This is a genomic window from Phytohabitans aurantiacus (assembly GCF_027923225.1).
Taxonomy (GTDB): domain Bacteria; phylum Actinomycetota; class Actinomycetes; order Mycobacteriales; family Micromonosporaceae; genus Phytohabitans; species Phytohabitans aurantiacus.
This window is the reverse complement of the sequence record NZ_BSDI01000061.1, coordinates 1-40,739: the sequence shown is the minus strand read 5'-3', so window position 1 is coordinate 40,739 and position 40,739 is coordinate 1. Positions and strand designations below refer to the sequence as shown.

39 protein-coding genes are annotated in these 40,739 nt (G+C 71.0%); 19 read left to right on the top strand and 20 right to left on the bottom strand.

All coding sequences use genetic code 11. The features are described 5' to 3' along the window. The first annotated feature begins 649 nt into the window (after window positions 1–649). From QMG73_RS38485 to QMG73_RS38455, 7 genes are all read left to right on the top strand, one after another. Window positions 650–1,804 (top strand): alpha/beta fold hydrolase, encoded by a 1,155-nt coding sequence (locus QMG73_RS38485; protein ID WP_281903935.1) that lies wholly within the window; start codon window positions 650–652, stop codon window positions 1,802–1,804. A 184-nt stretch (window positions 1,805–1,988) separates the two neighbouring features. After that, entirely contained in the window at window positions 1,989–3,347 is a 1,359-nt protein-coding gene (locus QMG73_RS38480; protein ID WP_281903933.1) for an ABC transporter substrate-binding protein, read from the top strand. A gap of 4 nt (window positions 3,348–3,351) precedes the next feature. Beyond that, window positions 3,352–4,251, top strand: a complete 900-nt coding sequence (locus QMG73_RS38475) for a carbohydrate ABC transporter permease (RefSeq protein ID WP_281903932.1) — start codon at window positions 3,352–3,354, stop codon at window positions 4,249–4,251. Further along, complete coding sequence (locus QMG73_RS38470; protein WP_281903931.1) at window positions 4,248–5,081, top strand: carbohydrate ABC transporter permease; 834 nt, start codon at window positions 4,248–4,250, stop codon at window positions 5,079–5,081. The genes QMG73_RS38475 and QMG73_RS38470 overlap by 4 nt, the downstream gene beginning before the upstream one ends. A 7-nt stretch (window positions 5,082–5,088) precedes the next feature. Then, window positions 5,089–7,074, top strand: a complete 1,986-nt coding sequence (locus QMG73_RS38465) for an Ig domain-containing protein (RefSeq protein ID WP_281903930.1) — start codon at window positions 5,089–5,091, stop codon at window positions 7,072–7,074. Between the two features lie 22 nt (window positions 7,075–7,096). Further along, on the top strand, window positions 7,097–7,900 hold the full coding sequence (locus tag QMG73_RS38460; protein WP_281903928.1) for a hypothetical protein: 804 nt from the start codon (window positions 7,097–7,099) through the stop codon (window positions 7,898–7,900). Between the two features lie 95 nt (window positions 7,901–7,995). Further along, window positions 7,996–8,583, top strand: coding sequence for a hypothetical protein (locus QMG73_RS38455; protein ID WP_281903927.1), 588 nt, complete (start codon window positions 7,996–7,998; stop codon window positions 8,581–8,583). 30 nt (window positions 8,584–8,613) lie between these two features. On the opposite strand, the gene QMG73_RS38450 is transcribed toward QMG73_RS38455, so the two are convergent. Then, window positions 8,614–9,348 (bottom strand): isocitrate lyase/PEP mutase family protein, encoded by a 735-nt coding sequence (locus tag QMG73_RS38450; protein WP_281903926.1) that lies wholly within the window; start codon window positions 9,346–9,348, stop codon window positions 8,614–8,616. Window positions 9,349–9,411: 63 nt separating this feature from the next. On the opposite strand from QMG73_RS38450, the gene QMG73_RS38445 reads away from it, so the two are divergent. Beyond that, window positions 9,412–10,110, top strand: coding sequence for an ArsR/SmtB family transcription factor (locus QMG73_RS38445; protein WP_281903925.1), 699 nt, complete (start codon window positions 9,412–9,414; stop codon window positions 10,108–10,110). Window positions 10,111–10,259: 149 nt separating this feature from the next. Next, window positions 10,260–11,573 carry an FG-GAP-like repeat-containing protein gene (locus tag QMG73_RS38440; RefSeq protein WP_281903924.1) on the top strand — a complete coding sequence of 438 codons (1,314 nt, stop codon included), beginning with the start codon at window positions 10,260–10,262 and terminating at the stop codon, window positions 11,571–11,573. Here the strand turns inward: QMG73_RS38440 and QMG73_RS38435 are convergent. Continuing rightward, a complete protein-coding gene (locus QMG73_RS38435) occupies window positions 11,555–12,439 on the bottom strand; it encodes a helix-turn-helix transcriptional regulator (protein WP_281903923.1) in 885 nt (294 codons plus the stop codon). The two genes, QMG73_RS38440 and QMG73_RS38435, sit on opposite strands and share 19 nt — an antisense overlap. Before the next feature lie 31 nt (window positions 12,440–12,470). Here QMG73_RS38435 and QMG73_RS38430 point away from each other — a divergent pair, with 31 nt between their 5' ends. After that, window positions 12,471–13,070, top strand: a complete 600-nt coding sequence (locus QMG73_RS38430; RefSeq protein WP_281903922.1) for a hypothetical protein — start codon at window positions 12,471–12,473, stop codon at window positions 13,068–13,070. Here the strand turns inward: QMG73_RS38430 and QMG73_RS38425 are convergent. Next, complete coding sequence (locus QMG73_RS38425; protein WP_281903921.1) at window positions 13,051–13,497, bottom strand: iron chaperone; 447 nt, start codon at window positions 13,495–13,497, stop codon at window positions 13,051–13,053. The two genes, QMG73_RS38430 and QMG73_RS38425, sit on opposite strands and share 20 nt — an antisense overlap. A 29-nt stretch (window positions 13,498–13,526) precedes the next feature. Continuing rightward, complete coding sequence (locus tag QMG73_RS38420; protein WP_281903920.1) at window positions 13,527–13,862, bottom strand: VOC family protein; 336 nt, start codon at window positions 13,860–13,862, stop codon at window positions 13,527–13,529. Between the two features lie 129 nt (window positions 13,863–13,991). Here QMG73_RS38420 and QMG73_RS38415 point away from each other — a divergent pair, with 129 nt between their 5' ends. The 3 genes from QMG73_RS38415 to QMG73_RS38405 are packed head-to-tail and all read left to right on the top strand — an operon-like array spanning window position 13,992 to window position 18,595. Continuing rightward, a complete protein-coding gene (locus QMG73_RS38415) occupies window positions 13,992–16,745 on the top strand; it encodes an ATP-binding protein (RefSeq protein WP_281903919.1) in 2,754 nt (917 codons plus the stop codon). 24 nt (window positions 16,746–16,769) lie between these two features. Beyond that, a complete protein-coding gene (locus QMG73_RS38410) occupies window positions 16,770–17,732 on the top strand; it encodes a cyclase family protein (RefSeq protein ID WP_281903918.1) in 963 nt (320 codons plus the stop codon). Then, complete coding sequence (locus tag QMG73_RS38405) at window positions 17,729–18,595, top strand: fumarylacetoacetate hydrolase family protein (RefSeq protein WP_281903917.1); 867 nt, start codon at window positions 17,729–17,731, stop codon at window positions 18,593–18,595. The genes QMG73_RS38410 and QMG73_RS38405 overlap by 4 nt, the downstream gene beginning before the upstream one ends. Window positions 18,596–18,597: 2 nt before the next feature. Here QMG73_RS38405 and QMG73_RS38400 read toward each other — a convergent pair whose 3' ends face one another. The 4 genes from QMG73_RS38400 to QMG73_RS38385 are packed head-to-tail and all read right to left on the bottom strand — an operon-like array spanning window position 18,598 to window position 21,065. Continuing rightward, the gene (locus QMG73_RS38400) at window positions 18,598–18,942 is read right to left on the bottom strand and encodes a type II toxin-antitoxin system HicB family antitoxin (protein ID WP_281903937.1); all 345 of its coding nucleotides are present in this window, start codon (window positions 18,940–18,942) and stop codon (window positions 18,598–18,600) included. Continuing rightward, the gene (locus QMG73_RS38395) at window positions 18,942–19,214 is read right to left on the bottom strand and encodes a toxin HicA (RefSeq protein WP_281903916.1); all 273 of its coding nucleotides are present in this window, start codon (window positions 19,212–19,214) and stop codon (window positions 18,942–18,944) included. Before QMG73_RS38395 ends, QMG73_RS38400 begins: the two co-directional genes overlap by 1 nt. A 52-nt stretch (window positions 19,215–19,266) precedes the next feature. Continuing rightward, complete coding sequence (locus QMG73_RS38390; RefSeq protein ID WP_281903914.1) at window positions 19,267–19,932, bottom strand: response regulator; 666 nt, start codon at window positions 19,930–19,932, stop codon at window positions 19,267–19,269. Beyond that, a complete protein-coding gene (locus tag QMG73_RS38385) occupies window positions 19,929–21,065 on the bottom strand; it encodes a sensor histidine kinase (protein WP_281903913.1) in 1,137 nt (378 codons plus the stop codon). The genes QMG73_RS38390 and QMG73_RS38385 overlap by 4 nt, the downstream gene beginning before the upstream one ends. A 168-nt stretch (window positions 21,066–21,233) precedes the next feature. On the opposite strand from QMG73_RS38385, the gene QMG73_RS38380 reads away from it, so the two are divergent. Then, window positions 21,234–21,962 (top strand): ABC transporter ATP-binding protein, encoded by a 729-nt coding sequence (locus QMG73_RS38380; RefSeq protein WP_281903912.1) that lies wholly within the window; start codon window positions 21,234–21,236, stop codon window positions 21,960–21,962. Further along, window positions 21,956–24,280: an ABC transporter permease gene (locus QMG73_RS38375; RefSeq protein ID WP_281903911.1), complete on the top strand. Its 2,325-nt coding sequence runs from the start codon at window positions 21,956–21,958 to the stop codon at window positions 24,278–24,280. Before QMG73_RS38380 ends, QMG73_RS38375 begins: the two co-directional genes overlap by 7 nt. Here QMG73_RS38375 and QMG73_RS38370 read toward each other — a convergent pair. The 7 genes from QMG73_RS38370 to QMG73_RS38340 form a co-directional block, all read right to left on the bottom strand. Continuing rightward, on the bottom strand, window positions 24,246–24,860 hold the full coding sequence (locus tag QMG73_RS38370; protein ID WP_281903910.1) for a zinc-ribbon domain-containing protein: 615 nt from the start codon (window positions 24,858–24,860) through the stop codon (window positions 24,246–24,248). The two genes, QMG73_RS38375 and QMG73_RS38370, sit on opposite strands and share 35 nt — an antisense overlap. Window positions 24,861–24,887: 27 nt before the next feature. Next, window positions 24,888–25,322: a CBS domain-containing protein gene (locus QMG73_RS38365; RefSeq protein ID WP_281903909.1), complete on the bottom strand. Its 435-nt coding sequence runs from the start codon at window positions 25,320–25,322 to the stop codon at window positions 24,888–24,890. A gap of 110 nt (window positions 25,323–25,432) precedes the next feature. Continuing rightward, window positions 25,433–25,795, bottom strand: coding sequence for a MerR family transcriptional regulator (locus tag QMG73_RS38360; RefSeq protein WP_281903908.1), 363 nt, complete (start codon window positions 25,793–25,795; stop codon window positions 25,433–25,435). A 58-nt stretch (window positions 25,796–25,853) separates the two neighbouring features. After that, complete coding sequence (locus QMG73_RS38355) at window positions 25,854–26,540, bottom strand: response regulator (protein WP_281903907.1); 687 nt, start codon at window positions 26,538–26,540, stop codon at window positions 25,854–25,856. Then, the gene (locus QMG73_RS38350) at window positions 26,537–27,814 is read right to left on the bottom strand and encodes a sensor histidine kinase (RefSeq protein WP_281903906.1); all 1,278 of its coding nucleotides are present in this window, start codon (window positions 27,812–27,814) and stop codon (window positions 26,537–26,539) included. The genes QMG73_RS38355 and QMG73_RS38350 overlap by 4 nt, the downstream gene beginning before the upstream one ends. Window positions 27,815–27,864: 50 nt before the next feature. Beyond that, entirely contained in the window at window positions 27,865–28,977 is a 1,113-nt protein-coding gene (locus QMG73_RS38345; RefSeq protein WP_281903905.1) for an acyltransferase family protein, read from the bottom strand. Next, window positions 28,970–29,938 (bottom strand): alpha/beta hydrolase, encoded by a 969-nt coding sequence (locus QMG73_RS38340; RefSeq protein WP_281903904.1) that lies wholly within the window; start codon window positions 29,936–29,938, stop codon window positions 28,970–28,972. Before QMG73_RS38340 ends, QMG73_RS38345 begins: the two co-directional genes overlap by 8 nt. A gap of 464 nt (window positions 29,939–30,402) precedes the next feature. On the opposite strand from QMG73_RS38340, the gene QMG73_RS38335 reads away from it, so the two are divergent. Further along, window positions 30,403–31,251, top strand: coding sequence for a class I SAM-dependent methyltransferase (locus tag QMG73_RS38335; protein ID WP_281903903.1), 849 nt, complete (start codon window positions 30,403–30,405; stop codon window positions 31,249–31,251). Window positions 31,252–31,653: 402 nt separating this feature from the next. Here QMG73_RS38335 and QMG73_RS38330 read toward each other — a convergent pair whose 3' ends face one another. Further along, window positions 31,654–31,962, bottom strand: a complete 309-nt coding sequence (locus tag QMG73_RS38330) for a DUF3817 domain-containing protein (RefSeq protein ID WP_281903902.1) — start codon at window positions 31,960–31,962, stop codon at window positions 31,654–31,656. Window positions 31,963–32,170: 208 nt separating this feature from the next. Here QMG73_RS38330 and QMG73_RS38325 point away from each other — a divergent pair, with 208 nt between their 5' ends. After that, window positions 32,171–32,575 carry a hypothetical protein gene (locus QMG73_RS38325; protein WP_281903901.1) on the top strand — a complete coding sequence of 135 codons (405 nt, stop codon included), beginning with the start codon at window positions 32,171–32,173 and terminating at the stop codon, window positions 32,573–32,575. 34 nt (window positions 32,576–32,609) lie between these two features. On the opposite strand, the gene QMG73_RS38320 is transcribed toward QMG73_RS38325, so the two are convergent. Continuing rightward, window positions 32,610–34,934, bottom strand: coding sequence for a GMC oxidoreductase (locus tag QMG73_RS38320; protein WP_281903900.1), 2,325 nt, complete (start codon window positions 34,932–34,934; stop codon window positions 32,610–32,612). Between the two features lie 63 nt (window positions 34,935–34,997). On the opposite strand from QMG73_RS38320, the gene QMG73_RS38315 reads away from it, so the two are divergent. After that, window positions 34,998–35,972 carry an NAD-dependent epimerase/dehydratase family protein gene (locus QMG73_RS38315; RefSeq protein WP_281903899.1) on the top strand — a complete coding sequence of 325 codons (975 nt, stop codon included), beginning with the start codon at window positions 34,998–35,000 and terminating at the stop codon, window positions 35,970–35,972. On the opposite strand, the gene QMG73_RS38310 is transcribed toward QMG73_RS38315, so the two are convergent. From QMG73_RS38310 to QMG73_RS38300, 3 genes are read right to left on the bottom strand one after another with little or no spacing between them, the layout of a single operon-like run. Beyond that, entirely contained in the window at window positions 35,956–37,077 is a 1,122-nt protein-coding gene (locus QMG73_RS38310) for an alpha/beta fold hydrolase (protein WP_281903898.1), read from the bottom strand. The genes QMG73_RS38315 and QMG73_RS38310 overlap by 17 nt on opposite strands. Continuing rightward, on the bottom strand, window positions 37,067–38,470 hold the full coding sequence (locus QMG73_RS38305) for an FAD-binding oxidoreductase (RefSeq protein WP_281903897.1): 1,404 nt from the start codon (window positions 38,468–38,470) through the stop codon (window positions 37,067–37,069). The genes QMG73_RS38310 and QMG73_RS38305 overlap by 11 nt, the downstream gene beginning before the upstream one ends. 13 nt (window positions 38,471–38,483) lie before the next feature. After that, window positions 38,484–38,918 carry an SRPBCC domain-containing protein gene (locus QMG73_RS38300; protein WP_281903896.1) on the bottom strand — a complete coding sequence of 145 codons (435 nt, stop codon included), beginning with the start codon at window positions 38,916–38,918 and terminating at the stop codon, window positions 38,484–38,486. A 3-nt stretch (window positions 38,919–38,921) separates the two neighbouring features. Here QMG73_RS38300 and QMG73_RS38295 point away from each other — a divergent pair, with 3 nt between their 5' ends. After that, window positions 38,922–40,595: a metallophosphoesterase family protein gene (locus QMG73_RS38295; RefSeq protein ID WP_281903895.1), complete on the top strand. Its 1,674-nt coding sequence runs from the start codon at window positions 38,922–38,924 to the stop codon at window positions 40,593–40,595. Window positions 40,596–40,739: the final 144 nt, after the last annotated feature.

Here is a 40,739-nt window from a genome sequence, read left to right as displayed (position 1 = left end):
GGGTAGGTTGCGGCCGTCGATTTCGCGGATCAGGTGGAGTTTGACGGCGGTGAGCATCTGCTGCGCGTCGTGCACGGTGTGGATCGCGTCGATGAGGTCGGTGTCGGGCAGCGACCAGACCGGGGTGCCGGCGCAGTGGCCGGCGATCTCCCTGAGCTGCTCCAACGTTTCCCGCACGCATTGATTCTCGTACGTTTGTGCGGTGATCGTTGCCCCGCCAGGCGACACGCCGGCCGACACGCCGGTCGCCGAAAAAGTTGGCCTGCTTGGTCGGGCTGGGGGCTGTTCCGCGGTGATGTGCCTCGGCCGTCGATCAAGGAGATCTGCATGGATCGAGGGCGAATGCACGCGGAAAAGAGATCCAACCACGTGCATTCGCCCTTGATCGACGGCGCGGGGGGCCCGCGCGGCGCGGCGCGGCGCGGGGGCGCGCGGCGCGGTGCGCGGGGCCGTGGGGGCGCGCGCTGCCAAAGCGCCGTCTCGTCGCAGGTCGGGCCGTGCGCTCGAGGGTCGGGCGAGCTGGCGGGCGGAATAGGGTGGCTGGGTGATCGCTCATCCTGGGGTTCGGTTCAGGTCTCATACCGTCGACGTTCCGCTGGATCATCGCCGGCCCGATGGTGCCACCATCGAGGTTTTCGCTCGCGAGGTCGTGGCCGCTGACCGGGCCGGTGATGATCTGCCGTGGCTGTTGTATCTGGAGGGCGGGCCGGGTGGGAAGTCGCCCCGGCCGCTGCGCGCGGAAGGGTGGATCGCGCACGCGGTGAAGACACATCGCGTGCTCCTGCTCGACCAGCGTGGCACCGGACGCAGCACACCGGTGACCGCTCGGACGGTACACGGAATGCCATCGGACAAGCTGGCGGCTTATCTCAAGCTTTTCCGCGCGGACAGTATCGTCGCCGACGCGGAGATTCTCCGCGAGCGTATCGCCGGAGGCGCCGCGTGGAACACGCTCGGCCAGAGCTATGGCGGGTTCGTCACGATGACGTACCTGTCGGCGGCGCCGCAGGGTCTGCGCACCTGCTATGTCACCGGAGGTCTGCCGGGTCTGACGGCGACGGCCGACGAGGTGTACGCGCGCACCTATCCGCGCGTCGCCGCCAAGAACGCCGAGTTCTACCGCGAGTTTCCCGGCGATGCCGCCGCTGTGCGCGGGGTGGCGGATCACCTGTCCAATGAGGATGTGCGCCTACCGGACGGCGACCGCCTCAGCGTCGAACGGCTGCGCCTGCTCGGCAACCACTTTGGCATGAGCTACGGCTACGCGCAGGTGCATTGGCTTTTCGAAGAGGCGTGGCACGGTACGGAGCTGTCGGACAGCTTCCGGTACGAGGTCATGAGGTTGACCGGCTTCGTCGACAAGCCGCTGTTCGCGCTGCAGGAGTACTGCTACGGCCAGGGTGGCGCCGCGTCGGCGTGGGCAGCGGACCGTGCGCTGAACCACCATCGTGACTTCGCGTTGGACGCCGACCCGCTGCTGTTCACCGGCGAAATGATGTATCCGTGGATGTTCGAGCAGATCGCCGCGCTGACTCCGTTCGCGGGCGCCGCCGACATCCTCGCCGAGGCCACCGACTGGCCGGTCCTGTACGACCGCGCCCGCCTGGCGGCCAACGAGGTACCGGTGTGTGCCGCCGTCTACGCCGATGACATGTACGTGGACGCGGGCCTGTCGCTGGAGACCGCGGCGGCGGTGGGCAACGTGCGCACCTGGGTGACGAACGAGTACGAGCACGACGGGCTGCGCACCGCCGGTGAGAGCGTGCTGGGCCACCTGATGGACATGGCGGCCGGCCGCCGCTGACAGGTTGACAGGGGTCGATCAGCGCCATACGGTTTCTCCACGACGCACCGGGCGACCGCGTCGCATGTCACACCCGTTCGTGATGTCGACGATCCGGGGGTTCGATGCTTACGTCGCCCGAGGTGCACGGCGCTGCCGTTCGCTGCGCTGAGCTTGTCGACATCCGCAAGCCTGAGGATGTGCGATGAGAAGAAGGAATTTGCTCGCGCTCGCCGGCCTGGTGCCGCTGGCCGCCGCGTGTGGAAACGACGACGAGGGTTCCGCGCAGAATATCCAACTCCAGTTCATGTACTGGGGGTCGACCTTCGAACAGAAGGCCGTGGAGAAGATGCTCAAGGCCTTCGAGGAGAGCAACTCGGGTACCAAGGTCAAGCCGCTGTTCACCCCGGACGAGTACGACGTCAAGCTCAACACGTTGGTGGCGAGCGGCAACGTGCCGGACGTCGGCTACGTTCCGATGGCGATGTCGTACCGGCTGGCCGAGCAGGGCAAGCTGGTCAACCTGTTTTCGTACCTCGACAAGTACCCGCAGCTGGCCAGCTACCTTCCGGACGCGTACCTGTGGTACGGCAAGGACCAGCTGCACGGGGTGGCGACGGCCAACGAGATCGAGCTGTTGTGGTACAGCAAAGCCGCCATCGCCGAAGCGGGCATCTCCCCGCCACCGGCCCAGGCGGGAAGCGCGTGGACATGGGATCAGCTCGTCGAGAACGCCTACAAGCTCACCGTCGACCAGAGCGGCAAGCACCCCGACGAGTCCGGCTTCAACGCCAAGCAGGTGCGGCAGTTCGGCATCTCCAGCAGCATCACGTACGCCGCCGCCTGGTACGGCTTCCTGCGCAGCAACGGCGCCGACTTCGCCGACCCGACCGGTAAGAAGTGCCTGCTCGACACGCCCGAGGCGATCGAGGTCTTCCAGAACCTGCAGGACCTCATCTACAAGCACCGGGTGGCTCCCGGGCCGGGGCAGCTCGCCGCGACCGGCGACGACGTTCCGGGTACGAACATCCTGCTGAAAACGAAGCGGGTGGCCATGATCGTCGACGGCCACTGGAGCCTGCTCGACATGAACGAGAGCAAAGTGGACTATGGCATCGGCGTGCTGCCCAAGTACGACCAGCCGTTCACGACGAGCCAGGTGGCGGGCGCCTCGGCCGTCTTCGCGGGCAGCAAGAGCGTCGAGGAGGCGATCGAGCTTTTCGCGTTCCACATCGACCCGCGCTACGTCGACCTGTACAAGCAGGGCCTGTGGATGCCGCAGGAGCGCAAGTACTACGAGGACCAGGGCGCCATCGACTCCTGGACGAAAAACGACTCCCACCCGTCCGAGTTCCGTACGGCGGTGGTGGACTACGCGCGGGATCACGGCGTACCGGACCTGCGCGGGCGGCTGAAGAACCTGTCGGCCATCAACAGCGACGTGCTGACTCCCGGGTTGCAGGAGATCGAGACGGGCAAGCGACCAGCCGCGGCGGTACTTAAGGAGATAGCGCCGAAGATAACCAGCAGGATGCAGGGCTGGCAGCACACGCAGAAGCTGTAACACCGTGGCGGCTCTCTCCGGCCAGCGGCGCCTGGAACGGCGCTGGGGCCTGCTCATGGCCGTACCGGCGATCCTCGGCTTCCTCATCTTCACGGCGGGACCGATGGTCGCCTCACTCGGTCTCAGCCTCACCGACTGGCAGGTCGGCGGCACGCCGTCGTTCGTCGGGACCGGGAACTACACGGCGCTCGCCGACGACGAGCTGTTCTGGAAGTCGTTGAGCGCCACCACCTACTACACGCTCGGCGCCGTACCGCTGTCGCTGATCGTCGCGTTCGTCGTGGCCATGCTGCTCAACCAGCGCGTGCGTGGCCTGCCGGTCTGGCGCACGATCTTCTACCTGCCGACGCTCGTGCCCGCGATCGCCAACGTGGTGCTCTGGATCTGGATCTTCAACCCGGACTTCGGCCTGCTCAACTCGTTGCTGCGACAGGGCGGGCTGCCGACCGGCATGTGGATCTACGACGAGAACCTGGCCGTCCCGTCGCTGATCATCATGAGCACGTGGGCCTTCGGGAACACGATGGTGATTTTCCTGGCCGGGTTGCAGGGGGTGCCGCAGCACCTGTACGAGGCGGTATCGGTGGACGGGGGTGGGCCCTGGCACCGGTTTCGCCACGTGACCGTGCCGATGATGACTCCCACCATCTTCTACAACCTCGTCGTCGGTGTCATCGGCACCTTCCAGGTGTTCAACCAGGCATACGTCATGACCGAAGGAGGTCCGAACAACGCCACCCTCTTCTACGTCTACTACCTGTTCCGCAAGGCGTTCCGGGAAAGCGAGATGGGCTACGCGAGCGCCCTCGCCTGGGTGCTCTTCATGATCATCATGGTCGTCACGTTCATGATGTTCCGCAACGCCCGGCGCTGGGTCTACTACGAGATGGCGGGTGGGCGATGAGGAGCAGGGGCAGGATCCTGCTGTACCTGGCGCTGGTGGCCGGTGCGGTGCCGACACTGCTGCCGTTCGTGTGGCTGTTGCGCAGCGCCCTGATGCAGGACGCCCAGATGTTCATCGCGCCTCCACAGTGGATTCCCGACCCGTTCCAGTGGTCGAACTTCACCGACGCGCTGACGGCGCAACCGTTCGGCCGGTACTTCTTCAACACGGTCGTCATCGCGGTCATCAGCGTCATCGGCACGGTGTTGACGTGTTCGATCGCGGCGTTCAGCTTCTCCCGGCTGCGCTGGCGGGGCCGCAACGTCGTCTTCGCCGTACTGCTCAGCAGCGTGATGCTGCCGTACGCGGTGACGCTCATTCCCACGTTCGTGATGTGGCAGGAGCTCGGCCTGCTCAACACGATCGCCCCGCTGACGGTGCCCAGCTGGTTCGCCGGAGCCGGCGGGGGAGTGCTCAACGTCTTCCTGCTGCGCCAGTTCTTCCTGACCATCCCGTTCGAGCTGGACGAGGCCGCCTACATCGACGGCGCCTCGCCATGGCGGGTGTTCTGGATGGTCGTCATGCCCCTGTCCAAACCCGCCATTGTCGTCGTCACCATCTTCACGTTCATCGGCACCTGGAACGACTTCCTCGGACCGTTGCTTTACCTCAACGACGAGGAGAAGTACACGCTGTCGATCGGGCTGGCGTCGTTCCAAAGCATCTACATCACCCAGTGGGGCTATCTCATGGCGGCCTCCGCCGCCGTCATCGCCCCGATCATCGCGCTCTTCTTCTTCCTGCAGCGCTACTTCATCGAAGGGGTAACCCTCACCGGCATCAAGAACTGAGGTCGACATGAAACGCGCAATCACACCCGCGGTACTCGTGCTGCTCGCCGCCTCGCTGCTTCTGGTCGCGACACCGGCACAGGCCGTCGGCTCTGCCACGGTGGTCGACAGGTTCGGCCGAACTGTCAACGACTACGGCGTGAAACTCGTCGACTGGGAAGGCTATCTGGCCAACCCGTACATCGAACTGACCGTGCGGCCGCCAGCCAGCGGCCCCTTCCCGGTGACCATCGACCTCAAGGCCGAGGGCACCTCCCGCCTGATGATGGACCTGCCCAGCCAGCTCACCGCCACCGGAGCCACGAAGCAGCTCACCTTCGCCAACGCCTCCGAGCAGAAGACCTTCAAGCTGGCCATCCACTCCAAGCGCGCGCCCGGCGCCGACGAGCTCTACACCCTGCGGCTCAACATCCGGGCCGCCGACAACAGCACGCTCGTGCAGACCATGCCGATCCGCGTGCAGCAGGACCAGAAAACCGCGCTCGAACCAACCATCCCGATCAACTTCGACTACCGGTACGACACCATCACCGGGTACTTCAACAACGCGCCGTTCCGCACAGCCGCCGAAGAGGCGGTGAAGGACTGGTTCCGGTTCTTCGACCTGCAGCCGTTCGACACGGTCGCCGCCGGTGCCGAGTCGAACCACCTGCCCGGCAACGACTGGCAGAACACCATCAACGTCACCAACAATGTGGCCTACAACGGCATGTACGTGTTCTTCCGGGGGATCCAGACGCCTTACTCCACCGGGTATCCCGCCGCCAACGGCCGGTACGCCACGCGTAATGGGCAGCAGCTGCCCGGGCCGATCCACCGCTCGACCGCGCAGATTTTCGAGTACGACGAGGCGGGCAAGCAGCTGTTCACCTCTCTCGCCGACGAAGACTGGTACAAGACCGAGATCGCCGGCTCGGTGCTCGACGTGCACGGCCTGGTCATGCACGAGTACGGGCACGCGGTCGCCTACCACAGCGACTGGGCCGGGATGCGCAACTACGTCAACACTCAGGGCGCGAACGACCAGGAGGTCATCGCGTACCAGGGCCGCACGGTGCCGCTGGACAGTAGCTACCACATCCCCGGCACGCAGCCGTACTGGGACCGCCTCAGTGGACAGAGCGGCGGCTGGACACACCTGTTCCCGACCCGCAGGTGGATGCTGACGAAGCTGGCCCTGCTGGTGGCCGAGAACGCCGGGTGGCCGTTGAACCGCAACCTCACGCCGTTCCTGGCACCGTCCATCGTGTCCACCAGCCTGCCCAACGCTCCGGCCGGTCAGGCGTACCAGCAGACCCTGACCGCCAAGGGAGGCGTGCCCTTCTACGACTGGCGGGTCACCGGCGGCGCGCTGCCGGCCGGCCTCAGCCTCGACCGCTTCACCGGCACCATCAGCGGCACCCCGAACACGGCCGGGACGTACTCGTTCACTGTGGAGCTTCGCGACTACGACAGCGCGAGCACCCCGGTGACGCGTACCTTCCAGCTCACCGTCGGCGGTGGCGGCCCCAACCCCACGCCCACGCCGACCGCCACGTCCAGCCCCAACCCCAACCCCGGCAACCTGGCCACGCAGGCGACCGCCTCGTGCTCGTTCACGTCGTCGTGGGAGAGCTGCGCGGCGATCAACACCGGCGGCGACCCGGCCAGCTCCAACATCGGCGCGCCGAACCAGGGCAACCGCTGGGGCACCTGGCCGAACCAGGGTGAGCAGTGGGCCGAGCTGACGTGGTCGTCGGCGCAGTCGGTGCGGCAGGCGCAGGTGTACTTCTTCGACGACAACCAGGGAATCGACCTGCCCGCGTCGTGGCGCCTGCAGTACTGGAACGGCAGCTCCTATGTGGACGTGCCGGGCGCCAGCGGGTATCCGGTCGCGGCCAACCAGTACAACACGGTGAACTTCTCCGCCGTGAACACCACGCGCCTGCGCGTGGTGTTGCAGAGCGCACCGAGCTTCTCCGTCGGTCTGCTGGAGGTGAAAGCGTACAGCTGACGCACCGACCGATAATGGGCACATGCGTGTTGCGATGACAACCGCCGCCGCGGGGCGGCCCGGCCGGGTCAACGAGGACTTCGCCGGTGCCGTCCCCGCGGCGGCGGTACTGGTCGACGGCGCCGGCGGCGTCTCCGGTATGGAGCTGGTATGCCGGCACGGCACCGCCTGGCACGCGCACCGCCTCGGCGGTGAGCTGCTCGGCCTGCTGTCGCTCGGCGCCGGCCGGGCCCTGCCGGAGCTGCTCGCCGACGCCATCGAGCGGGTCGCCGACGCTCATCGGGCCACCTGCGATCTCGCCGATCCCCGGAGCCCGTGGGCGACCGTGGCGATCCTGCGCCTCCACGACGGCCGCGCCGACTATCTCGTGCTCGGTGACGCGGTCGCCGTCCTCGACCGAGTGGGCGGGCCGCTCGCCGTCTCCGACCATCGCGAGGCGGCGGTGGCCGAGCCGTACCAGTCCGCGCTGGACGCTCTGGTCGAGGGCAGTGCCGAGTACGAACAGATCAGCCGCGAGGGCACCAGGGTGATGCGTGCCAACCGTAACCGTCCCGGCGGCTACTGGGTGGCCAAGGACGACCCGCGGGCGGCCGCCGAGGCGCTGACGGGGAGCTGCCCCATCTCCGAGCTGGCCGGCGCCGCCCTGCTCAGCAACGGTGCCAGCCGGATCGTCGACCGGTTCGGGCTCACCGGCTGGCCGGAGGTGCTGGCGCTCCTCGCGAGCAGCGGGCCGGCCGAGGTCATCGCGCGCGTCCGGCAGGCGGAGGCGCGCGAAGCGGTGCCACCGGACGACGCCACCATCGCGTACTGCACCGGCCTCGACTAAGCCGGACTGAGGTCACTGTGACGCCACGCTGACGGCCCGGTGCGACCGTCGCCGTGGACCGCAGATCGCGGTCCGGGCAACGGGAAGTAGGCATCATGCGTATGTCAGGCAAGCGCACGCTGTTCGTCATTCCGGCACTGGCGGCTCTGGCGTTCGGCGCGGTGGCGGCGGGGCACGCGAGCGCGGCGGCAGAGCCCGCGCGAGCCGCCGTCAGTCAGGCACTCACCGACCCCGAGGACCTGCACCTGTGCGAGGGCAAGGCCCAACTCCAGGCCGCGGTACTGACCAAGTCGGCGCCCGAGACCATCGGCGAGAACGGCGTCTTCGTACCGGTCACGGACGCGTCCGTCGAGGTCGACGGTCCGCCGGCGGCGGCCGACACCGACCAGCTGATCGTGATCTTCACCGGTGAGGCGATGCTCGACGGTCAGCCCAACGTGCTCAACCCGGTCGTCGACGCGATGCAGGTCCGCATCCTGGTCGACGGCGTGGTGCTGCCACCGGGCGCGGTCGTCTTCAACACCGACGCCGGCCAGTCCGACGCGCTGCAGGCGTGCACCCTCGTGAACGGACCCGGCCCGCACACCGTGACGGTGGAGTGGCGGCTGTTCGACTTCGCGGCCAACAGCGCGCTCACCGGAACGCTGGGCAGCTGGGAGCTGCACGTCGAGCGGAACGACTGACCCGATGGAGTGACCCGGCCCTTCGCCGGGTCACTCCGCGTGCGCGGCGTTGACCCGCGCGTACGAGGGCAGGTCCATCCGCACATCCAGGCCGTCGCGGACCGCGACGGCCGTGTCCACGACCGCGGCCAGCGCCGCGCGGAACAGCAGCGAGCCGGTACTGATCCGCCGTACCCCGAGATCGGCGAGCGCGGCGACGGTGTGGCGACCGGGCAGGAACAGGACGTTGACCGGTACGTCGACGGCCGCCACGACCGCGGCGATGTCGGCCGGTTCCGACAGGCCGGGAACGAACACGCCGTCGGCGCCGGCACCGGCGTAGAGCCGCACCCGGCGCAGCGTTTCGGCCAGGTCGCCGGGGCGCTGCCAGTACGTGTCGGTGCGCGCGTTGACGAACAGCCCCGGCACCTCCCGCTTCACCGACCGGATCAGCGCCGCGTGCGCCTCGGCCGGTCGCATGGCGTCCTCCATGTTGACGCCGGCCGCGCCGACCCCGGCGACCGCGGCCGCGGTGCCGACCGACCCGGTCTCGATGTCGACGGTGAACGGGACCGGCAGCTCGGCCAGGTGCAGTGCGAGGCGCAGCGCCTCGGTGTCGGTGGCGCCCACCCCGTCCGGCAGGCCGCTGGCCGCCGCGACGCCGAGACTCGTCGTACCGAGCGCGCGGAACCCCGCCTCGACCAGGATGCGGGCCGAGGCGACATCCCACACGTTCGGCAGGACCAGCGGGTCACCGGCGCGGTGCAGCGAGGCGAAGTCCGTCATGTGACCACGCTACGGCCGCGATGGTTCGGTACTGGCCGAAACGACGCGGCGGACAATGGGAGGGTGACCTCAGCCTCGGACCTGGCCTCGCTCGCGGCGCTCCTGGCCGACGAGACGCGGGCGGCCATGTGCCTCGCGCTGCTCGACGGCCGTGCCTGGACGGCGGGCGAGCTGGCGGCGCACGCCGGCGTGGCGCCCTCCACCGCGACCGAGCACCTGCACCGCCTCATCAAGGGTGGCCTGCTCGTCGAGCGCCGCCAGGGCCGCCACCGGTACCTGCGGCTCGCCGGCGGCTCGGCGGCGCAGCTCATCGAGGACCTGTCCGCCCATACCGAGCCCCGCCCGACCCCGGCGCGCGGGCTGCGGGCGGCGACCGCCAGCGCCGCCCTGCGACGCGGCCGCACCTGCTACGACCATCTCGCGGGGCGGCTCGGTGTCGCCGTGACCGACGCGATGACCGCCGCGGGGCTGCTGGACCAGAGCGGCGGCTTCGCCATCACCGCGTCCGGTGTGGACTGGCTGACCGGCACGCTCGGGCTGAGTCCGAGCGACCTCCGGCCCGGCAGGCGCCCGCTCGCCCGGGGGTGCCTCGACTGGACCGAGCGGCGGCAACACCTCGCCGGCCTGGCGGGGGCGAAGGTGTGCGAGACGTTCCTGGGCAACGGGTGGATCGCGCGGATCGGGTCCGGCAGGGCGGTGCGCCCGACCTCGGACGGCAAGGCCGCCCTCCGCGACCTGCTGGGCATCCGCGACATCGATTGACCATTGACGGCATCGAATGACCATCTCCGGCGTCTACGAGGAAGTGGGCACGATCGTGACAGCGGCCGCCTCGGTGCGGCTCCTAGCGTCGTCGCATCGGCGGACCACCCAGGGCCGCCGGGGAGGGGGCGGGACGGATGTCACCGACGATGTGGATTCGCCGTGCGGCGGGCGGGCTGGCGGTGGGGGTACTGGCGGTGGCGGCCACCGGGGTCGAGGCGGCGCGAGCCGGTACGGCACCGGCGGAGCCGGTGTTCACGCAGACCTGGCGAGGTGACCAGTCCGGGGAGCGGTTCGGGTTCGCCGTCAGCGAGCTGTCGGACATCGACGGCGACGGCGCCCGCGAGGCGATCATCGGCGCGCCGTTCCACCGGGACGCCGCCGGGACGGCCGCCGGGCACACGGACGTGGTCTCGGGACGGACGGGCAAGCAGCTCTACCGGTTCGAAGGCGAGGCGGAGGACCGGCACGGGTACGCGATGGCGGACGCCGGCGACGTGAACGCCGACGGGGTAGCCGACATCGTGGTGGGCGCCACCGGTGTCACCGCGCTGGCGTGCGCCGCCGTTCCCCGTACCGGCCGGGTCTACGTGTACTCCGGCGCGGACGGGACTCTGCTCCTGCGTGCCGGCGGCGAGGCGGCCGGTGACCAGTTCGGCGCGGCGGTGGCGGCGGCCGGCGACGTGGATCGCGACGGTCGCGCCGACCTGCTCGTCGGCGCGCCCTGCCACGACGGGCGGTACGGCGTCGACGCGGGCCGCGCGTACGTCGTGTCCGGGCGGACGGGCGCGACGCTGCGGGTACACGACGGCCGGGCGGCCGGCGACGGTTTCGGGTGGGGCACCGGGGCACTGGGGGATGTGACCGGCGACCGGCGGCCCGACTATGTCATCGGTGCCAAGGACGCGGGACCGGGCGACCGCGGCCTCGCCTTCGTGTACGACGGCAGGCACGGCCGGCTTCGGCACACCCTCACCGGCGACGCGCAGTCGGCGGAGTTCGGCTGGTTCTTCGTCGCCAGCGCCGGTGACGTCGACCGCGACGGGCGCAACGACGTGTACGTCGGCGATTTCTGTGCCGAGGACGCGGCCGGCGGCTGCGGTACCCCGCTCGGGCAGGCGTACGTCTTCTCCGGGCGTACCGGCCGGCTGCTGCACCTGTTCCGGGGCGAGCAGCCCGGTGACGGCGCCGGTCCGGGCCGGTCGGCCGGTGATGTCGACCGCGACGGCCACGCCGACGTCGTGGTGGGCCTGTACGCCAGCAGCGCGGCCGCGTCACAGGCCGGGCGGGTCATCGTCTACTCCGGACGGACCGGGCGCAAGCTCTTCGACTATGCCAGCCAGAACGCCGGCGAGACGCTCGGGTACGACGCGGTCGGGCTCGGTGACGTGAACGGCGACGGGCGGATCGAGTTGCTGCTGTCCGCGGCGGTGGGCGACGTGGTCTACCTCGCCAGCACCTGAGCGCCGGCCGCCCGCAGTTGAGACGGCGTGCGACCGAAGACCTGGCGGAACACCCGGGTGTAGTGGCTGTGGCTGCTGAAGCCGTACGCGGCGGCGACGCCGGACAGGTCCACACCCCGGGTGGCCGCGTCCGGCAGCGACGCCCGCACCATCAGGTGCCGGCGGTACGCGGCGACCGGGTAGCCGGTGTGGGCGCGGAACATGCGGGCGAGGCGGTACGGCGAGTAGTGGACGGCGGCCGCCAGCTCGGCCAGCGTCCACGGCTTCGACGGTGCGCCGGCCAGCAGCGCCTTGACCTGCTCGACCGCTTGACGCCGGGCCCGTGCGGTGGCGGGCCGGGCCGGCCCGGGGCCGGCTGGTGACAGGCCGGCGACACGGCCGGTCACGTGCCGCAGTACCGACAGCACCGCCTCGTCGACCGCGAGCAGGTCGACAGCCGGGTCGGCGAGGGCGGCGTGTGCCTGGTGCAGCAGCGCGTACGCGTCGGCGCCGCACGACCCGTACCGCAGTCGCGGCCGCCGGGTCCGGCGCGGCGAACGCTCGATGCCCAGCTCCGCGGCGAGGTCGTCGGAGACGATCGCGAACGTGCACCGGTCGCCCTCCGCGCTGACGAGCCGGCGGCGGAAGTGCACGTCACGGTCGTAGACGAGCCCGTGATTGACGGTGGACACGTAGTCGTCGTCGCCGTCCGGGATGAGCCGCACCGCGGTGTCGGGGACGACCACGTGCGGCTGGCCGCCGATCCAGTTGACCGCGCCCCACCGCGCGGCGTCCGGTGGGCAGACGAACCGGCCCAGCACGTACCCGGAGCCGTCGAGCACGTGCCGCACGCACCCGTCGACCCGCCGGTCGAGTACGCCCACCATCGCGCCGACGCTACTACTAGGCTCGCACGCCATGGGTGACATCAAGCCGATCGACGGCCGCGAGGGTTGCGTGGGCGGCATCGAAGCGATGACGGTCGACGGGCGTACGTGGTTCTTCGGGTTCGACTACAGCATGGACACGGTGGTCTCGCCGCTGATCGACGATCCGGAGCGGATGGCGGAGTTCGCCAGCGAGCACATGCTCCAGACCGACGGGCCGCACGACGTCGTGTACTGGCGGGACCTTGTCGACTCGGCCGTCGAGGAGTCCGGCATCGTCGGGGAGGACGAGGACCGGACGTACGACAGCGAAACCCTTGCCGCGGAACGGTTGTCGCCCAGCAGCCAGCTCATGTACCTGATGGGCGCGGCGACGGGGTGGGAGAGCGAGTTTCTCGAAGAGGACGACGTCCAGGCCATGTTCGAGACGATCGGCGTGCCCGATCGCGACCGCGACGACTGGGACTGCCTCGAGAAATGCATCGAGGCCGCGCGCTCGGACGATGCCGAGGTGCGCGCGGCCGGGACGCGATTCATGAAGAGGTACCAGAGCTTCATCTTCGACAACCTGCCGGCCAACTGGCCCGAGGTCTTCGCCGCGCTCCGGCCTCTCAGCTCACCGCCTGCTTGACGAGCGCGCCGATCCTCGCCTTGTCGGCGGCGGTCAGCTTGGTCACCGCGAACGTGGTGGGCCACATGGTTCCGTCGTCGAGGTTGGCGGGGTCGCTGAAGCTGAACGTGGCGTACCTCGTCTTGAACTTCTGCGCGGGCTGGAAGTGGCAGAGGACCTTGCCGTGCTTGGCGTAGGCGGGCATCCCGTACCAGAGCCTGGGTGTGAGGTCCGGCGCGTTGGCCGTGACGATGGCGTGGATCTGCTCGGCCAGTACACGGTCCGCGTCCGCCATCTCGCCGATCTTGGCGAGCACGTCGCTCTCGCCGGCGGCCTTGGCGTCCTTGGAGCCGCGGCGGGCGGCGGCGGTCTTGAGCTCCTGGGCGTGGTCCTTCATCGCCGCGCGCTCGTCCTCGGTGAACCCGTCGTACGCCTTCTTCGTAGCCATGGTGGTTCCTCCTGTATGTCCGAAAAGGGTCAGCTGTCCTGGAGCAGGCCGAGCACGTTGCCGTCGGGGTCCGTGAAGGTGGCCACCACGCGGCCGCCGCCGACGTCGCGCACCGGCTCCTTCACGGTGGCGCCCGCCGCCGTGACCTCGGCGAGCTTCGCCTCGATGTCCGGCACGTGCCAGTACGCCACCGGCGAGGTCATGCCCTGCGGTCCGCCGCCCGGCACCAGGCCGATCTGCTGGCCGTCGACCTCGAAGCCGACGTAGTAGGTGCTGTCGGTCTGCGGCTCGACGCCGAGCAGAGCGGTGTACACCGCCTTGGCCGCCGCGAGGTCGGACACCGGGTGCAAAACCGTCTTAATCATGATTGCTCCTGAAAAGTTGGCGTTCCTTGTGACGCATTGAGCATCTCCCCGGAGCCGGTGAGGCCGCATCCGTGGTGACCACGGGGACCACCACGGAGCGGGGCCTACGTATGCGGCAGGATGTACCCCGTGGCGGCTCAGGCGGGGATCTCGGGCCGCGAGGCCGAGGTGCTGTCCCTGCTCGGCGAGCACCTCAGCAACGCGGAGATCGGCGCGCGGCTGTACATCTCCGTGCGCACCGTCGAGACCCACGTGTCCTCCCTGCTGCGCAAGCTCGGCGCGGCGGACCGGCGGGCGCTCGCGCAGCTCGCCGCCGAGTGGAGCCGGGCCGCGCGCGGTGGCGAGGCGTCCCTGGGCCTGCCCGCGCCGGTGACCTCGTTCGTCGGCCGGGCCGCCGAACGGGCGGCGCTGACCGAGGCGGTCAAGCAGCACAGGCAGGTGAGCGCGGTCGGTCCGGGCGGGGTGGGCAAGACCCGGCTGGCCCTCGCGGTCGCGGCGCGGGTGGAGGCCGACTTCGCCGACGGTGTCTGGTTCGTCGACCTGGTACCGGTCACGGACCTGGCCATGGTCGGCGCGGCGGTGGCCGCGGCGGTCGGCGTCGGCGAGCAGCAGAGCCGCGGCATCGACGAGTCGGTGGTCGCGGCGCTCGCCGATCGGCACGCGCTTCTGGTACTGGACAACTGCGAGCACGTACGGGATGGCGTGGCGCTGTTCCTGGAGCGACTGCTCACCGCCTGCCCGAGGCTGACCGTACTGGCCACGAGCCGCGCCCGGCTCATGGTGCCGTTCGAGCGCGTCCACCCCATCCCGCCGCTGTCATTGAGCGGAGACGGCGACGGCGACTCCGACGCGGTGGCGCTGTTCCTCGAACGGGCCGCGGCGGTGGGCTGGCCGGTCGCGCCGGAGCAGCGCGCCCAGGCGGCCGAGATCTGCCGAGGGCTGGACGGCGTGGCGCTGGCGATCGAGCTGGCGGCCGCCCGGTTGCCGATGCTCGGCCTGGACGGCTTGTCCGGCGTGCTCTCCGACCAGCTCCGGCTGCTGACCGGCGGCGCCCGTGCCGCAGACCGGCACCGGTCGGTGCGGGCCATGCTGGACTGGAGCCACGCGCTGCTGGAGCCGGCCGACCGCGTCCTGCTCCGCCGGATCGCGGTGTTCGTGGCGCCGTTCACGGCGGACGCGGCTCGGCGGGTCGCCGGGTTCGCGCCGCTGGAGGCGGCCGAGGTGATGGAGGGGCTGGCCCGGCTCACCGAGCAGAGCCTGCTGACGGCGAGCCCATCGCCCGGCGGCACGCGCTACCGCACGCTGGAGACCATCCGCCAGTACGGCGTGGAGCAGCTGGCGGGTGCCGGCGATCTCGACGAGGTCCGGTCCCGGCACGCGGGCTGGGCCCTGGCGAGCGCCACCGAGCTGGCGGGAGACGCCTCGCCGGGCAGCGGGGCGTGGCGAGCCCGGTTCGAGGCGCTGGCCGACGACATCCGCGCCGCGCTCGGCTGGGCTGCCGGCGAGCCCGGTCACCGGACCGCCGCGTACGAGCTGGCGCTGTCCCTGGCTCGGCTTGCCTTCACCCGGAACCTGGTCGGCGAGGCCCAGCAGCGGTACGAGCAGGCGGCCGCGCTGGCCGGCGACCCGTCCGCGGCGGGGTCGGCGCTCCGGTACGCGGCCGCCGTGGCCGGTTGCCGGATGCGCGGCGATGACATGTACCGGCTGTACCGCGCCGCCGCCGACACCGCCCGTGGCGCCGGTGACACCGCCGGGGCGGGCCGCGACCTGGCCACCGCGGCGGCCACCACCTTCCGGTTCGCCGGCACGTTCTCGCAGCCGCCACCGCCGGGCGAGGCGGCGCGGCTGGTCGCCGAGGCGCGGGAGCTGGCCGGCGACGACCCCGCCGCCCAGGCTGCGGTCGCCCTGGCCGAGTGCGGCGTGCTGGCGCACGATCACCAACCGGTCCTGGCGGACGCCGTCGCGCGCGCCGAGCGGGCCGTCGACCTGGCTGAGCGGACCGGCGACCCGCTGGCCCTGAGCGCGGCCCTTGACGCGCTCACCGCGGTGCGGACCTGGGCGGGCGACACCTTCGCCACGGCCGGTACGACGCGCCGCCGGGTCGAGCTGCTCGCCTCGGTGCCGGTCACGCCGGCCAGCGCGTACGAGCGGGCCAACGCGCTCTCCGAGGCGGCCGAGATCTGCGTCGGGGTGGGCGACCTCGCGGGTGCCCGCCGGTGGGGCGAGCAGCTTCGGGACCTGCCGTTGCTGTCCGAGCAGGGCGACTTCGCCACCTCCCGGCTGCTGGTGGCCGACGCGCTGGCGGGCGACCTCGACGGCGTACTGGCGGGCAGCGGGCGGTTCCTCGACGCGTGGGAGCGCTCGGGCAGCCGGCACGCGCCCCACCTCGGCATGGCGGCTGCCGCGGTGGCGATGGTCCACGGCCTGCGCGGTGACGGCGAGGCGAGAGCCCGCTGGCTGGCCATCGTCGACGAGCTCGACGTGGCAGTGGAGAAGCAGGCGGGTGAGCGGCAGCAGGCCGGGTACCGCGCGGTCTTCGACGCGATCGTCCTGCTCCACCACGGCCAGGCCGACCAGGCACTGGCGGGGCTGGCCGCCGAACCCGACGAGATGGACGACCGGGTCATCTGGGTGTGGCGGCACTGGTATGTCGCGCTGCGCGCCGAGGCGGGCGCCCTGACCAGGCGCTCCGACGCTCGCGACCGCATCACGGCCGCCCGCGCGGTCGTGGCGGGCAACCCGATCGCCACCGCACTGCTGGAGCGGGCGGAAGCCCTGCTCGACGGCGATCGCGACCGGATGCTCGCGGCCGCCGCGGCGTTCGACGCCGCCGGCTGCCGGTACCAGTCGGCGCGCACCCGCGACCTGGCGACCACGACGTAGGCGTCTTCACTACCTGGAGGTGACATGTCCGACTTTCGCGGTGCGGATGTGCTGGAGGGCTACATCAAGCAGTGCGTGAACTGGGGGCGCTGGGGTGAGGACGACTCGCTCGGCACGATGAACTACGTCGGGCCGGAGCAGGTGCGCCGGGCCGCGGCCCTGGTCGAGCATGGTGTCACGGTCTCCTGCTCGTTGCCGTATGACCAGCGTGGTCCGCAGACCGGTAGCCTGCGCGCCAATCCCCGCAACGTGATGACCGCGACGGGCGCCGACCATCTGGCCGGTGCGCAGGACATCCTGCCGGCCGGGTTCGGCCCGGCCAAGGGGTACGGGCGCTCCGACGACATCCTCATCGTGCCCAACCAGGCCGGCACCCAGTGGGACTCGCTCTCGCACATCTTCTGGAAGGGGAAGATGTACAACGGGTACTCCGCTGGCCTTGTCTCCTCGGCCGGGGCGGCGCGTAACGGCGTGGAGAACTACGCCGGCAAGTTCGTGATGCGCGGCGTACTGCTCGACGTGGCCCGGCACCTGGGCGTCGACTCCCTCGAACCCGGCTACGCCATCTCCGTCGCCGACCTGGAGGCCACCGCCGAGGCGCAGGGCGTGGCGATCGAGCGTGGCGACGCCGTACTGATTCGCACGGGTTTCCTGGAGACGCGGCGGCACGCGTGGGGCGACTACGCGGGCGGGGCGGCGCCGGGGATCTCACTGCACACCGCGCCCTGGTTCCACGAGCGGGAGATCGCGGCGGTCGCCTCGGACACCTGGGGCGTCGAGGTGCGGCCCAACGAGATCGACTGTTTCCAGCCGTTTCATGTCGTGGCGCTGGTCCACATGGGACTGGCGATCGGTGAGATTTTCGACTTCGCCGACCTCTCGGCGGCGTGCGCCCGGTACGGCAAGTACGAGTTCCTGTTCACCGCGCCCTCGCTGCCCATCACGGGCGCGTCCGGCTGCCCGGTCGGCGCGGTGGCGGTCCTGTGAGCGCTTCGACGCGCATCGTCGGGCTGCGTGACACCGACGGCTCGGTACTGGTGGGCGCGCTCACCGCAGGCGGCCGGGAGGTCGCCGTGCTGGCGACCCTGGCGGAGTTCTGGGCCGACCCCGCGCCTTGGCTCGCCGACCCGGTCACCGACCAGCCTGTGCTGCCGGTCGGCGAGGTCGAGCTGGTGCCGCCGGTGCTGCCCGGCGCGCGGGTCATCTGCATCGGGCTGAACTACCTCAAGCACGTCGCCGAGGGTTCCTACGCCGGCGAGGGCGTGCCGCCGCACCCGACGCTGTTCGCCCGCTGGCCCAGCTCGCTGACCGTGAGCGGCACCGGCATCCCGGTACCGTCCAATGAGGACGGGGTTGACTGGGAGGGCGAGGTGGTGGCCTGGGTCGGCGAGACCCTCGTCGACGCCGCGCCGGAGCGGGCCCTGGCGGCGGTGGTCGGGTACTCGGCCTTCAACGACGTGACCGCCCGCCGCGCCCAGAAGCTCACTTCACAGTGGACACTGGGCAAGAACGCCGACCGCTCCGGTGTACTCGGGCCACTGGTGCCGGCCGCCGAGGTCGGCGACCTGCGCGACGGCCTCACGGTGGAAACCCGCGTCAACGGCACCGTCGTGCAGCAGGGCAGCACCGACGAGATGGTGTACACGGTCGGCGACACGCTCGCGCTCATCAGCCACACCCTCACGCTGCACCCCGGCGACCTGCTCGCCACCGGCACCCCGGCGGGCGTCGGCTACTCGCGCACACCGCCGTGGCTTCTGCGCCCCGGCGATGTGGTCGAGGTCGAAGTCGAGCGCCTGGGCACGCTGCGCAACCCGATCGTGTCCAATTCGGACCGGCGCTCGACCTAGCCCTAAGCGGCAGCGAGCTTCCGCAGGACGTACTGGTTGAGGCTCATCCCGTCTTCGGCGGCGTGGATAGCCAGCTCGCGATGCAGGCTCTCTCCCACCCGAAGGTTGAACTTGCCTGAATAGCTCCGCTCGGAAAACGGCTGCGGTGCCTGCTCGCCCTGCTCCCTCATCTCCGCGACAACGTCATGGATCAGAACCTGGAGTCCCAGCAGAGCTTCGACCTGCGACGCGGCCAGCCACGAAAGCGATGGAAACTCAACGCAGGTGGCGACGAACTCGCCGTCCTGGGCTGACCACGTAACACGATAGGTGTAGTGCTGCACTTCAGGATGGGTATCGGTCTGCATCACATGGCCTCCTTCTTGTCAATCGCCTTGAGAACCTGCCGAACCTGGTACGCCTTGGCCTTGCCTTTGTCGTTCTGGATGTTTACGCGGGGGTCGCCTGCCCAGGGCATCGCGAACACCGCATGAGAGGTCCCGCCTTGCCGCGGCTTCCCGAAGTAGTGCTCGCACACTCGGTAGAGATCGTTGTAGGCGACGCCTCGCGGGTTGCTCCGCATCGCTTCAATGATCTTGCCCAACGAAGACATAATCGATGGTACCGCCAGCAGTACCACCCCACAAGCACAGATCGTGTCGTCGATCTTCGAGGGCCCGTTCGACTGATCGCTACGACGGGTGGGCGGCGACCAGTCCGGTCTCATACGCCACGATGACCAGTTGGGCGCGGTCGCGGGCGTGCAGCTTGCTCAGCAGCCGGCTCACGTGCGTCTTGACGGTGGCGAGGCTGAGCGTCAGCCGCTCCGCTATCTCCACGTTGGACAGTCCATGCGCGACGAGGGTGAGTACCTCGCGCTCGCGGTCGGTCACGCCGTCGAGCCGGCGGGGCAGGGGCCGGGCCGGCTCGGGGCGCCGGGCGAACTCGGCGATCAGCCGCCGGGTCACGCTCGGCGCGAGCAGCCCTTCGCCAGAGGCGACCACGCGTACCGCCGTGAGCAGGTCGGCCGGCGGGGTGTCCTTGAGCAGGAAGCCGCTGGCGCCGGCGCGCAGGGCCGCGTAGACGTACTCGTCGAGGTCGAACGTCGTCAGGATCAGCACCCGGGTGCTCGCGGTCGCCGGGTCGCCGCAGATGCGCCGGGTCGCCTCGATGCCGTCCATCTCCGGCATGCGCACGTCCATCAGCACCACGTCGGGCTGGTGCGTGCGGGTGAGCGCCACCGCCTCGGCGCCCGTGCCGGCCTCGGCCACCGTGGTGAGGTCGGGCGCCAGGTCGACCAGTACCCGGAAGCTGCCCCGCAGCAGCGCCTGGTCGTCGGCGATCAGTACCCTGATCACGCGACGGAACCGTACGGGAGGCGGGCCCTGACCCGGAAGCCGCCCTCCGGGCGCGGGCCGGCGGCGAACTCCCCGCCGTACATGGCGACCCGCTCGCGGATGCCGATCAGGCCGTGCCCGGCGGGCGCCGGCGCTTCCACCGGACCACCCTCGTCGGTCACGTCGATGCTCACCTCTCCGGAGTGGACGGTGACGGCGACCCGGCAGCGGGCCGGTGCCGCGTGTTTGACCACATTGGTCAGCGCTTCCTGGACGATCCGGTACACCGACAGGCCGACCGCCTCGGGCAGCTCGGCGCGCCCGTCGACGTCGAGGTCGACGTCGACGCCACCGGCCGCCGCCTGATCGGCCAGCGCCGTCAGCTCGGTCAGCCCGGGCGCCGGCGCGTACTCGGCATCCTGGCGCAGCACGCCCAGCGCGCGCCGCATCTCGACCAGCGCGCCGCGGCTGGTGGCCTCGATGACGGCCAGGGCCTCGCGCGCCTGCGCGGGGCTGGCCTCGGCGACATGGTTGCCGACGGCCGCCTTCACCGCGATGAGGCTCATGCTGTGCGCGACGATGTCGTGCATCTCCCGGGCGATCCGCAGCCGCTCGTCGGTGACCGCGCGCTGGGCGAACTCCTCGGCGGCCTGCGCGGCGTACGCCCGGCGCTCGCGCACCAGCCAGCCCAGTAGCCACGCGCCGGCCACCACCAGGCAGAAGAACGCGATCTCGGTGACCGCCCCGGTGGAGTCGACCGCGATCAGCGCGGCCGTGGTGGTGACGAGGCAGCCGGCCAGCGTGGCCACCGATCGGCGCGGTGGCACGGTGACGCCGACGATGTAAAGCGCGGTGGCGATCGCGACCGCCGGCCCGCCGCTGGCGTAGTCCGGCACGATCCCGGTCAGCACGGCCAGGTTCCCGGCGGCGGAGACCGTCACGGCGACCGCCACCGGCCACCGGCGGCGCGCCGCGACCGGGGCGCCGACCAGCAGGCCGGCCAGCACGGACAGCCACGCCGGCTCCGCCGGGCTACCGGACGCCGGTCGCTCGCTCGCCGCGTACCAGCAGATGGCGATGAGCGCGGCCGCGAGCGCCGCGTCGAGGGCGATGAGGTCGGCGCGGCGCAGGCGGTGGGTGAGCAGCCTGATCACGTACCGACGGTAGCCGCTGGTCGTGCCGGTGGCGTCCGCCCGTGGCCCGTCATCCTCGGGATGTACGCCGGCCCACCGGCCGGGTGCCGCGTACCGCCCCGGGCCGACGGCGAAGTGCCCGCCTCGGCACGATGTCCGGCGGCTCCCCGACGGGCAGGGTTTCGGGGCATGACGACAGTGATGCTCCGCGAGGTACGGGCCGTGTACGGCACCGGGCCGACGCGGGTGACCGCGCTCGACGGCGTGACCGTCGGGTTCGACAGCGGCACCTTCACCGCGGTGATGGGCCCGTCCGGATCCGGCAAGTCGACGCTGCTGCACTGCGCGGCCGGGCTGGACCGGCCCGTCGAGGGCACCGTGACGATCGAGGGCACCCTGCTCAACGCCCTGGACGAGACCGCGCTGACGAGGCTGCGGCGGGACCGGATCGGCTTCGTGTTCCAGGCGTACAACCTGGTCTCCTCGCTGACGGCCGCGCAGAACGTGGCGTTGCCGGTGCGCCTGGCCGGCCGCCGTCCCGATCCCGACCAGGTGGCGGCGGCGCTCGCCGCCGTGGGCCTCGCCGGGCGGGCCGGCCACCGGCCCAGCCAGCTCTCCGGCGGCGAGCAGCAGCGGGTCGCGCTGGCGCGGGCGCTGTTGCGCCGGCCGGCCGTGGTGTTCGCGGACGAGCCGACCGGCGCCCTGGACAGCGCCACCTCGCGGCAGGTGCTCGACATCCTGCGCGGGCTGGTTGACCGGGACGGCCAGACCGTCGTGATGGTGACGCACGACCCGATGGCCGCCGGGTACGCCGACCGCGTGCTCATCCTCGCCGATGGTCGCCTCGTCGAGGACCTGACGGACGCGAGCGCCGAGGACATCGCAGCGCGTACCGCACGGCTGGAGGCGTCATGCTGACGTTGCGGGGGCGGTGGATGTCGCTGCTCGGCGCGTTCCTGGCGGCGGCCGTGGGCGTGGGGGTGGTGGCGCTCAGCACGCTGCTGTTCGCGTCGGGCAAGGCGCCGGTGCCGGACCGGCTGGCCGCCGCGGCGGTGATCGTGCGGAGCCCGGCGGCCAGCGTGACCGCGGATCCGTTCCCGGAGGCCCGGCCGTGGTCGTCGCCCGCGGCGACCGGGTTGGCGGCCAGGCTCGCCGCGATCCCGGGCGTGGCGGCCGCGATACCGGACCGGGTGTTCTACGCCCAGCCGGTGCTCGACGGCCGGCCCGACGAGTCAGTCACCCTCGGCCAGGGCTGGGCCGGTGCCCGGCTCGGCGGCGCGGGACTGGTCGCTGGCGCGCCCCCGCAGGGGGACCGGGACCTCGTGCTCGGGCGTACCTTCGGGCGGTCGCCCGGAGACCGGGTCACGCTGCTGACGGCGGCCGGCCCGGCTGAGTACACGGTCAGCGGCGTCGTCGACGGCGCCGGCGTCTTTCTCAGCGACGCGACCGCTGAGCGCGTCGCGCCCGGCGTCCGCGCGATCGGCTTGGTGCTGGCACCCGATGTGGACACCGCCGGCGTCGCCTCCGCCGCCGAGCGGGTGACCGGCGGCGACGGCCAGGTGCTGACCGGCGACGGCCGTTCGGCGCTGGAGCCGCGCGCCGACGCCCGCACCCGCTGGATCGGCATGCAGGTGCTCACCGCGCTGGCCGCGCTCTCCGGGTTCGTGACCGTGTTCGTGGTGGCGTCGACGTTCGCGTTCACGGTGGCGCAGCGCCGCCGCGAACTCGGGCTCCTACGCGCGATCGGCGCGACGCCGCGCCAGGTGCGCCGGATGCTGTACGGGGAGGCGCTCGCGGTCGGCGCGGCCGCGTCGGTGGCCGGGCTGGCGGTCGGCGCCGCGCTCGCGCCGGCGCTGGGCGCGGTACTGGTCGACGCCGGGTTCGAGCCGGCCAGCTACCGGGTACGGTTCGAGGCCTGGCCGGTCGCGGTGTCGCTGGCCGCCGGACCGGTGGTCGCGTTGCTGGGCGTCTGGTCCGCGTCGCGCCGGGCGGGCCGGGCGCGACCCCTCGAAGCGCTGCGCGAGGCCATCGTGGAGGATCGGCGGATGGGCCGGGCGCGCTGGGCGGCGGGCCTGTCGTGCGCCGCACTGGGACTGGCCCTCGCCGCCGGCACGGCGACCAGCGACGACGCCCAGAACGGCGCCACGTTCGCGCTCTACGGGGCGATGGCACTCGTACTCGCCGCGGCCGCGCTCGCGCCCGCGGTGGTGCCACCCGTGGTGCGGCTGCTGACCTGGCCACTCGGCCGCGTGCGGGGCGCCACCGGGATGCTCGCCAGGGAGGGGGCGCTCACGGCACCGCGCCGCACCGCCGGCACCGCCGCTCCCGTACTGCTCACCGTCGCGTTCGCCGTCATGGTCTCGGGCATGGTCGCCACATCCGCCAACGCGTACGCCGCGCGGCGTGCCGCCGCCGTCGAGACCGGTACGGTCGTGGTGCCCGACGGCACGCCGGGCCTGCCCGACACGGCGGGTCGCGGTCCACTCGAATCCACCGTGTACACGGGTGAGCGTCCACTGTCGGTGTCCGGTGTGGACCGCCCTGGCGCCGCGATCTCGCGTGGCCTGGCCGACCAGTACGGCTGGAGCGTGGGGCAGAGCGTGCCGATGGTGTTCGCCGACGGCGAGACCGTGCCCGTGCGGGTGGGCGAGATCGTCGACAGTGGACTCGGGCAGGTCGACATGCAGCTGCCGCGCGATCTGGTCCGCGCGCACGACCCGTCCGCGCTCGCGCCGATGGCGGACCTGCGGGCCGCCGAGCCCGCACCGGCCGGCCCGGGTATCCGGGTGGTCGACGTGGCGACCTACGCCGCCGAGGCCGACACCGAGGAGGATCGGCTCATCTGGATCTTCGCGCTGATGCTGGTCGGCGTGTCGGCCGGGTACGGTGCGCTGGCCGTCGCCAACACGCTGCTGATGTCGGCGGTCCACCGGGTACGCGACTTCGCGGTGCTCCGGCTGGCCGGGGCGACACGGTGGCAGGTGGCTCTGGCTGCGGCGGCCGAGTCCGCGCTGGTGGTCGCGATCGGTACCCTGCTCGGCGGGGCGGTCGCGGTGGCCGCGCTGGTGAGCATCCGGGCGGGACTCAGCGAGCAGGTACGAGCACCGGTCGACCTGGTGGTGCCATGGCCAGTGGTCGGCGGCGTGGTCGGCCTGTGCCTGCTCCTGGCGGTACTGGCCGCCGCCGTCCCGGCCCGGGGGATCAGCGGCGGGTGGACTGCTCGACGGTCGAGATGACGCCGTGGGCGTGTGCGGGGGTCAGGCCGAGGTTGCTGGCGATCCAGCTGAGGCATTCGAGCTCGTCCGGGGAGAGTGGCCCGTCGGCCAGGCCCACCCGGACGGCTTCGGCGAGGTAGCGCTCGCACGCGTCCAGGGTGAGGTTGTGGGCCAGGGTCCGCATCAGGTCGGCGGCCGCCGGGGCGGGCAGGTTGAGGTCGGTCTGGAGCTGCGTGACGTCGTAGTCGGGCGCACCCGACGCGCGTACCGCCTCGACGGCGGCGCTGATGCTGGGCTCGGAGCTGCCGCCGGCGCGCACCATGGCGGCGACGGCGGCCCGCATCCCGGCCGGGAGCGCGCGGGCCAGGTGGGCGCTGGTGGGCCGCTGCAGGACCGCCGGGTCGAAGCGCACCTTGCAGGTCTGGCACTGGACGACCTCACCGACCTTGTCGAGCGGGATCACCGGCAGGAAGAAGAGCGTGAAGAATCGGCGGGCGGTCCGGTGCTGGTACTCGCGGTCGCCGCCGCAGTTCGGGCAGGCGAACTGGCCGGAGCCGATGAGACCGAAGATGTAGAAGACCGAGAAGCCGAAGATAATCACGCGCGAACCGTATCAGCGGAGTGCCGGTCAGCGGCCACCGGAGATGTAGTTCGTCAATGCGGTGCGCTCGGTCTCCAGCTCGTCGATGCGGTTCTTGACCACGTCGCCGATGCTGACCAGCCCGCACAGCACGCCGTCGGCGACCACCGGCACGTGCCGGATGCGGCGGTCGGTCATGAGCCGCATCATCTCCTCGACGTGGCTGTCTGGCCCCACGACGTGCACCTCGACGGTGTGGATCGAGGTGACCGGCTCGGCGAGCACCTCGGCACCCCGCTCGGAGAGCGCGCGCACGACATCACGCTCGCTGACGATGCCGGAGACCGTGCGGCCGTCGCTCGACACCACCACCGCGCCGATCCGATGCTGGGCCAGCACCGCCACCAGCTCTCGTATCCGCGTGTCGGGAGGAACGGTGATCACGCGGTCGCCCTTGACCCGTAGCACGTCGCTGATGCGCATCTGGACCTCCCGGGGGTGCCTGATGCGGTACAGCGTAGCCACCCAACGGCGACCTGGCAGCCTGTAACACTCAGGGTGACCATGCGCCGCGTGCCGCCGCCTCGGCGGCGTCACCCTTGGGCGCGCTGCTCCGTGACGTCGATGTAGGCGTGGAGGGCCTCGCGGGAGCGGGTGAGCGCGTCGATGCGCTCGTCGAGCCCCTTCAGGCGGGCGCGCATGCCGTCCAGCAGTTCGGGACAGGGCTCAAGATCCGGTCTGGTGCCGGTCACGCAGGGCATCATGGCGGCGATCTCCTCGGTCGACAGGCCGGCGCCGAGCAGCTTCCTGATCTGTGTGACCGTGACCACGGCATCGTCGGCGTACTGGCGGTAGCCGCTGCTGCCGCGGTCGGGTTCGAGCAGGCCCTGTGCCTCGTAGTAGCGCAGTTGGTGCGGGTTGACCCCGGTGCGCCGGCTCAACTCTCCGATGAGCATGAGTGTTCCCCCTCGACCTTCATACCGGTCTCAACCTTTACGATCTTGCCAGCAACCGCTACGCGCCGGCCGGGCGGACCACACCGGTCTCGTACGCGAAGACGGCGGCCTGGGTGCGGTCGCGCAGGCCGAGCTTGGTCAGGATGCGGCTCACGTGGGTCTTGACGGTCTGCTCGGCCAGTACCAGATGCTCGGCGATCTCCCCGTTGGACAGGCCCTGCGCGATGAGGGCGAGCACCTCGGTCTCGCGCTCGGTCAGCTCGCCCACCCGTTCCCTCAGCGGGGCGCGCGGGGCGCTGCCCAGCCGGGAGAACTCCTCGATCAGCCGCTTGGTGACGTTCGGGGCGAGCAGCGCGTCGCCGGCCGCCACGACGCGAACAGCGTGGGCGAGCTCAGCGGCCGAGGCGTCCTTGAGCAGGAATCCGGACGCGCCGGCCCGCAGCGCCTCGTAGACGTACTCGTCCAGGTCGAACGTGGTCAGGATCAGTACCTTGACCGCGGCGCTGGCGGGCTCGGTGATCTGGCGGGTCGCCTCGATGCCGTCGACGACCGGCATGCGGATGTCCATCAGCACCACGTCGGGCGCCAGCTCGGCGACCTTGCCTATGGCGTCCTGGCCGTCGATCGCCTGCCCGACCACCTCGATGCCCGGCTCGGCGTTGAGCAGCACCGTGAAGCCCTGCCGCACCAGCATCTGGTCGTCGGCGATGAGCACCCGGATGTTCGCGTCAGCAGGTTCGGTCACGGCGTGGTCTCCGTCGTCGGCGCGGGCAGGTTGGCGGTCACCTCGAAGCCACCGTCCACTGTGGGGCCGGTCGCCAGCTTGCCGCCGAGCATGGCGACCCGCTCCCGCATGCCGAGCAGGCCGTGACCAGCCTCCGAAGTGGACGGTGGTGGCGAGTCCGGCGCGGTGTTGACGACCCGGATCACCACGGCGGCCGGGTGGTACCCGATCTCGACGCGCACGCGGGCACCGGGCGCGTGCCGGATCGCGTTGCTGAGCGCCTCCTGCACGATCCGGTACGCGGACAGCTCGACGCCCGGCGGCAGTGGGCGGGGCCGCCCGGTGGTGTGCGTGGTGACCGTGAGCCCGGCGTCACGCACGTTGCCGACCAGCTCGTCCAGCCGTTCCAGGGTGGGCTGCGGCGCGTGCCCGGCGTCCGGGGCCGCGCTGTCCACCCGGAGTACGCCCAGCACCCGCCGCAGCTCGGTGAGGGCCTCCAGCGCGTTGCCGCGGATGCTGGCGAGGTTCTGCCTCAGCTCCTCGGGCGGGTCGGCCACCAGATGCGGCGCGACCTGCGCCTGGATGGAGATGACCGACAGGTGGTGGGCGACCACGTCGTGCAGCTCGCGGGCGATGCGGGTGCGCTCCTCCAGCAGGGTGCGGCGGGCCCGCTCCTCGGCGGAGATCTGCGACTGCGCCGCCAGCTGGCCGCGCGCCACTCGCCGGGCGCGCCGGAACGAGCCCAGCAGCGCGGCCAGGCCCCAGATCGACGCGGCCTGGCCGAGGTCGGTGTAGAAGAACGCCACGGCCCAGGTGGCGTTGGGGTTGTTCGTGTGGATGTCGAAGCCGGCGCACGCCAGGCCGATCAGCACGCTGATGGCCAGCGCCGCGAGCACCGTGCGAGGGCGGGCGCGCAGCGCGAGCAGGAACATCACGCCGGCGAGGGTGGCGACCGTGCCATGGCTCCACGGGTACGGGTCACCAGCGATCGCGCTGCCGGGGATCATGGCCAGCGTGACCACCCACCAGGCGAGCACCGGACGGAACAGCGCCAGCACGACGGCGGCTGCCTGCACCCCGGTCAGCAGGACCGATATCTGCGTCTGACCGTCGTACGCCCAGGCCACCAGCAGCGCGTAGAGGATCACGAGCAGGTGCGGCAGCCGGGCCAGCCAGCGCGGCCACGCCATCGGCGGCATCGGGTCGGCCGCCACCGTCCAGAGGTCGTCGCGCACCGCCCGGGCGGCGGCCGCCAGACGCCGCCCGGCGCCGTTCCTGTCACCGCCCGTGCTCACCGGCTCCATGCTAGGGCCTGTTTCATGAGGCTCGGCCCCACAAAGATCCGTCAGACACGCCCTAGGGACTTCCTGCTTGGGCTGACTCGCTCATAGCCGTGGAACGCCGCACAGCACACCAGCAGGGCGACCGCGAACAGCGGCAGCCACCCGAAGCGGGCCACCACCCAGGCGGGTCCGTCCGGCACCGTGTGCAGCCCCGGCAGCCGGCGGCCGGTGAGCAGGCCCAGCGCGGTCACCGCGATCATCGCCGTCTGGTGCCACAGGAAGATCGTCATCGCGGAGAGGTTGACCAGCGCCACCGCCGCCCAGGCGGCCGGGCGCCGCGTGAGCCGCCGCAGCGGGCCCAGCAGCAGGCCGGCCGCGCCGCACTGGGCCAGGCCGAACGTGACCGCGGCGAGGCTCGGCGGGTCCAGGTTCGAGAAGCCGTCGCCCGGTACGCCGACCATCGACGCCGGGTAACCCGCCCAGCGGACGAGCGCGGCGGTCGCCAGGGCGCCGCCGACCAGGAGCACCCACAAGGTGGTGCGGTCGCGCAGCCGGCCGCGTGCCCAGGCGGCGCCGATCGTGTACGGGACCAGCCAGCCCGCCGCCACGTTGGCCCACCCGAGCCAGGCCGGGCCGTCGAGGCCGAGCCGTAGCACGTCGACGAGCGCCACGACGGCCAGCGGCCATGCGGGGTGCACTTTGGACACCAGTGGCGTCGCCGCCGTCAACACCGCGAACACCAGCAGGAACCACAGGGGCGAAAGCACCAGGCGCAGCGGCGTGCGCACCGTCTGAACGTCCACACCGGACGCCAGCAACACGGCGGCCACCAGCGCCCACACCACGAGTACCGCGGCCACCGGACGGAACAGCCGCCCCATCCGTGTCGCCAGCCACGGCCGGTACGGGACACCGCGGGTGTATCCGCGCGTCGCGACCCACCCGCCGACGAGGAAGAAGACGGCGAGCGTCTGGAACGCCCACGACACCGGGACGAACGCCGGCAGGTACCGCAGCGGGCTCGCACCGCGAACCGTGCCGCTGTCGACGACAAGAGCGGTGACCAGCCAGTGTCCTAACACGACACCGAGGACGGCGAACGCGCGCAGCGCGTCGACGGCCCGGTCGCGATCCGGCGGCGTCGCGGCCTCGATCCGGGCGGCCAGGTCACGCACGGTTGTCTCCCGAGGCGATGCGGGCGATGCTGTCGAGCGACACCGAGCCGGCCTTGAGATAGTCGCTGTGCGCGCTGTCGCCCGCCGCGAAGACGTGCGCGCCGAACCCCGGCGAGACCGGATCGGTGCCGAACCCGACCGTGACGAACGGTAGCCGCAGCCGCACGTGCGGCACCCGGCCGATCAGGTCGCCGGCGCCCCGGCCGGCCCACACGGCGGCCGTGGTGTGCAACGAGGCCACGTTGTCGACGCCGGTGCCCGGGCTTCCAAAGAGGACGATGTCGGAGGCGGCCAGGCCTTCGGCGGCGCTGGCACACACGACCGACCCGTACGAGTGGCACAGCACCGATACCCGGGCACCCGGCCGGACCGCGGACACCTCGTCGACGAACGCGCGCAGCGCCGGGGCGGCGGCCTCGGCCCGGCGCGCCGTCAGCACCGACAGGCCGAGCATGCTCGGCGTCGGGTAGCCGAGCCAGGCGACCACCGCCGACCGGTCACCCAGCCGCCGCGACAGCGCCTCCGCACCGGCCTGGAACCGCCCGTACTGCTCGAAGCTGGTGTCGGACCCGGGCACCAGTACCGCGATCCGCTCCGCACCGCACAGGTCGCCGAACACCTCGGCGCTGCGCCCGCCGTCGCGGCCGTCGAACGACAGCAGGTTTCGCGCCGGGTCGGCCAGCGCGCGCAGCGCCGCGGCCCGCCGCCGGTCACCGTGCCCGGCCGCCATCCGCTCGCCCGCGAGCACGCCGTCGCGGTTCGCGGCGAACCGGGCGGCCACGTCGGTGGCACAGGTCGCGGCCCGCAACGGCCCCAGCGACGGCGGCGGCGGAGCCGGTACCGCGGCCGGCCGCGCCGCACCCGCCATGGGTACCACGACAGCGGAGCCGACGAGCGCCGCCAGCACGGTGCGCCGCAGCCTGCCGATTCGGTAAGGGCCGATTCGGGTAGGGATAGCCATGCCGCTGAAGCTACGGAGCGGCCGTCGTAGCCCGCGTCCCTCCACAGAGCCCACTTGACCGCTAGTCCCGAGGTACTACGCCGCTCCCGCCCTGCCCCCGCCGTACCCCCCGCCCCGCCCTGCCCCCGCCGTACCCCCCGCCCGCGACGGCGTGTCGCCACGCCCGGCACGCCGATCAAGGGCGTTTGCACGTGGTTGGATCTCTTTTCCGCGTGCGTTCGCCCTTGATCGATGCGATCTCCCTTGATCGGCGAGCCAGGTTCTCGCCGGCGCCGCGGGCGCGGCTGCGGACGGGCGCCGCGCCGGGCGCTGCGGCTGGGTGCCGTGCCGGGCGGGCGCCGTGCCTGGCGCTGCGGTGGGCGCTGCGGCTGGGTGCCGTGCCGGGCGGGCGTCGTGCCGGGCGCTGCGGCCGGGCCGCGGCAAAAGCCGTTGCCGGCCGATGGCCGTGGCGGCAGACTCGCCGGGTGGATGATGCGACCGAATCGGGCATTTCGCCGGCAGCTGACGCTGTCCGTTCCGGCCGCCGGATGTCGTTCAACTCCGCCGCCAGCACGTACCACCGCGGCCGGCCACCGTACCCGGACGCGGTCTTCGACCTGCTCGCGAGCCGCTGCGGGCTGCGCCCCGGCGCCCGGGTCCTCGACATCGGCGCCGGCAACGGCCTCGCGACCGGGCCGCTCCTGGCCGCCGGCGCGCACGTGACCGCGGTCGAGCCCGGCGCGGACCTCGCCGCGATCGTCACCGGCACCCACGCGTGCGACCGGCTCGACGTCGTGGTCTCCGACTTCGAGTCCGCCGACCTGCCGGGCGGGTTCGACCTGGCGGTCGCGGCGACCTCGCTGCACTGGCTCGACCCGGCCACCGCCATCGACAAGATCGCCAGCCTGGTGCGGCCCGGCGGCTGGCTGGCCGCCTGGTGGAACGAGTTCGGCGACACCAACCGGCCGACAGCCTTCCGCGACAGCCTCGACGAGGTGTACCACGACCTGCTGCCCGCCGAGCCCGGCTATCGAGACAGCCGGTCGCACGTGCTCGACGCCGGCATGTGGCGCGGCCGGTTGACCGCTGGCGGCTGGTTCGGCGACGTGACCGTCGATGTCATCGAATGGCACCAGACCCTGACCGCGCGGACGGCGCGCGACCTGTGGTCGACGTTCCCGAACGTCCGCGAGCTGTCCGAGCCGGACCGCGAGGAGTTCCTGACCCGGCTCGGCGCGATCATCGACCACGAGCACGGCGGCGCCGTCGACGACCCCCGACTGACGGTCGTCTACACCGCCCCGCGCTCCGCGGCGAGCCGCACCGGGCGGTAGCCGTCGTCGAGGAGTGGCCGAAGCCACAGCCCAGACCAGGACCGAGATCTGAGCTACCGCGACGCCCGCCCCGCGCAAGACCGTTGCTCCCGCGGCCTCACTCTCCGCGATCCACAACCGACCCCGCGCCGGTTGGTCGTGGGAACGCGGCGGGTGAGGCCGCGGGAGCAACGGCATGTACCGCGACGGCCGTCGCGGTAGCTCACTCTGTTGGTCATGGAGCGTGGAGGATGAGGCCACGGATGTAGCTGGTCCGGGGCGCGGCGGACGTCGCGGCACGTGCGCAAGCCTTGTCGATCAAGGGCGTGTGTATGGATCAAGGGCGAATCCACGCGGAATTGAGATCGAACCACGTGCGTTTGCCCTTGATCGGCGGAAAGTGCGGGCGCCTGTGTGGTGTTTCTAGCTGTTGACCTGGCCGGCTGGCTGGGTGCGGCGGCTGACCCAGCGTTCGAAGAGGAGGGTGGTCAGCGGCGGGATCGAGGCCGCCATCGCCACCGCCGTGCGCCAGATCGACCACCGTTCCGCGCGCGCCACCCACACGGTCGCCAGCAGGTAGGCGACGAACAGCGCGCCGTGGAGCCGGCCGAACAGCCACACGCCCATCTCGGTGGTGTGCGTGACGTGCTTCAGGTACATGCCCGCCAGCAGCCCGGTCCACGAGACCGCCTCGGCGATCGCTGTCACCCGGAACACTCCGAACGCCTGCATCCGTCTCACTCCTGTCTTTTCGTACCGCGACGACGGTACGGAACAGAAGCTGAACGTTTGCTGACAGGCCGCGAGTCTATGAATTCGCGCTGCACTTTTGCGCACCCGTGCGGGCACCTGTGGCCCTTAGCATGTCCGTACCCCAATCTATCGATCAGGCCACGAGCCAGTGGAGGGAACGGTTATGAGACAACGGATTCGGCGTGCCATGACGCTTTTGGCGGCCTGCGTCCTCGCGGCGACCGCGGGCGCGATCGTCAGCGCGTCACCGGCGCAAGCCTTCGGCGGCGAGACGTTCGGCTGCCGCGTCGCTCCCGGTGTCATCCTGACGTGGGAAAACCCCTGCTACAACAACAGGCCGGCGTCGGTCTACAACGCCGGCTTCAGCGTCAACAACCTCTCGGGCGACGGGTACACCTTCTCCTGGAGCTACAGCGGCCCGGTCCTCTACGTGGTGGCCGGCTGCACGCCCACCGCCAGCAGTTGCGGCCTCGCGGTCGCCAACAGCGACGCCCTCATCTACGTGACGGTCACCTACAGCCAGGGCGGGCAGACCGCCACTCAATCGGCCATCGCCGCGATCCGGCAGTACTGCGGAAGCCAACTCTGTTAGCACCCGAAGCCGCGCCTGCCCGGCCGGTCGCCGATCAGCCGGGCAGCGCTTTGCCGTAGACGTCCCACAGGGTGCCGAGAAAGAAGCGGCCGAACCTTTCGAACGCCTTGCCGGAGTGCGGCTCGGTGCGGAAGGTGGTGAGCTGGCGCAGGAAGTCCGGGACGTGGATGGTGATGACGCCGCTGGCCACCACGGGCGCGGCGCTGTCGTCGCCGGGCCACAGGTGACCACTGTAGACGGTCATGTAGAGGGTGGAGGTGTCGCGCCAGACGTCGAAGCCGGGGTCGTCCCGCACGTCCTTGCGGCCGATGAGGGTCAGCGGGTTGCCGGCGCCGTCATTGAAGTGCAAGCGATACCACATGCGGCGCTGGGCGCCGTCGCCGTCGCGGGTGAACAGGTTGAACCATCCGCGGATCACCGGGAGCCGGCCGCCGAGCATGTCGCATTCGACGTATCCCGTCGCGCTGGCCTCGTGGGCGGGATCGTCGACGAACTGGTCGACGTCGTCGGCGGTGATCTTCAGGTGGAACATGAAGCGCTGGTCCTTGGAGCGGCCCAGTTCGGCTCCCCGTACCGGATCGACGGACTCCTTCGCGACGAAGCCTTTCATCTCCTCGGTGAAGCTCAGGCTGGTCGGCACGGCGACTCCCGTCCGGTTGGTGGCTACGGCGGTGGCGGTGAGCGGAGTGCTGATGATCCGGTCACAGGCGCGGTCGGCGACCGCGGCGATGGTCAGCGAGGGGTTCGCGCCGACCGGACCCGGCAGCAGGGCGCCGTCGAGCACGTACAGGCCCGGGAAGCCGAAGACTTCACCGTACGCGTCACAGGTGCCCTCTTTCGGGTGACGGCCCATGGGTGCGCCGCCGAGCGGGTGGACGGTGATGCCGCGCTTGGCCCACGCGGTCGGCAGGTCGGCGAAGCGGGCGCCGAGGTCGGCGGCGAGGGCGCGCATGGTGCCGCGCAGCCCGTCGAAGTACTCCCGGGACGTCTCTGCCGTCAGTTGGACGTCCAGGAAGTCGCCGCGCAGCCGCAGGACGCCGTCGGGGACGTCCCGGCCCATGCCCAGCACGGGAAGCGACCCGTCGCCGAGCCTGCCGGGGCCGATGAGGCCGGCGACGAGGCCGGAAATGTTCGACGCGGGGGTGCGGCTGAACTGGGCGCGCAGGCGGGCCAGGGCGAACAGCGCGGCGCGCCGCACCGTGCCGGGCATCTGGGACGCCTCGACAAGCCATTCGGCGAAGACCGGGTATCCGCCGTCTTCGACGTAGTACCCGCGGCCGGTCGCGCCGTTGCCGTCGAGGGCGTCCGGCACCCGGATCGCGCTCGTGATCACCGGACCGCGGCTGCCCTCGATCCGGCGCAGTCCATTGTGGGCGGTGGGGTCCTTGGCGTCGAGCAGGAACGCCAGTACGTCACCGTTTCCGCTGAAGCGGCTGCCGAGCGTGGTGCTCAGTCCGGGCAGCGCGGCCCGGTTGCGCAGCAGCAGGTACGTCGTGCCGAACGAGCCGGCGCCGAGGATCAGGCGGTCGCAGGTGATCCGGTGCGGTGGCAGGTCGCCGGTGGCGGTCTTGTGCCCTTCGGCCGCCGGGTCGTGCACCACATACGACACCTCGTACCCGCCGCCGGGAAGCGGTGCGAACGCGCGTACCTCACAGCGGGTGCGCAGGTCGGCGCCGTGGTGCTTGGCGGCTGACAGGTACGTGTGGTCGAGGCTGTTCTTGGCGCCGTCGTTGCAGCCGATGTCGCATTCCCCGCACAGCCGGCAGGTGCGGCGCGGCTGGCCGTACATGTTGCCGTACGGCTGGTCGGCGATCGGCGCGCCCGCCACGGGCGGGTCGCCGGGGCGGGACGCGAACGTCACGGCGAGCGGCGGGCGCTGCCAGGACAGTCCGAGCCGCTCGGCGCTGCCTCGCATCGCCTCGGTCTTGCGGGTCGTCTTGTACGGGTACGGCGTCGCGCCCATCATCCGCTCGACGGCGTCGTAGTGCGGTTCGAGGTCGGCGCGGCTGACCGGCCAGTGCTCGTATCCGCCCCCCGGCAGCGGCGACTCGTCGACGAACCAGCGCTCGTCCTTGCGCAGCAACACATTGGCGTAGATCAGTGAGCCGCCGCCGAGGCCGCTCGACACCACGCCGTCGAGCCTGCGGAAGGACCAGATGTCGAAAAGACCATGGAGTCCCTCACTCGGATCCCACAGGTTGCGGCCCATCTCGGCGGGTGTGCGGGCGAAGCTGCCCGGCGGGTACTCCTTGCCGCGCTCCAGCAGCACCACCGAGCGGCCTGCCTCGGCCAGCCGGTACGCCGCGACAGAGCCGCCAAAGCCGGAACCCACCACGACGGCGTGGACGTGCTCTCTCATCAGAGACCCCCCTCTCATTCTTAGATAGAGGCGGCTGGCCGCCGGCGAATACACTCAGCAACCATGGCTGTCGCTTTCGTGACTGGTGGTTCAGGGTTTGTCGGCGGTGCGCTGATCCGTCGCCTGGTCGCCGAAGGGTGGCGCGTACGGGCGCTGGCTCGCAGCGAGGGGTCGGCGCGGGCGGTCGCCGGGGCCGGTGCCGAGCCGGTGGAGGGTGACCTCGACCACGTCGACGCGCTGGCCGGTGGCGCCTCCGGAGCCGATGTCGTGTTTCACTGCGCCGCTTTCGTCAAGCAGTGGGGGCGGCGCGAGGAGTACCTGCGTGGCAACGTGACCGGCACCCGCAACGTCGTCGAGGCGTGCCGGCGGGTGGGCGTGCCGCGCATGGTGCATGTGGGCACCGAGGCGGCCATGCTCGCCGGCGAGCCACTGGTCGGCATCGACGAAGACACGCCGCTGCGGCCGGACTCGAAGTCGCTGTACTGCTCCACCAAAGCGATGGCCGAGGTGGTGGTCCGCGAGGCCAACCGCGACGGCCTGCGCACCGTCGTGGTGCGGCCGCGGCTGGTGTGGGGGCCGGGAGACAGCACGATCCTGCCCGCGCTGGTGACGGCTGTCCGCAAGGGACGGTTCCGGTGGATCGGCGGCGGGCGGCACCTGACGTCGACGACGTACATCGACAACGCTGTGCACGGGCTGGTGCTGGCGGCCACCGCGAGCGACCCGGGGCCGTCGTACTTCGTGACCGACGGCCCGCCGGTGGTCTTCCGTGACTTCATCGCGCGGTGGGTCGGCACCCAGGGCGTGACGATCCCGGACCGTGACATGTCGCCGGCCGCCGCCCGGTTCGCCGCCGTGGCCGCGGAGGGCGTGTGGCGGGTACTGCGGCTTCCGGGCGAGCCGCCGATCACGCGTACCGCCGTGTGGCTGTCGGCGCTGGAGTGCACCGTCGACATCAGCCGGGCCACCCGCGAGCTCCGCTACCGGCCGCCGGTGACCCGGGAGCAGGGCATGGCGGCGCTCAGCCCGCCGCGGTGACCTGAGCCTGCCGGCTGCGGTGCTTCTCCAGGAACCGGAGGAAGTGCGGAAACACGTCCTGTGCGACGGTCGCGCCCATGAACGGGTCCTGGTGCCCGTACCCCGGCAGGATTTGAAGCTCGTGCCGCCCCGGAACTATCTTTTCCAGCTCGCGGTGGCACACGATGTTGGAGTCGGTGAAGACCCTGTTCTGGTCGCCGGTGACGAACATGACGGGTGTGTCGATGTCGGCGGCGTACTGGAAGTAGTCGTCGGGCAGCCGGTCGTATGTCGGGTTGCCCCGCTCCATCTTCACCGCCCGGCCCGCCTTGACCATCTTGCGGACGTGCCGGTAATAGTGCACGCTCGTCGCCCCGTACAGGTCGCCGCCCCGCCGATGCGTGATCTCGGCGAGCTTGTCGTGGCTGTAGAGCGCCGGCCAACCGGTGCCCCACATGAGGCTGAGCATGTGGCACGCCGGCACGTCGCACTCGCGGTGGAAGGCTGACACCATCTTGGCGAACAGCTTGCCGCGCGACAGCCCTGGATCCTCGCTCCACAGTGGATTGAGATACGTCAGGCCGAGCACCGTCTCGACGCTGAACGGGGCGAGCTGGAGCTTGACCTTCGACCAGCCGGGCACCCGTGGGGTGAGGGCGGCGCTGTTGGCAATGACGCTGCTGATGCCGGTGACCGCCTTGCCGAACAGGCTCATCGTGAACGAAACAGCCCCCAGGCAGTGGCTGATGACGTGGATGGGCTTGTCGCCGATCTGCTGCCGCATCACGTCGATCGCCGCCGGATAGTCGAACAGCGCGATGTCGTCCATGTTGTACCGGGTCTTGAACAGGTTGTACGAGTGCCGGTTGCTCATCCGGTAGTCCAGGCACCAGACGTCGCTGAACCCGTTGTCGAGCAGGTACGTCACCAGATTCCGGTGCTCCGGCATGATGAACATGTCGGTCGACGTGGTGAGCCCATGGATGATCAGCACCGCCTCGCCGGCGGTGCCCCGGTTGAAGCGAAACATGCTCAGCCCGAGCTTGTCCTCGGTGTTGAAGTAGTACGGCGTGACGGTCGCATCCGGTACACCAGCGAGGGTGTAGAGCGGTATTTCACGTGACATGGATATCTCCGTAGTACCGGTTGGGGTCCACTTTGGCCTCTCGGGCCGGATCCCGGGATGTCCTGGTGTGCATGTATCGGAAGCCCTGGTGGGCGATGCAGATGTCGTCGAGGCGGGTGGCCAGCTCTTCGAGCACCTCGGGTGACATGCCCTTGCGGCTCATCCCGCAGAAGAACATCAGCTCGCAGAACTGGTCGTCCGGCCGTCCCTGGGCGAGGTACGGCGACTTGATGCTCTTGACGTACACCGAGATGAACGTGAAGCAGCCGTGCTTCTCGCGAAACTCGCGCATCAGCCCGCTGGACTCGCGGAACAGCTCCTCGTAGCGGCCGAGGGGCGCGAGGACGATGAACATCCGGGTCGGATCGCCCACAGTGGAGTCGAGAATCTTGTCGGTGAAGAACTCGACGTTCTTGATGGTCGCGTAGCGGGGGCTGACCAGTACGCCGCTCATCCCCACGTACTTCATCACCCGGTCGAGGCCGCGCGGGAGCCGGCCGGCCACCGCGCCGAGGCCGTGCAGCGCCGTGTACGCGATCCGGTCGCGCAGCCTCGCCCACGCCGACCGCCCTGTCGAGTGGTACGCCGAGAACTGGCCGACCGTGAACCGTCCGAAGTCGACCCACACCCCGCGCTCCATCAACGCCTCGCCCGGGTTGCGGATCGCGCGCGCCGAGCCGGCGACGAACTTGCCGGCGTTGAGGTAGTGCCGCTGGCTGTTCTTCAGCACGGTGCGGTACTTGTCGACGCGGATGACGCGCACGGTCAGCGTGGCGATCACCCCGTGCCGGCCCAGGCCCGCCAGCACCTGGTGGAACCGCTCCGGGTGCTCCGTGCGGCTGCACGAGATCAGGTCGCCGTCCCAGTCGACGTACTCGAGACTCTGGACAGTATCGACGAAGAGCCCGAACCGGTGTGAGGCCGGGCTGATCCCCCCGACGGAGGCGAAGCCTCCGACGGTGATGTGGTTGTGGTCACCGATGATCGGCAGGCCGAGCCCGCTGACGGCGAGCAGCTCGTCGACCTCGGCGGAGACGGCGCCCGACTGCACGGTGGCGGTCATGGCCTCTTCGTCGACCTCGACCACCCGGTTGAGCTTCTCGGTGAGCAGCAGGCTGCCGCCGTCGGTGAGCACGAGGTCGTTGCTGGAGTGGCCCTTGCTGCGGATGGCGAGGCGTTCGCCGAGCGCCTTGGTCTCCTTGACGGCTCGGACGATGTCGTCGGTGGTCCGCGGCAGGTAGACCTTGAACGGGATCTTGGGCCTGACCGACGGATCAGCGACACGCGACCAGTCGTACCCGAGACTGTCGATGCTGTCGTGCGTAAAGGTCTCGTGGCTGTTGATCCGCCTCTTCCAGCCGGGCAGCCCGACGGCCGCCGTGCGGCGCGGCATACCGATCCCCCCTCTAACCGGCCTGCTCGACCCGCTCCTTGAGCGCCACGCCGAGCCGCCGGTAGCCGTCCAGAATCTGTCTTCTCAAGAGAGGCATCAGCAGCGGCGCTAATACACCACTGCCGGTTTCCGACTGAATGAACCGGCAGCCGGACGGGCCGACCGGCTCCAGCACGAACCGCCGCTCGACGTCGAACAGGTGGGGTAGGAACTGGCGGGCCAGCCAGTACAGCCGCCGGGGCGCGATCATGACGGTCACCGTGGGACGCAGATTCACCATCCGCCGCCCCAGGCGCAGGGTGATCGCGACCCGCTCACCGGGTGCCGGCGTGCCCTCGAACTTCCGGATGAACGGGTTCCACAAGGGGTACGAGGCGAAGTCGGTGAAGATCGCCCACACTTTCTCGGGCGTGGCCCGGATTTCGATCTCTGTCCGGAGCTCCTTCATGGTGTGAACACGCTAGAGACACCACCGGCGACACCCAACCCAGATGCCGGAAAGACGACTGTCACCCGGCTGGGCGCGGTACGCTGGCTTTCGCCCACCGAGTTGGTCCGCACCGGCCTCAAGGCCGTCCTCGCCGCCGTCTTCGGCCAGTACGCGGACCGGCGGGAAATGCAACAAGGGCCGATGTTCGAGCAGTCCGCCTTCCCGCACACCGGCGAGGGTGAATTCTGGTTCGACTACGTCAGCGACATCGGGGACGGCTTCGACGCGACGTACTCGGTGGCCAGCCTGCTCGCCAGCGACCTCGACCCGCCGGACGCCGGCGGCGTCCTGCCGCGCGGCAGCGTCCTGGTCATGGGCGGCGACCAGGTCTATCCGTTCGGCGACGTGGAGTCCTACGAGCAGCGCACGACCAACGTGTACGCGGCCGCGCTCCCGGAGCCGTCCGGCGGCACGACGGCCGACAGCCCGGTCCTGTACGCGATACCGGGCAACCACGACTGGTACGACGGGCTGACGGCGTTCCTGCGGGTGTTCGGCCAGCAGGCGAACATCGGCGGCTGGTGCACCCGCCAGAAGCGCTCCTACTTCGCGCTGGACCTGCCGCACGGCTGGTGGCTGTTCGCGATCGACATCCAGCTCGACACGTACATCGACAAGCCGCAGCTCGAATACTTCAAGAAGGTCGCGGAGAGGATCGCCGACGGCGACTCGGTGGTCGTCTGCACGGCGGTGCCCAGTTGGTACGACGAGACCGACTCCTCTATGGACCGACTGGCGTACTTTCTGCGGTACAGCCTGGGGGAGCGGGCGCGGCAGGTGCGGGTCGTGCTGACCGGCGACGTGCACCACTACGCGCGCTACCAGAGCGACCAGCCCGACACGCCGCTCCTTGTCACCGCGGGCACCGGCGGGGCGTACAGCTCACCGACCCACCTGCTCCCGGATAAGCTCGCGGTCTCCGGCAAACTGGCACCGACCGGCGCCCACCCGACCGACAGGCTGGCGTACGAACGCCGGGGCGGCACGTGGCCACCGCAGGCGGTTTCGAGCCGCGTGTCCTGGACTGTGCTGTGGCGGCTCGCCACCCGCAACTGGACGCTGCTGCTGGTCTTCGCCGGCCTCTACGGGCTGATCAGCGCCGCCACCCTGTTCAGCGGGTGGCTGTGGGTCGTCGCGCTGCTCGCGGCGGCGGCCGGGGGAGCGGTCGCGTTCACGCACCCCAAGACCGGGGGACGATGGCGCAGGTGGCGCTACGGGCTTGGATTGGCGGCGCTCCAACTCGTACCCGCGGTAGCGACGGTCGTGTACTTCGCCCGGACCGTCGACGAGTGGGGGTGGCTGGCGCAGGCCGGCGCGGTGGTGGCGGCGGCTATCGTGGGCGGCGTCGTAGTCGCCGAGCTGCTGGCGGCCTGGCTCCTGGCGGTGTCGCGGCGGGAGGTAAACACCAACGAGCTGTTCGCCGCACTGTCCCTTGAGGACTACAAGGGCTTCCTGCGCTGCCGGATCACGCCGGACGGCGCCCTGACGATCTTCCCGATCGGACTGCGAAAGTCGGTGCGTGACTGGCAGCTCGCGACCACCGACAAGGGCCCCCGCCTCATCCCAAGGGCGCCCGAACAACTCGACGTCCACCTCATAGAGCCCCCAGTGCGGATCACCCGCCAAAACCCGTGAGCCACCGCGCGGCTCGCGCTGCCCGCGCTGCCCGCCCCGCCCCCTTCCGTCGATCAAGGGCGAATGCACGCGGAAAAGAGAGGCGGTCTCCACCGGTCAGTGCAACAGAGGGCTGATCTTGGGAGGCTGCTGGTATGGCACGTG

What these genes read in the sequence shown, in the direction of transcription:
- QMG73_RS38460 (WP_281903928.1), top strand. Translation starts at nt 7,097, where the DNA reads ATGCGTGTTGCGATGACAACCGCCGCCGCGGGGCGGCCCGGCCGGGTC.
- QMG73_RS38470 (WP_281903931.1), top strand. Translation starts at nt 4,248, where the DNA reads ATGAGGAGCAGGGGCAGGATCCTGCTGTACCTGGCGCTGGTGGCCGGT.
- QMG73_RS38480 (WP_281903933.1), top strand. Translation starts at nt 1,989, where the DNA reads ATGAGAAGAAGGAATTTGCTCGCGCTCGCCGGCCTGGTGCCGCTGGCC.
- QMG73_RS38375 (WP_281903911.1), top strand. Translation starts at nt 21,956, where the DNA reads ATGCTGACGTTGCGGGGGCGGTGGATGTCGCTGCTCGGCGCGTTCCTG.
- QMG73_RS38430 (WP_281903922.1), top strand. Translation starts at nt 12,471, where the DNA reads ATGGGTGACATCAAGCCGATCGACGGCCGCGAGGGTTGCGTGGGCGGC.
- QMG73_RS38305 (WP_281903897.1), bottom strand. Translation starts at nt 38,470, where the DNA reads ATGCCGCGCCGCACGGCGGCCGTCGGGCTGCCCGGCTGGAAGAGGCGG.
- QMG73_RS38310 (WP_281903898.1), bottom strand. Translation starts at nt 37,077, where the DNA reads ATGTCACGTGAAATACCGCTCTACACCCTCGCTGGTGTACCGGATGCG.
- QMG73_RS38425 (WP_281903921.1), bottom strand. Translation starts at nt 13,497, where the DNA reads ATGGCTACGAAGAAGGCGTACGACGGGTTCACCGAGGACGAGCGCGCG.
- QMG73_RS38450 (WP_281903926.1), bottom strand. Translation starts at nt 9,348, where the DNA reads ATGACGGACTTCGCCTCGCTGCACCGCGCCGGTGACCCGCTGGTCCTG.
- QMG73_RS38325 (WP_281903901.1), top strand. Translation starts at nt 32,171, where the DNA reads ATGACGCTTTTGGCGGCCTGCGTCCTCGCGGCGACCGCGGGCGCGATC.
- QMG73_RS38340 (WP_281903904.1), bottom strand. Translation starts at nt 29,938, where the DNA reads ATGGCTATCCCTACCCGAATCGGCCCTTACCGAATCGGCAGGCTGCGG.
- QMG73_RS38360 (WP_281903908.1), bottom strand. Translation starts at nt 25,795, where the DNA reads ATGCTCATCGGAGAGTTGAGCCGGCGCACCGGGGTCAACCCGCACCAA.
- QMG73_RS38330 (WP_281903902.1), bottom strand. Translation starts at nt 31,962, where the DNA reads ATGCAGGCGTTCGGAGTGTTCCGGGTGACAGCGATCGCCGAGGCGGTC.
- QMG73_RS38380 (WP_281903912.1), top strand. Translation starts at nt 21,234, where the DNA reads ATGACGACAGTGATGCTCCGCGAGGTACGGGCCGTGTACGGCACCGGG.
- QMG73_RS38435 (WP_281903923.1), bottom strand. Translation starts at nt 12,439, where the DNA reads ATGGTGGGCGTACTCGACCGGCGGGTCGACGGGTGCGTGCGGCACGTG.
- QMG73_RS38420 (WP_281903920.1), bottom strand. Translation starts at nt 13,862, where the DNA reads ATGATTAAGACGGTTTTGCACCCGGTGTCCGACCTCGCGGCGGCCAAG.
- QMG73_RS38400 (WP_281903937.1), bottom strand. Translation starts at nt 18,942, where the DNA reads ATGCAGACCGATACCCATCCTGAAGTGCAGCACTACACCTATCGTGTT.
- QMG73_RS38440 (WP_281903924.1), top strand. Translation starts at nt 10,260, where the DNA reads ATGTGGATTCGCCGTGCGGCGGGCGGGCTGGCGGTGGGGGTACTGGCG.
- QMG73_RS38300 (WP_281903896.1), bottom strand. Translation starts at nt 38,918, where the DNA reads ATGAAGGAGCTCCGGACAGAGATCGAAATCCGGGCCACGCCCGAGAAA.
- QMG73_RS38315 (WP_281903899.1), top strand. Translation starts at nt 34,998, where the DNA reads ATGGCTGTCGCTTTCGTGACTGGTGGTTCAGGGTTTGTCGGCGGTGCG.
- QMG73_RS38410 (WP_281903918.1), top strand. Translation starts at nt 16,770, where the DNA reads ATGTCCGACTTTCGCGGTGCGGATGTGCTGGAGGGCTACATCAAGCAG.
- QMG73_RS38320 (WP_281903900.1), bottom strand. Translation starts at nt 34,934, where the DNA reads ATGAGAGAGCACGTCCACGCCGTCGTGGTGGGTTCCGGCTTTGGCGGC.
- QMG73_RS38365 (WP_281903909.1), bottom strand. Translation starts at nt 25,322, where the DNA reads ATGCGCATCAGCGACGTGCTACGGGTCAAGGGCGACCGCGTGATCACC.
- QMG73_RS38455 (WP_281903927.1), top strand. Translation starts at nt 7,996, where the DNA reads ATGCGTATGTCAGGCAAGCGCACGCTGTTCGTCATTCCGGCACTGGCG.
- QMG73_RS38465 (WP_281903930.1), top strand. Translation starts at nt 5,089, where the DNA reads ATGAAACGCGCAATCACACCCGCGGTACTCGTGCTGCTCGCCGCCTCG.